This is a genomic window from Nocardioides faecalis (genome assembly GCF_018388425.1).
Lineage (GTDB): Bacteria > Actinomycetota > Actinomycetes > Propionibacteriales > Nocardioidaceae > Nocardioides > Nocardioides faecalis.
This window is the reverse complement of record NZ_CP074406.1, coordinates 3,637,752-3,692,841: the sequence shown is the minus strand read 5'-3', so window position 1 is coordinate 3,692,841 and position 55,090 is coordinate 3,637,752. Positions and strand designations below refer to the sequence as shown.

At 72.8% G+C, this 55,090-nt stretch carries 54 protein-coding genes and 3 tRNA genes (2 of these 57 only partly in view); 29 read left to right on the top strand and 28 right to left on the bottom strand.

The genetic code is table 11. The annotated features are described in order from the left end of the window. Positions 1–462, top strand: the 3' portion of a protein-coding gene (locus KG111_RS17345; protein ID WP_205289988.1) for a hypothetical protein. The gene continues 123 nt to the left of window position 1, outside the view; only the last 462 of its 585 coding nucleotides appear in the window; the start codon falls outside the window, past its left edge; its stop codon occupies positions 460–462. A 3-nt stretch (positions 463–465) separates the two neighbouring features. Here KG111_RS17345 and KG111_RS17340 read toward each other — a convergent pair whose 3' ends face one another. The 3 genes from KG111_RS17340 to KG111_RS17330 all read right to left on the bottom strand — a co-directional run bounded on the left by KG111_RS17340 (position 466) and on the right by KG111_RS17330 (position 2,048). After that, entirely contained in the window at positions 466–804 is a 339-nt protein-coding gene (locus tag KG111_RS17340) for a rhodanese-like domain-containing protein (protein ID WP_205289987.1), read from the bottom strand. Positions 805–879: 75 nt separating this feature from the next. Further along, a complete protein-coding gene (locus tag KG111_RS17335; protein WP_205289986.1) occupies positions 880–1,758 on the bottom strand; it encodes an Fpg/Nei family DNA glycosylase in 879 nt (292 codons plus the stop codon). An 83-nt stretch (positions 1,759–1,841) separates the two neighbouring features. Continuing rightward, positions 1,842–2,048 (bottom strand): hypothetical protein, encoded by a 207-nt coding sequence (locus tag KG111_RS17330; protein ID WP_205289985.1) that lies wholly within the window; start codon positions 2,046–2,048, stop codon positions 1,842–1,844. Between the two features lie 94 nt (positions 2,049–2,142). Here KG111_RS17330 and KG111_RS17325 point away from each other — a divergent pair, with 94 nt between their 5' ends. The 3 genes from KG111_RS17325 (at position 2,143) to KG111_RS17315 (ending at position 4,344) form a co-directional block, all read left to right on the top strand. Beyond that, complete coding sequence (locus KG111_RS17325; protein ID WP_205289984.1) at positions 2,143–3,336, top strand: ATP-binding protein; 1,194 nt, start codon at positions 2,143–2,145, stop codon at positions 3,334–3,336. Continuing rightward, positions 3,333–3,611, top strand: a complete 279-nt coding sequence (locus KG111_RS17320) for a hypothetical protein (protein ID WP_205289983.1) — start codon at positions 3,333–3,335, stop codon at positions 3,609–3,611. The genes KG111_RS17325 and KG111_RS17320 overlap by 4 nt, the downstream gene beginning before the upstream one ends. A gap of 79 nt (positions 3,612–3,690) precedes the next feature. Further along, a complete protein-coding gene (locus KG111_RS17315) occupies positions 3,691–4,344 on the top strand; it encodes a hypothetical protein (RefSeq protein WP_205289982.1) in 654 nt (217 codons plus the stop codon). Between the two features lie 34 nt (positions 4,345–4,378). On the opposite strand, the gene KG111_RS17310 is transcribed toward KG111_RS17315, so the two are convergent. The 3 genes from KG111_RS17310 to KG111_RS17300 are packed head-to-tail and all read right to left on the bottom strand — an operon-like array spanning position 4,379 to position 6,035. Further along, positions 4,379–4,900 (bottom strand): YqeB family protein, encoded by a 522-nt coding sequence (locus KG111_RS17310; protein ID WP_205289981.1) that lies wholly within the window; start codon positions 4,898–4,900, stop codon positions 4,379–4,381. Positions 4,901–4,953: 53 nt separating this feature from the next. Further along, positions 4,954–5,772 (bottom strand): putative protein N(5)-glutamine methyltransferase, encoded by an 819-nt coding sequence (locus KG111_RS17305; protein ID WP_249666202.1) that lies wholly within the window; start codon positions 5,770–5,772, stop codon positions 4,954–4,956. Between the two features lie 17 nt (positions 5,773–5,789). Continuing rightward, entirely contained in the window at positions 5,790–6,035 is a 246-nt protein-coding gene (locus KG111_RS17300; protein ID WP_205289980.1) for a PspC domain-containing protein, read from the bottom strand. 150 nt (positions 6,036–6,185) lie between these two features. Between KG111_RS17300 and KG111_RS17295 the strand changes: the two genes are divergently transcribed. Next, complete coding sequence (locus KG111_RS17295) at positions 6,186–7,001, top strand: glycerophosphodiester phosphodiesterase (RefSeq protein ID WP_205289979.1); 816 nt, start codon at positions 6,186–6,188, stop codon at positions 6,999–7,001. Positions 7,002–7,036: 35 nt separating this feature from the next. Continuing rightward, positions 7,037–7,975 (top strand): DUF5926 family protein, encoded by a 939-nt coding sequence (locus KG111_RS17290; protein WP_205289978.1) that lies wholly within the window; start codon positions 7,037–7,039, stop codon positions 7,973–7,975. A gap of 101 nt (positions 7,976–8,076) precedes the next feature. Here the strand turns inward: KG111_RS17290 and KG111_RS17285 are convergent, their stop codons facing one another. The 3 genes from KG111_RS17285 to KG111_RS17275 form a co-directional block, all read right to left on the bottom strand. Further along, entirely contained in the window at positions 8,077–8,463 is a 387-nt protein-coding gene (locus KG111_RS17285; protein ID WP_249666201.1) for a Crp/Fnr family transcriptional regulator, read from the bottom strand. A 157-nt stretch (positions 8,464–8,620) separates the two neighbouring features. Then, complete coding sequence (locus KG111_RS17280) at positions 8,621–9,913, bottom strand: arginine deiminase (RefSeq protein ID WP_205289976.1); 1,293 nt, start codon at positions 9,911–9,913, stop codon at positions 8,621–8,623. A 134-nt stretch (positions 9,914–10,047) separates the two neighbouring features. Beyond that, positions 10,048–10,890 (bottom strand): prephenate dehydratase, encoded by an 843-nt coding sequence (locus tag KG111_RS17275; protein ID WP_205289975.1) that lies wholly within the window; start codon positions 10,888–10,890, stop codon positions 10,048–10,050. 180 nt (positions 10,891–11,070) lie between these two features. Here KG111_RS17275 and KG111_RS17270 point away from each other — a divergent pair, with 180 nt between their 5' ends. The 5 genes from KG111_RS17270 to KG111_RS17245 all read left to right on the top strand — a co-directional run bounded on the left by KG111_RS17270 (position 11,071) and on the right by KG111_RS17245 (position 15,785). Further along, complete coding sequence (locus KG111_RS17270; protein ID WP_205289974.1) at positions 11,071–12,138, top strand: FecCD family ABC transporter permease; 1,068 nt, start codon at positions 11,071–11,073, stop codon at positions 12,136–12,138. Positions 12,139–12,230: 92 nt separating this feature from the next. After that, positions 12,231–13,307 carry a FecCD family ABC transporter permease gene (locus tag KG111_RS17260; RefSeq protein WP_205289973.1) on the top strand — a complete coding sequence of 359 codons (1,077 nt, stop codon included), beginning with the start codon at positions 12,231–12,233 and terminating at the stop codon, positions 13,305–13,307. Next, positions 13,304–14,209 (top strand): ABC transporter ATP-binding protein, encoded by a 906-nt coding sequence (locus tag KG111_RS17255; protein ID WP_432806867.1) that lies wholly within the window; start codon positions 13,304–13,306, stop codon positions 14,207–14,209. Before KG111_RS17260 ends, KG111_RS17255 begins: the two co-directional genes overlap by 4 nt. After that, positions 14,206–15,261: an ABC transporter substrate-binding protein gene (locus tag KG111_RS17250; protein ID WP_205289972.1), complete on the top strand. Its 1,056-nt coding sequence runs from the start codon at positions 14,206–14,208 to the stop codon at positions 15,259–15,261. The genes KG111_RS17255 and KG111_RS17250 overlap by 4 nt, the downstream gene beginning before the upstream one ends. Before the next feature lie 125 nt (positions 15,262–15,386). Continuing rightward, positions 15,387–15,785: a DUF4446 family protein gene (locus KG111_RS17245; RefSeq protein WP_205289971.1), complete on the top strand. Its 399-nt coding sequence runs from the start codon at positions 15,387–15,389 to the stop codon at positions 15,783–15,785. A gap of 62 nt (positions 15,786–15,847) precedes the next feature. Here the strand turns inward: KG111_RS17245 and KG111_RS17240 are convergent, their stop codons facing one another. Both KG111_RS17240 and KG111_RS17235 read right to left on the bottom strand, forming a co-directional pair. After that, on the bottom strand, positions 15,848–17,020 hold the full coding sequence (locus tag KG111_RS17240; protein WP_205289970.1) for a hypothetical protein: 1,173 nt from the start codon (positions 17,018–17,020) through the stop codon (positions 15,848–15,850). 25 nt (positions 17,021–17,045) lie between these two features. Continuing rightward, a complete protein-coding gene (locus KG111_RS17235) occupies positions 17,046–17,603 on the bottom strand; it encodes a hypothetical protein (protein ID WP_205289969.1) in 558 nt (185 codons plus the stop codon). A gap of 126 nt (positions 17,604–17,729) precedes the next feature. Here KG111_RS17235 and KG111_RS17230 point away from each other — a divergent pair, with 126 nt between their 5' ends. Next, positions 17,730–18,881, top strand: coding sequence for a hypothetical protein (locus KG111_RS17230; RefSeq protein WP_205289968.1), 1,152 nt, complete (start codon positions 17,730–17,732; stop codon positions 18,879–18,881). A gap of 134 nt (positions 18,882–19,015) precedes the next feature. Here the strand turns inward: KG111_RS17230 and KG111_RS17225 are convergent, their stop codons facing one another. Beyond that, complete coding sequence (locus tag KG111_RS17225) at positions 19,016–20,590, bottom strand: bifunctional phosphatase PAP2/diacylglycerol kinase family protein (protein WP_249666200.1); 1,575 nt, start codon at positions 20,588–20,590, stop codon at positions 19,016–19,018. Between the two features lie 78 nt (positions 20,591–20,668). On the opposite strand from KG111_RS17225, the gene KG111_RS17220 reads away from it, so the two are divergent. The 4 genes from KG111_RS17220 to KG111_RS17205 all read left to right on the top strand — a co-directional run bounded on the left by KG111_RS17220 (position 20,669) and on the right by KG111_RS17205 (position 24,833). Then, positions 20,669–21,652, top strand: a complete 984-nt coding sequence (locus tag KG111_RS17220; RefSeq protein WP_205289967.1) for an aldo/keto reductase — start codon at positions 20,669–20,671, stop codon at positions 21,650–21,652. 271 nt (positions 21,653–21,923) lie between these two features. Then, positions 21,924–23,207: a serine--tRNA ligase gene (gene serS, locus KG111_RS17215; RefSeq protein WP_205289966.1), complete on the top strand. Its 1,284-nt coding sequence runs from the start codon at positions 21,924–21,926 to the stop codon at positions 23,205–23,207. A gap of 1 nt (position 23,208) precedes the next feature. Continuing rightward, positions 23,209–24,054, top strand: coding sequence for an HAD family hydrolase (locus tag KG111_RS17210; RefSeq protein ID WP_205290060.1), 846 nt, complete (start codon positions 23,209–23,211; stop codon positions 24,052–24,054). Continuing rightward, positions 24,051–24,833, top strand: a complete 783-nt coding sequence (locus KG111_RS17205) for a PT domain-containing protein (RefSeq protein WP_205289965.1) — start codon at positions 24,051–24,053, stop codon at positions 24,831–24,833. The genes KG111_RS17210 and KG111_RS17205 overlap by 4 nt, the downstream gene beginning before the upstream one ends. A gap of 64 nt (positions 24,834–24,897) precedes the next feature. On the opposite strand, the gene KG111_RS17200 is transcribed toward KG111_RS17205, so the two are convergent. The 4 genes from KG111_RS17200 to mobA all read right to left on the bottom strand — a co-directional run bounded on the left by KG111_RS17200 (position 24,898) and on the right by mobA (position 27,627). After that, on the bottom strand, positions 24,898–25,500 hold the full coding sequence (locus KG111_RS17200; protein ID WP_205289964.1) for a bacterial proteasome activator family protein: 603 nt from the start codon (positions 25,498–25,500) through the stop codon (positions 24,898–24,900). Between the two features lie 82 nt (positions 25,501–25,582). Further along, positions 25,583–26,560, bottom strand: coding sequence for an NAD(P)H-quinone oxidoreductase (locus KG111_RS17195; RefSeq protein WP_205289963.1), 978 nt, complete (start codon positions 26,558–26,560; stop codon positions 25,583–25,585). Between the two features lie 74 nt (positions 26,561–26,634). After that, positions 26,635–26,961 carry a DUF6457 domain-containing protein gene (locus KG111_RS17190; RefSeq protein ID WP_205289962.1) on the bottom strand — a complete coding sequence of 109 codons (327 nt, stop codon included), beginning with the start codon at positions 26,959–26,961 and terminating at the stop codon, positions 26,635–26,637. A gap of 78 nt (positions 26,962–27,039) precedes the next feature. Then, complete coding sequence (gene mobA, locus KG111_RS17185) at positions 27,040–27,627, bottom strand: molybdenum cofactor guanylyltransferase (protein WP_205289961.1); 588 nt, start codon at positions 27,625–27,627, stop codon at positions 27,040–27,042. A 37-nt stretch (positions 27,628–27,664) separates the two neighbouring features. Between mobA and KG111_RS17180 the strand changes: the two genes are divergently transcribed. From KG111_RS17180 to KG111_RS17170, 3 genes are all read left to right on the top strand, one after another. After that, entirely contained in the window at positions 27,665–28,522 is an 858-nt protein-coding gene (locus tag KG111_RS17180) for a carbon-nitrogen hydrolase family protein (RefSeq protein WP_249666199.1), read from the top strand. A gap of 16 nt (positions 28,523–28,538) precedes the next feature. Further along, entirely contained in the window at positions 28,539–29,570 is a 1,032-nt protein-coding gene (locus tag KG111_RS17175) for a hypothetical protein (RefSeq protein ID WP_205289960.1), read from the top strand. Between the two features lie 94 nt (positions 29,571–29,664). Then, positions 29,665–29,895 carry a biotin/lipoyl-binding carrier protein gene (locus tag KG111_RS17170; protein WP_205289959.1) on the top strand — a complete coding sequence of 77 codons (231 nt, stop codon included), beginning with the start codon at positions 29,665–29,667 and terminating at the stop codon, positions 29,893–29,895. Positions 29,896–29,925: 30 nt separating this feature from the next. Here the strand turns inward: KG111_RS17170 and KG111_RS17165 are convergent, their stop codons facing one another. Next, entirely contained in the window at positions 29,926–30,723 is a 798-nt protein-coding gene (locus KG111_RS17165) for an endonuclease/exonuclease/phosphatase family protein (RefSeq protein ID WP_205289958.1), read from the bottom strand. 206 nt (positions 30,724–30,929) lie between these two features. Beyond that, a tRNA-Ser gene (locus KG111_RS17160) sits at positions 30,930–31,014 on the bottom strand. Between the two features lie 102 nt (positions 31,015–31,116). On the opposite strand from KG111_RS17160, the gene KG111_RS17155 reads away from it, so the two are divergent. The 3 genes from KG111_RS17155 (at position 31,117) to KG111_RS18510 (ending at position 32,085) form a co-directional block, all read left to right on the top strand. After that, a complete protein-coding gene (locus KG111_RS17155) occupies positions 31,117–31,572 on the top strand; it encodes a hypothetical protein (protein WP_205289957.1) in 456 nt (151 codons plus the stop codon). 140 nt (positions 31,573–31,712) lie between these two features. Then, positions 31,713–31,803, top strand: a tRNA-Ser gene (locus KG111_RS17150). Positions 31,804–31,959: 156 nt separating this feature from the next. Beyond that, the gene (locus KG111_RS18510) at positions 31,960–32,085 is read left to right on the top strand and encodes a hypothetical protein (RefSeq protein WP_275890003.1); all 126 of its coding nucleotides are present in this window, start codon (positions 31,960–31,962) and stop codon (positions 32,083–32,085) included. 55 nt (positions 32,086–32,140) lie between these two features. Here KG111_RS18510 and KG111_RS17145 read toward each other — a convergent pair whose 3' ends face one another. Further along, positions 32,141–33,142 carry a phospholipase D-like domain-containing protein gene (locus tag KG111_RS17145; protein WP_205289956.1) on the bottom strand — a complete coding sequence of 334 codons (1,002 nt, stop codon included), beginning with the start codon at positions 33,140–33,142 and terminating at the stop codon, positions 32,141–32,143. 98 nt (positions 33,143–33,240) lie between these two features. Between KG111_RS17145 and KG111_RS17140 the strand changes: the two genes are divergently transcribed. From KG111_RS17140 to heR, 3 genes are all read left to right on the top strand, one after another. After that, a tRNA-Arg gene (locus tag KG111_RS17140) sits at positions 33,241–33,313 on the top strand. A 98-nt stretch (positions 33,314–33,411) separates the two neighbouring features. Then, positions 33,412–34,026 (top strand): class I SAM-dependent methyltransferase, encoded by a 615-nt coding sequence (locus KG111_RS17135; protein WP_205289955.1) that lies wholly within the window; start codon positions 33,412–33,414, stop codon positions 34,024–34,026. A 54-nt stretch (positions 34,027–34,080) separates the two neighbouring features. After that, on the top strand, positions 34,081–34,851 hold the full coding sequence (gene heR, locus KG111_RS17130; RefSeq protein WP_205289954.1) for a heliorhodopsin HeR: 771 nt from the start codon (positions 34,081–34,083) through the stop codon (positions 34,849–34,851). Between the two features lie 129 nt (positions 34,852–34,980). Here the strand turns inward: heR and KG111_RS17125 are convergent, their stop codons facing one another. Continuing rightward, a complete protein-coding gene (locus tag KG111_RS17125; protein ID WP_205289953.1) occupies positions 34,981–37,866 on the bottom strand; it encodes an amidase in 2,886 nt (961 codons plus the stop codon). A 383-nt stretch (positions 37,867–38,249) separates the two neighbouring features. Here KG111_RS17125 and KG111_RS17120 point away from each other — a divergent pair, with 383 nt between their 5' ends. Both KG111_RS17120 and KG111_RS17115 read left to right on the top strand, forming a co-directional pair. Beyond that, positions 38,250–41,651: a pyruvate carboxylase gene (locus tag KG111_RS17120; RefSeq protein ID WP_205289952.1), complete on the top strand. Its 3,402-nt coding sequence runs from the start codon at positions 38,250–38,252 to the stop codon at positions 41,649–41,651. A gap of 254 nt (positions 41,652–41,905) precedes the next feature. Beyond that, the gene (locus KG111_RS17115; protein ID WP_205289951.1) at positions 41,906–43,783 is read left to right on the top strand and encodes an LTA synthase family protein; all 1,878 of its coding nucleotides are present in this window, start codon (positions 41,906–41,908) and stop codon (positions 43,781–43,783) included. A 602-nt stretch (positions 43,784–44,385) separates the two neighbouring features. Here the strand turns inward: KG111_RS17115 and KG111_RS17110 are convergent. The 5 genes from KG111_RS17110 to hppD form a co-directional block, all read right to left on the bottom strand. After that, the gene (locus KG111_RS17110; protein ID WP_205289950.1) at positions 44,386–44,640 is read right to left on the bottom strand and encodes a hypothetical protein; all 255 of its coding nucleotides are present in this window, start codon (positions 44,638–44,640) and stop codon (positions 44,386–44,388) included. A gap of 200 nt (positions 44,641–44,840) precedes the next feature. Next, positions 44,841–45,644, bottom strand: coding sequence for a Rossmann-fold NAD(P)-binding domain-containing protein (locus tag KG111_RS17105; RefSeq protein WP_213450009.1), 804 nt, complete (start codon positions 45,642–45,644; stop codon positions 44,841–44,843). A 19-nt stretch (positions 45,645–45,663) separates the two neighbouring features. Next, positions 45,664–46,161, bottom strand: coding sequence for a Glu/Leu/Phe/Val dehydrogenase dimerization domain-containing protein (locus KG111_RS17100; RefSeq protein ID WP_213450008.1), 498 nt, complete (start codon positions 46,159–46,161; stop codon positions 45,664–45,666). Positions 46,162–46,205: 44 nt separating this feature from the next. Further along, a complete protein-coding gene (locus tag KG111_RS17095) occupies positions 46,206–47,063 on the bottom strand; it encodes a hypothetical protein (protein ID WP_205289948.1) in 858 nt (285 codons plus the stop codon). Positions 47,064–47,067: 4 nt separating this feature from the next. Continuing rightward, positions 47,068–48,336 (bottom strand): 4-hydroxyphenylpyruvate dioxygenase, encoded by a 1,269-nt coding sequence (gene hppD, locus KG111_RS17090; RefSeq protein WP_205289947.1) that lies wholly within the window; start codon positions 48,334–48,336, stop codon positions 47,068–47,070. A gap of 130 nt (positions 48,337–48,466) precedes the next feature. On the opposite strand from hppD, the gene KG111_RS17085 reads away from it, so the two are divergent. After that, positions 48,467–48,976, top strand: coding sequence for an Lrp/AsnC family transcriptional regulator (locus tag KG111_RS17085; RefSeq protein WP_205289946.1), 510 nt, complete (start codon positions 48,467–48,469; stop codon positions 48,974–48,976). Between the two features lie 175 nt (positions 48,977–49,151). On the opposite strand, the gene KG111_RS17080 is transcribed toward KG111_RS17085, so the two are convergent. Beyond that, on the bottom strand, positions 49,152–50,066 hold the full coding sequence (locus KG111_RS17080) for a hypothetical protein (RefSeq protein WP_205289945.1): 915 nt from the start codon (positions 50,064–50,066) through the stop codon (positions 49,152–49,154). Positions 50,067–50,464: 398 nt separating this feature from the next. On the opposite strand from KG111_RS17080, the gene KG111_RS17075 reads away from it, so the two are divergent. Next, on the top strand, positions 50,465–52,288 hold the full coding sequence (locus KG111_RS17075; RefSeq protein WP_205289944.1) for a phosphoenolpyruvate carboxykinase (GTP): 1,824 nt from the start codon (positions 50,465–50,467) through the stop codon (positions 52,286–52,288). Positions 52,289–52,448: 160 nt separating this feature from the next. On the opposite strand, the gene KG111_RS17070 is transcribed toward KG111_RS17075, so the two are convergent. Both KG111_RS17070 and KG111_RS17065 read right to left on the bottom strand, forming a co-directional pair. Continuing rightward, positions 52,449–54,173 carry an FAD-binding dehydrogenase gene (locus KG111_RS17070; protein ID WP_249666198.1) on the bottom strand — a complete coding sequence of 575 codons (1,725 nt, stop codon included), beginning with the start codon at positions 54,171–54,173 and terminating at the stop codon, positions 52,449–52,451. A 111-nt stretch (positions 54,174–54,284) separates the two neighbouring features. Further along, a protein-coding gene (locus tag KG111_RS17065) for an adenylate/guanylate cyclase domain-containing protein (RefSeq protein WP_205289943.1) crosses the window boundary here: on the bottom strand, positions 54,285–55,090 show its 3' portion. 808 nt of this gene lie beyond the right edge of the window; 806 of the gene's 1,614 nt are visible here — the last part of the coding sequence; the start codon falls outside the window, past its right edge — the gene reads right to left on this strand; its stop codon occupies positions 54,285–54,287.

Sequence of the window (55,090 nt, the reverse complement as noted above, 5' to 3'; positions counted from 1 at the left end):
GACACCTCCTTCTCCGAGGACCTGTTCAAGGCCATCGAGGACAAGGACTACGACAAGGCCGCCGACCTGCTGCACCAGTCCGCCGAGGACATCGAGGAGGTCGGCACCCCCGAGGACATCCCCGACGACGCGCGCAAGGGCTACGAGCTGCAGCTGGAGATCCAGAAGGACATCAGCGCCGACGACATCGAGAAGGCCGAGAAGGAGGAGTCGGACCCGTTCGAGGACGACCTGTCCAAGGACGAGAAGGACCAGATCGAGGCCTACTCGAAGTACCAGAGCGAGAAGTGCTCCGACGAGCCCGCGCCGACGTTGTCGCCGGACGACACCGCCCCGGGCTCCACGGACGTCCCGACGGACGTGCCCACGGACGTGCCCACCGACTTCCCGACCGAGGTGCCCTCGGACCTGGAGAGCCTGCTCTCCGACCTGCCCACCGAGGTGCCGTCCGAGAGCCAGTGAAGCTCAGATGACCTGGGGCGGCTGGCCGGTGTCGGCGACCATCGGCCGGCCGGCCCGCTCCCAGCCCATCATCCCGTCGACGAGGTTCACGGCGTCGTACCCCTGCTGGGTGAGGTAGGCGACCGCACGCGCGGAGCGGCCACCGGCCTTGCACACGACCAGCGTCTGGTCGGCCTCGAGCTCGACGAACTCGCCGAGGCGGGCGGGCAGCTCCATCAGCGGGATGTGCACCGCGCCCTCGATGTGGGCCGCGGCCCACTCGTCGTCCTCGCGCACGTCGAGGACCACCAGGTCCGCAGGGATCGGGTCCGGGACGGCGTCGATCTCGACCGAAGGGATCATGGCGCCAATCTACGACGCGGTTCGAGACCCTCGTTGCACCAGTGCTCCTGATCCGCGATCCCCGCCTGCCCGCGCCTACTTGAGCAGCCGGCTCATCCTCCGGTCGGCGAGCGGCTTGCCGCCGGTCTGGCAGGTGGGGCAGTACTGCAGGCTGGAGTCGGCGAAGGACACCTCGCGCACCGTGTCGCCGCACACCGGACACGGCATGCCGGTGCGCCCGTGCACCGCGAGGTTCGACTTCTTCTCCGCCTTCAGCTCGGTGGCGGCCAGGCCGGCCGAGCGGGCGACGGCGTCGCCGAGCGTGGTGCGGACGGCGTCGTACAGGGTGGTGAGCTCGTCGGTGCTCAGGCTGTCCGCGGGCTTGTACGGCGACATCCGCGCCGCGTGCAGGATCTCGTCGGAGTAGGCGTTGCCGATGCCGGCGATCGTGCCCTGGGCACGCAGCACGCCCTTGAGCTGCTTGCGGCCGGCGTCGGCGAGGATCGCGGCCAGGCGTTCGCGGGTGAAGTCGTCGGCCAGCGGGTCGGGGCCCAGCGTCGCCACCCGGGGCACGTCCAACGGGTCGCGCACCAGGTACACCGCCAGCGACTTCTTGGTGCCGGCCTCGGTGATGTCCAGGCCACCGGTGACGCCGTCGACCTCGTCGAGCACGATCCGCACCGCCAGGGGCGACTTGTTGCTCGGCTTGGGTGGCAGCGCGGGCACCTCGTCCTTCCAGCGCACCCAGCCGGCGCGGGCCAGGTGGAGCACCAGGTGCAGCCCGGAGGCCTCGATGTCGAGGAACTTGCCGTGCCGGTGCACCCCGTCCACCAGCGCGCCCTCGATCGCTGAGAGCGGCGGGTCGTAGGTCTTCAGCGCGCTGAAGGCGGCCACGTGGACCTTGGTGATCGCACGCCCCGCCAGCCGCCCTCGCAGGTCGAGGGCCAGGGCTTCGACCTCGGGAAGCTCAGGCACCCCGTCAGCCTAAGGCGGGAGTGCCGACGGCGGGGATCGAACGCACGAGCGGCCGGGCCCGGCCGGCCCAGCCCGCTGCCGGCTCAGCGCACCAGCAGCGCCACGCTCAGCGCGGTCAGGCAGACCAGGGCGACCATCCCGATGCCGAGGATGGTGAGCGCGACGGTGCGCATCCCGGGGGTGTGGTCGACGCTGCCGGAGCGGTAGGCCGCGAGGCGGACGAGGCCGGGCAGCAGCGTGCCGCCGGTGACGATCAGCGCCACGCCCCAGGCGAAGGTCAGGCCATCCATGCCCCCCAGGTGCCCGATCCGGCGTCCGGCACCCGCTCTGCGACACGCTAGGTGAATCTAAGCGAAGGACTAGACACGCCGATACCGTCGGATCATGGACCCGATCCGCAACCCGTACGCGCCCGGCGCCGGGCAGCGCCCGCCCGAGCTGGCCGGCCGCGACGAGCAGCTGAGCGCCTTCGACGTGGTGCTCGAGCGGGTCGCCCGCGGCCGCCCGGAGCGCTCCCTGGTGCTCACCGGGCTGCGCGGGGTCGGCAAGACCGTGCTGCTCAACGCGCTGCGCTCCGCCGCAGTCCGCAAGGGCTGGGGGACCGGCAAGCTCGAGGCACGCCCCGAGCAGTCGCTGCGGCGCCCGCTCTCCTCGGCCCTGCACCAGGCGGTGCGCGAGCTCGGCCACCCCGAGCCGGCGGAGGCCGACCACGTGCTCGGCGTCCTCCGCTCCTTCGCCCAGCGCGAGGCCGGCGCCGACGCCAAGCTGCGTGACCGGTGGAGCCCCGGGATCGACGTACCGGCGGTGCGCGGACGCGCCGACTCCGGCGACGTGGAGATCGACCTCGTCGAGCTGCTCACCGACGTCGGCGGGCTGGCCGCCGACGTGGGCAAGGGCATCGCCGTCTTCCTCGACGAGATGCAGGACCTCGGCGCCGCCGACGTCTCCGCGCTCTGCGCCGCCTGCCACGAGCTGAGCCAGAACGGGCTGCCGGTGATCGTGGTGGGCGCCGGCCTGCCGCACCTGCCGGCGGTGCTCTCGGCCAGCAAGTCCTACTCCGAGCGGCTGTTCTCCTACCAGCGCATCGACCGGCTCTCCCGCACCGCCGCCGACCGGGCCCTGGCCGCCCCGGCCGCCGAGGAGGACGCCGAGTTCACCCCCGAGGCGCTGAGCGCGATGTACGACGCCACCCGCGGCTACCCGTACTTCATCCAGGCCTACGGCCGCGCCGTGTGGGACGCGGCGCCGCGCAGCCCGATCACCGCCGACGACGTCGCCGTCGCCGCCCCCGAGGCCGACCGCGAGCTCGCCGTCGGCTTCTTCGGCTCCCGCTACGACCGGGCCACCCCCGCCGAGCGGGACTACCTGCGCGCGATGGCCGACGCCGCCGGCGACGCCGACGACCCGGTCGGCTCCGTGGCCACCGCCGACGTCGCCGCGGTGCTGGGCAAGAAGCCGCAGTCGCTCTCCCCGGCCCGGGACTCGTTGTTGAAGAAGGGGCTCATCTACTCCGGTGAGCGGGGCCGGATCGCGTTCACCGTCCCGCACTTCGGGCGCTACCTGCGGTCGCAGGCGTGACCTGGCAGCCGCGCCGGCCGCCGCACCTGGTGCTGCTCGCCGGCCTGGGCCTGACCGCGTGGGGCCTGCGGTTCCTGGTCCGCCCCTCCGGCGAGGAGGGGCTGGGCCAGCCCGTGGCGGGCGTCCTGGCCGCGGCCTTCCTGGTCGCCGGAGCCCTGCTCGTGGGCCTGGCGGTGCGCGGGTACGCCGCCCGCCGCCGCGCCCGGCGCGGTGGTCGGCGCGGTGGTCGAGGCCGTCGGGGCCCGCGCCGTCAGGACCCGCGCCGTCCTCGGTGAGCGCCGAGGACTGGACCGGCGCGAGCACCGGCACACGAATGTGGGTGTGCGCGGGCACGAACGTGCGTACCCTGCCGCTGTGAGCAGCCCTGCGCCCGGGGAGCGGCCGCCGTCGTTCCTGCCCGAGCTCGCCCTCGGCGTCGCCTTCGCGCTGCTGTGCGGCATGGTCGGACCCGTCTTCATCGTGCTCGGGCTGAGCATCGACGACCCGCACACCGACTGGATGCTGCCGGTGGGCTGCGCGGTGATCGCGCTGGACGTGGTGATCGGCGTCCTCATCGCGCGGTACCGCTACCGGGCCAAGCAGCGCCGCCACGAGCTGCGCCACAGCGGGCGCCGGGCCCGTGCGACGGTGCTGTCCGCGGAGGCGACGACGATGGAGGTCAACGCCCAGCCGGTGTACCGGCTGCGGCTGCGCATCCACGGCGACGACGTGACGCCCTTCGAGGTCGAGCGGCGCAAGGTCGTGCGGAAGTCCCAGACCCACCTGCTGCACGGCGACGACCTGCCAGTGCTGGTCGACCCGGAGACCCAGGACTGGGAGATCGACTGGTTCGGCGCCGAGCGGGACGCCAGCCGCGCCCTCGCCCAGGGCGCCGGCAGCGGGACGCCGGCCGCCCTCGAGCGCAGCCGTGCCGAGCGACTCTCCGAGCTCGACGAGCTGCTGCGCGCCGACCTGCTCAGCCGCGACGAGTACGACGACGAGCGGTCCCGCATCCTCGGCGAGATCTGAGCCCGGGCCGCTGCTCGGCGTCGCACCGGAGGGCTCAGTCCCGGGGACCCTCCCAGGGGTAGCCGTGGGCGAGGAACGCGTCGCGGGTCGCGGCCTTGCTGCCCTCGACCTCGTCCTCGAACAGCTTCCTGCCGCTCGCGGTCTCGATGACGACCTTCGACCCGGCGAGGTGGACCGAGTCCACCTTGTCGCGGGCGATGACCCGCTCGACCTCACCGCGCCGCCGCACCTGGATCTCCTCGGGGCCGATGGTGAGCACCGGGCTCTGCAGCAGGACCCAGGTCGCCAGCGCCAGGCCGGCGAGGACGCCGATCGCCGGGCGGCCCCAGACCAGCCAGGCCTGGTCGAAGGAGCCCACCAGCTCCAGCGGTCCCTGGAAGGGCAGCCACGGCAGCTCGGTGGCCCAGCGGGCGAGGACGGGGATGACGACGCCGAGCACCGCCCCGCCGAGCCCGAACAACCCCAGCACCCACAGGGTTCCGGCGCGGTCGAAGCCGCCGACGGTCTGCGGACCCGGTGCGGGGGAGGACGGCAGCTGCGGGTCGACGTTCGACATGCGAGGGACCCTAACCGGAACCGGTGGCTTCGGACGGCGTCGCGCGGACCGGCTCAGGCCGTGGGCGTGCGGCCCGCGAGCACCGTGGCGTCCCGTTCGGGGTCGTGCCGCACGACGGCGCGCAGGCCGGCGGCCGTGAACGCCGCGCGGGCCGCCTCCGCCTGGTCCCGCGAGACCTCGCAGAACACCGCGCCGCCCTCGCGCAGCCAGTCCCCAGCGAGCACGGCGACGCGGCGCAGCAGGTCGAGGCCGTCCGGGCCGCCGTCGACGGTGGTCCGCGGTTCGTGCTCCCGGGAGTCGGCCGGCATCAGCGGCACGGCCGAGGTGGGCACGTAGGGCACGTTCGCCACGATCACGTCGACCGTGCCGCGCAGCGGCTGCGGCAGCGGGGCGGTCAGGTCGCCGCAGTGCGCGGTGCCGCCGACCGGCGCCAGGTTGGCCGCCGCGCACGCCGCCGCCGTCGGGTCGAGGTCGCTGGCGTGCAGCGTGAGCCCGGGACGACGACGGGCCAGCGCCAGGCCGAGCGCCCCGGAGCCGCAGGCCAGGTCGAGCAGCACCCCGGGCCGCTCGCCGGCCACCCCGGCCAGTGCGTCGGCCGCCACCTCCACCAGGTACGACGTCCGCTGCCGCGGCACGAACACGCCCGGCTCCACCGCCACCCGCACGCCGGCGAAGTCGGCCCAGCCCACGACGTGCTCCAGGGGCTCGCCGGCCAGGCGGCGTCGTACCAGCGGCTCGCGGGCCGCCGCGTCCGGTGCGGCCTCGGTCAGCACCGCGGCCTCGTCCTCGGCGAACACGCACCCCGCGGCCCGCAGCCGTGCGACCAGCCCGGGGTCGAGATCCGGGTCGAGGTCCGGGTCGTTCGCTGGCACGCTCACCAGTCTGCGGCTCAGGCCTCGGGCATCAGCCACCAGGCGGCGAGGTAGAGCAGGATCCCGCTGCCGGCGCCGAGCACGACGGCCCCGACGAGCACCAGCCGCACCAGGTTGGCGTCGACGCCCAGGTAGTCGGCCACCCCGCCGCACACGCCGGCGACGACCTTGTCGTGCCTGCGACGCGTCAGGCGCCGCCGCGGCGGGCGCTCCTCGTGGTGCGGGCCGTGCTGGGGGGCGGTGTAGGGGTCGTAGCTGCTCATGCCTCCATGATCCGTGCTGCGCGCGGGCCGGGGAATCGGGGAGCACCCCGGTCCGACCCGGGCCGGACCCTGGGGTCGGCGCGGGAGCCGCCGCGGCAGGTGGCCGCCCGCGCCGGGCGTGGCCGTCGCGCCGGCTGTCATGATGCAGACATGCGACCGCAGGTCGTCGCCCACCGGGGCGCCAGTCACGAGCACGCCGAGCACACCCTCAAGGCGTACCTGGAGGCGCTCGACGCCGGAGCCGGCGGACTGGAGTGCGACGTCCGGCTGACCGCCGACGGCCACCTGGTCTGCGTGCACGACCGCGACCTGCGTCGGATCGCCGCCACCCGCGGGCTCGTCTCCACCATGGACCTCGCCGAGCTCTCCCAGCTCGACTTCGCCACGTGGAAGAACCCCTGGGCCGACATGGACGACGAGGCCCCGGAGCCCGACGAGACGCTCAGCGGCGTGCTGACGCTGCGCAAGCTGCTGGAGACGGTCGCCGACTACGACCGACCGGTCGAGATGGCGATCGAGACCAAGCACCCCACCCGGTACGGCGGGCTGGTGGAGAAGCGGCTGGTGGAGATGCTGCGCGACTTCGGCTGGGACCGGGCCGGCTCGCCGGTGCGGGTGATGAGCTTCTCCTTCACCGCGCTGCAGCGCGTGGAGCGGCTCGCGCCCGAGGTGCAGCTGGTCCAGCTCTTCGACAAGCCGAACCAGTGGCCGATGCTGCGCCGGGTTATCGGGCGGGACTGGCGTGTGGGCCCCGGCATCGACCTGTTGCGCCAGCACCCTCGGCTGCGCGAGAGCCTGGCCCGCAGCGGCCGCGACGTGCACGTGTGGGTGGTCAACACCGCCGCCGAGCTCGAGGTGTGCCTGGAGCTGGGCGTCAAGGCGGTGATCAGCGACCGGCCGCGCTACATCTCCGACCTGCTCGACCGCCGCGAGGGCGGGGGAGCGGACCCCGCCGTACCCCGCTGAGGCCGCTGTCGCGGCGCGCCGAGTAGTTTGCGGGCATGGCGAAGAAGAACCGCTCCAAGACCTCCGCACCGACGCAGGCGCCCGGCGAGGTCGGCCCCCGGCAGCCCTGCCCCTGCGGCTCGGGCAAGCGCTACAAGGCGTGCCACGGCGCTCCCGGCGGTGGCGACGTCTTCGTCAAGCGGCCCTTCGAGGGCCTGACCTCGGAGTGCGACCTGGTCGCGCTGCGCGAGCTGGTGCCCGCCGCCACCGCGCCTTTGACGCTCACCGGCGAGCACGCCGACCGCGTGGTCAAGCTGTGCACCCTGCTGCCGATGGCTGCGCCCGCGATGGTGCGCGACAGCGGCGAGGTGTGGCTCGGCCTGCAGGTGCAGCACAACTTCGGCGACCCCTCCCGTGACCTGGCCGCGGTGCTCCTCGCCGCGCTGGCCGAGGAGCCCGGCGCCGGCATGGTGGGACTGACCAGCCCGCCCGGAGAGGGACCGCGGCTCCAGGACCTCCTCGCCGACACGCCGCTGGCTGTGGAGCTGCACGAGGGCTTCGACTTCTGGGTCGCCGACATGGACGCCAGCTCCGAGCTCGCCCAGGCGCTCGAGCAGGCCGAGGGCGCCGCCGCGCCGACCGCCCGCCTCAGCGAGGTCACCGCCGCCTACTGGACCCGGATGGGCGCCAAGGAGCACCTGCGCTGGGTCATGCCCGAGCCCGAGGACGCCCTGCTCGACGCGCTCGCCCGCCTGCACGTCTCCGGCGACGACGTGATCGTGCCCGACGCCCGCCTGGTCGGCATGTTCCGCGCCCACGGCCTGCTCGCCCCGGTCTGGGACCTGCCCGTGGGCACCGGCCCGGAGCCGCTGGAGTCTGCCGCGGCGGAGTTCAAGACCAAGCTCGACGCTGCGCTCGCCGACACCTCCGAGCTGAGCACCGAGGAGCGCTCCGCGCGCAGCGGCCTGGCCAACCGGCAGGTCACCATCCGCTGACCCGCCCCACCCGCCCCCGAGTCGTGAGTTCCCGTCCGCCGAGTCGTGAGATTCCGTCCCCCGAGTCGTGAGCTTCCGTCTCGGGGGCGGGGCGGCGTGGGTCAGTCGGTGACGTCGTCCCCGCTGGGGTAGCGGGTCTGCGCGACCCGCACCAGGGCCTCGTGGAACGTCGGCCACTCGGCGTCGAGCTCGCGCAGCGTCTCGTCGGTCAGGTGGATGGCGTCGAGCGGGGTGAGCGCCACGATGGACGCGGTGCGCAGCTTGCCGCCGACGATGGCGGCCTCACCGACGATGTCGCCGGCGCCGAGCTGGGCGATCTCCACTCCGTCCTTGCGCACCGAGACCGTTCCGTCGAGCAGGATGTAGGCCTTGTCGGCGGGCGTGTCCTCCCAGATCGGGGACCACCCCGCGGGGAGCTTCACCCGCCGTCCGGTCGCGCTGATCCGTGCGATCTCCTGCGGCGTGAAGTGCTCGAAGAACGTTGCCACTGCTGACCCTTTCGCTGTGCCCGACGGTGCTGGCGGGCTCCCCATGAGCCCTGGAACCGGTTCCGGGTGCGTGCAGCACGCAGCGTAGTCGGCACCAGGTCGGTGCTCGGCGTGCTGCGAGCCTGCCCGTCCGGTCAACGCGGAGAGCGGGTGGACGTTACCCGGGCAGCGGCTCGCGTCGTACCGGACAGCTCATGCAGCGCGGGCCGCCGCGCCCGGAGCCGAGCTCGGAGCCGGCGATCCGGACGACCTCGATCCCGGCCTCCTCCAGCCGCGCGTTGGTGCCGTCGTTGCGCTCGTAGGCCACCGCCAGGCGGGGCGCGAGGGCGAGGGTGTTGTTGCCGTCGTCCCACTGCTCGCGCTCGGCGCTGACCGGGTCCAGGCCGGTGTCGATGCGGTGCAGGGTGTCGATCTGCATCGCCTTGGCAGCCGCGATCAGGAACGGCTCGGCCGGTGCGATCGCGAGCTCCAGCGCCGCACCGCCGGCGCCGGGCTCGCGCGGGGTGACGGCGTACGCCTGCAGCGTGTCGGCGACGTTGGGGTACATCACCACCTTGTCGGTGTCGACCATGGTGCACACGGTGTCCAGGTGCATGGTGGCCCGCTGCTGCGCGACGGGTACGGCGAGCACGGTGTGGGCCAGGCCGTCGGCGAACAGCAGCCGCGCGAGACGCTCGGCGCCGGCGGGTGTGGTGCGCTCCCCGACTCCGACGGCGACGACTCCGGGCGCCAGCAGCAGCACGTCACCGCCCTCGACGTGCTCGAGGTGGTGGCCGTGGGTGCGGCTGGTGGCGGCGAAGCGCGGGTGGAAGCGGTAGATGAGCTCGGTCAGCTGGGACTCCCGGCGTCGGGCCGGCATCGCCAGCGAGGTGATCGCCACCCGGTCGGGCAGCCACACCGAGGAGTCGCGGGTGAAGAGCAGGTTCGGCAGCGGGTCGATCAGGAACGTCTCCGGCGCCAGCATGGTGGTGACCAGGCTGCCGGTGGCCAGGCCGGAGCGGACCTCGTCGTTGCGTACGCCGGCGGTCAGCAGCACGGTCAGCTCGGCCGGGTCGGCGTCGGCCAGCATCGCGGCGAGGTAGGCCCGCAGCGGGTCGCCGAGGTCGGTGCCGCGGGCGCTGCCGATCGGCATGTCCGCGCGCTCGGGGTGGGCGCCGAGCACGTCCGTGATCGCCGCCCGGCGGGCGTCGTCCTGCTGCAGGGTCTCGGTGAGCAGGTCGGTCAGGTACAGCACCTCGATGTCCCGGCGGCGCAGCTGTGCGGCGAAGGCGTCGTGCTCGTCCTGGGCCCGTGCCACCCAGGGCACGCCGTCGAAGAGCAGCCGGTCGTTGTTGCGCGGGGTCAGCCGCTGCAGCTCGGGACCGGGCCGGTGCAGCAGCACGGTGCGCAGCGTGCCGACCTCGCTGTCGCAGCCGAGGGGGACGCCGGGTGCCGCGGAGGTGGCCGCCATGGATCCACCCTAGGCGTGCTCCGGCTGGGAGAGGACCCGCCGAGCGGTGGTCGAGCGACGTACGAGAGGTGGTCGCGCCTGCCGCGCGCCCGGGCTCAGCCCCGAACCTCAGCCCTGGACCTCAGCCCTGGACCTCAGCCCTGGACCTGGCTCCGGAACGGGTCGGCGGGGTAGACGCCGAGGACCTTGATGTCGGTGGTGAAGAAGGCCAGCTCCTCCAGCGCCCGCTTCAGGCTCGGGTCGTCGGGGTGGCCGTCGACCTCGGCCAGGAACTGGGTGGCGGCGAACTCCCCGCCGACCATGTAGCTCTCCAGCTTGGTCATGTTGATCCCGTTGGTGGCGAAGCCGCCGAGCGCCTTGTAGAGCGCGCTGGGCAGGTTGCGCACGTTGAACACGAAGCTGGTCACCACGGGACCCTGGTCGGCCGGGGCGGCGACGAACTCGGGGGAGAGCAGCACGAAGCGGGTGGTGTTGTGGTCCTCGTCCTCGACGTCGGGGCGCAGGATCTCCAGCCCGTAGACGTCGGCGGCCAGCGGCGGCGCGATCGCGGCCTGCGTGGGGTCGGCGGCCTCGGCGACCTCCCGCGCGGCGCCGGCGGTGTCGCCGGAGATGATCGGGGTCAGCCCGAGCTCGCGGATCACCTTGCGACACTGGCCCAGCGCGTGCACGTGGCTGTGCACCGTGCGGATCGTGTCGAGGGAGGCGCCAGGCACCGCCATCAGGTGGAACTGGATGCGCAGGAAGTGCTCGGCGACGATGTGCAGCCCGGAGTCGGGCAGGAAGTGGTGGATGTCGGCGACTCGGCCCGCGATCGAGTTGTCGATCGGGATCATCGCCAGGTCGCAGTCGCCGCTGGTCACCGCCGCGAAGACGTCCTCGAACGACGCGCACGGCACCGGCTCCGCGTCGGGGTAGTACCGCCTGCAGACGATGTCGGAGTTGGCGCCGGGTTCCCCCTGGTACGCGATGCGGGCCATGGGGCTCAGGCTAGGGCACCCGAGGGCCGGCAGCGGTGTCCAGGGTGGGGCATGCCAAGGTAAGGCTTGCCTTAGTCTCCGGTACGCTGCCGACGCTGCTCCGGAGCCGCCGGACGCGCTCAGTCCAGGAGCCCTCATGTCCGCCACCGTGCCCGCGCCGCCGACGGCGCCATGAGCGCCATGAGCGCCACCGAGGGCACCGGCGGGCTGGGGAGCAGCACCCGTCCCCCCGGCCGGGCACGTCGTACGACGTCCCGGGTGGTCGTCCTGCTCGCCGCGCTGGCGGCGGTGGGTGGCGCGGTGGTGCTGAGCCTGATGATCGGCAGCCAGGCGCTGTCCCCGGTGGTCGTGCTGCGCGAGCTGTTCCGGCCCGGTGACGCCGCGGGCGACCCGGCGGCACGCGACATCGTGCGCGGGCTGCGGATGGACCGCACGGTCGTCGCGATCGCCGTCGGCCTCGCCCTCGGTGGGGCCGGTGCCCTGATGCAGGCGCTGACCCGCAACCCGCTCGCAGACCCGGGCCTGCTGGGCGTCAACGCCGGCGCCGCAGCCGCGGTGGTGACCGGGATCGCCTTCCTCGACCTCGCCGACGCCAGCGCCCAGGTGTGGCTCGCATTCGCCGGCGCGGCGCTGGCCGCCGTCGCCGTGTACGTCCTCGGCTCCGGTGGGGCAGCGAGCACGACGCCCCTCCGCCTCGCACTGGCCGGTGCCGCGTTGACCGCGGTGCTCACCGCCTACGTCCACGGACTGGCGCTCTCGAGCCAGGCGAACTTCGACGCCATGCGGTTCTGGCTGGTCGGCTCCGTGACGGCACGCGAGATCGCGGTGCTCGGCACGTTGCTGCCGTTCCTGCTCGCGGGTGGCCTGCTGGCCCTGGCGCTGACGCCGGCACTGAACGCGATGGCGCTGGGCGACGATGCCGGGCGCGCCCTCGGCGTGCGGGTCGGTCGGTTGCGGCTGCTCACCGCCGCGGCGATCACGCTGCTGTGCGGCGCGGCCACCGCGCTCGCCGGGCCGATCGTGTTCCTCGGCCTGGTGCTGCCGCACGTGGCGCGCCACCTCGTCGGGCCGGACCAGCGTTGGGTGGTCCCGCTGTCGATGTTGCTCTCCGCGGTGCTGCTGCTGCTCGCCGACACCGCCGGCCGGGTGATCACCCACCGCGAGATCGAGGCCGGGATCATGACCGCCTTCCTCGGCGCCCCCGTCTTCATCGCCCTGGTCCGCCGCCGAAGGCTGGCCCACCTGTGAACCGACCTGTGAACCGACCTGTGAACCGACCGGTGAACCGACCGGTGAACCGACCGGTGAACCGACCTGTGAACCGACCGGTGAGCCCACCGGTGAGCCCACCGGTGGGCGCGGCGACGCCTGGCGCCGGCGCCTACCGGCCCGCCCGCGCCGTACGGCTCGGGCCGCTCGCGGTGCGCGTGGCGCCCCGTTCCGTGGTCGTGCTCGCCGTGCTCCTCCTCGCCTGCGGGGGCGCGGGCGTGCTCGCGCTGCTCCTCGGCGAGGTGCAGATGAGCATGCCGCGGCTGCTGGCCACGGCACGCGGGGAGGGCACCGGCTTCGAGGAGTACCTGGTCCTCGACTCCCGGCTGCCGCGGGTGGTCGGCGGCCTGCTGGTCGGGCTGGCGCTCGGCATGTCCGGGGCGATCTTCCAGACCGTCTCGCGCAACCCGCTCGGCAGCCCGGACGTGATCGGCTTCGAGACCGGCGCCGCCACCGGCGGCCTGGTCGCCCTGCTGGTCCTCGGCGGCACGTTCGCCACCGCAGCCGCCGGTGCCGTCGGCGGCGGGCTCGCTGCCGCGCTGCTGGTCTACGCGCTGGCGCTGCGCAACGGCCTGGACGGGCTGCGCCTCGTGCTGATCGGGATCGGGATGGGCTCGTTGCTGCTCTCGGTGAACTCGATGCTCATCGTGCAGTCGGCGATCTACGACGCGCAGGAGGCCGCCAACTGGCTCGTGGGCAACCTCGCCGGTGCGTCGTGGTCGCAGCTGCGGCTCCTGGCCGTCGTCGTGGCGCTGCTCGCGGGCGCGGCGCTGGTGCTCTCGCCCGCGCTGACGATCCTCGAGCTCTCCGAGGACAGCGCGCTCGGCCTGGGCCAGCGCACCGCCCGGGTGCGTCTCGCCGCGGTCGTCGTCGGTGTGCTGCTGTGCAGCGTCGCGGTCGCCGCCGCCGGCCCCATCGCGTTCGTCGCGCTCACCGCACCCCAGATCGCCCGGCGGCTCACAGCCGCCAGCGGCCCGAACCTGGTCGCCTCCGGCGTGATGGGCGCGCTGCTTCTGGTGCTCGCCGACCACGCCGCCCGCGAGCTGTTCCAGCCCCGGCAGGTGCCCGTCGGGGTGGTCACCGGCCTGCTCGGCGGGGCGTTCCTCGCCTGGCTGCTGACCCGCGAGTGGCGCCGGGGCCGGGCATGAGGATGCGCAACGACAAGGAGGCGCCCGTGGCGCGCAAGGACCACCCCGGCCATCCCGCTCGGTTGGCCGCCGACGCGGTGACGCTCGGCTACGACCGCCGTACGGTCAGCCAGGACCTCACCCTGGTGGTGCCCGACGGCTCGTTCACCGTCGTCGTCGGCGCCAACGGCTGCGGCAAGTCCACGTTGCTGCGCGGCCTGGCTCGGCTGGTGCGGCCGAGCGCGGGCTCGGTGCTGCTGGACGGTGAGCTGATCCAGCGCTACCCGTCCAAGGAGGTCGCCCGTCGGCTCGGCCTGCTGCCGCAGGCACAGGTCTCCCCGGACGGCATCACGGTGGCCGACCTCGTCGGCCGCGGCCGCTACCCGCACCAGAGCCTGCTGCGGCAGTGGAGCCGCGACGACGCGGACGCCGTGCGCGCGGCGCTCGCGGCCACCGACCTGCTCGACCTGGCGGACCGCCTCGTCGACGAGCTCTCCGGCGGCCAGCGGCAGCGGGTCTGGCTGGCGATGGCGCTCGCGCAGCGCACCGAGATCCTGCTGCTCGACGAGCCCACCACGTTCCTCGACATCGCCCACCAAGTCGAGGTGCTGGACCTGGTCGACCGGCTGCGCACCGAGCGCGGCTACACGCTCGTCGCGGTGCTGCACGACCTCAACCTGGCCTGCCGCTACGCCACCCACCTGGTCGCGATGAAGGACGGCCGGATCGTCGCGGAGGGCGCCCCCGCCGACGTGATCACCCCCGAGCTCGTCGAGGACGTCTACGGCCTCGCGTGCCGGGTGGTCCCCGACCCCGAGTGCGGCACCCCGCTGGTGATCCCGCGCAGGACCGGCCGGCGCGCGCCGGCCGCTGACGTCGTACCGACGGTCTCGTCGGTCGCTCACAAGGAGGAAGACAGATGATCCGACGGACCACTGCAGCCATCGGCGCCCGCCGCGGCCCCTGGCTGCTCGCCGGCACCCTCGTCGCGGCCGCCGCCCTGACCGCGTGCGGCGAGGGCGACACCGGCCCCGGCGCCCAGGGAGGCAAGGGCGACGACAAGGTCGCCGAGTGCCAGTCCGCGAAGCCCGCCGGCGGCTTCGAGCACACCGACGTCCGCGGGGAGAAGGTCGCCCTCGACGAGGTGCCCACCACCGTCGTCGCCCAGAGCAGCGTCGCCGCCGCCCTGTGGGACGCCGGCTACCGCGTCGACGGCGTGTACGGCGAGCTCGCCGACGACCCCGCCTCGACGTACCAGCGCGGCAACCTCGACCTCGACGAGGTCACCCAGCTCGGCGGCACCTGGGGCAGCTTCGACGTCGACGCCTACGCGCAGATGGAGCCCGACCTGCTCGTCGACTACAGCTTCGACGGCGAGACGCTGTGGTACGTGCCCACCAAGCAGGCCGAGCAGATCGGCAAGCTGGCGCCGATGGTCGGCGTCGACGGTCAGCCCAAGGACATCGACGAGGCCATCGGCATCTTCACCGATCTCGCCACCAAGCTCGGCGTCGACACGAAGTGCAGCGAGGAGCTGAACGAGGCGAAGGACGACTACGCCGAGGCCCTGGCCGAGGTGAAGGAGAACGCGGGTGGCCTGAAGGTCCTCATCGCCTCCGCCAGTGACACCTCGTTCTACGTCGTCAACCCCGACCTGCTGCCCGAGACCGGCACCATGAAGGAGGCGGGTGTCGACCTGATCGCGCCCAAGGAGGGCAAGCCGGACATCTTCCACGAGCTGAGCTTCGAGAAGGTCTCCGACTACACCGAGGCCGACGTGGTGCTGCTCGACGCACGCAACACCGACGCGGTGAAGAAGAAGCTCGAGACCGTCGACACCTGGGCGAACCTGCCCGCCGTCAAGGCCGGTCAGGTCTACTCCTGGTACGCCGCCGCGCCGTACTCCTACGCGGAGTACGCCGAGATCTGGAGCGACCTCGCCGACGCCCTGAAGAAGTCGAAGCCGCTGGACTGAGCGGCCGGCGCTCCGCCTCCCAAGCGGATTTGTCGTGATCCGGCCCGAACACGACAAATCCGCTTGGGGCGCGGTGACGGGTGTGCCTGCGCGGGTGCTCGGTGCGGCTTCACTACGGTGGCCCCATGGACGTCGTACTCGCGCTCCTGGCGCTGCTCGTCGCGCTCGCCGCCCTCGTCGTGGCGCTGCGTGGCGCGCGCAGCACCCAACCCGAGCCGGGCGCCGACCTGCCCGCCGACGCCGCCGGGCTGCGCGGCGAGGTCGCGGCGCTGCGGGCCGAGGCCCGCGGCGCGCTGCGGCACCTCGCGGTGGTCCGGTACGACGCCTTCGAGGAGATGGGCGGACGGCTGTCCTGGTCGCTGGCGCTGCTCGACGACACCGGCGACGGCGTCGTGCTCACCTCGATCCGGGGTCGCAACGAGGCCCGCACCTACGCCAAGTCCGTCTCCGGCTGGAGCAGCGAGCAGGAGCTGTCGCCGGAGGAGTCCGAGGCGGTCGCGCACGCCCGCCTCGCCCGCACCTGAGACCCACCCGGCCCCGGCGCACCCGGCCCGGCGCACCCGCCCCGGCGCACCCGGCCCGACGCTCAGCGCAGGCTCTCCTCGTTGGGCATGTCCTCCCGGGGGAACCACGGCGGCGGCATGTCGTCGAGGACGTCGGAGGTGTTGATCGGCGGGGAGTAGCCGGAGTCCTCGGGGTCGATCGGGCTGCCGGTCTGCAACGCATCCATCGCGGCGACGTACTTCTGCTGGTAGTCGTCGTAGAGGGTCTCGGTCAGCAGCGTGTAGATCTCGTCGGAGTCGGCGGCGTCGAGCGTCTTCTTGATGGTGGGCAGGTCGGTGCCGGTCACGTCGGCGATCGTCTTGGCGAAGTTGGTGACATCGGTGCCGGCGGTGATCACCGCGTCGAACTGGCTCTTGACGTCCTTGACGACGGGGATGTGGCCCAGCACCTTCCACCCCGACGTCACCACCTTCGTCACGTCGGCGACCCAGGCCGGCTCCTCCGGCGCGTCCCGCGGCGGCGGGCCGGCCGGCGCCCAGGCGTCGAGCTGGTCGTCGATGATCTTCACGATGCTCTTGGCGAACTCGAGCACACCCTGCTGGGTGCCGTGGATGACGTGCGCGGCGGCGGCGAAGGTCTGCGCGACCTGCACGCCGGCCCAGGCCATCTGGGCGATCTGCCCGTCGTAGTTGGCGTAGAAGGTGTTGAAGCTGGTGCCGGACCGGCCGGTCCACTGGGTCCGGATGGTCTCGATGCCGAACGGGTCGTCGAGCACGTTCACCGAGAAGTCGCTGGTGACGTAGGTGTGCAGGTCCTCCAGGGCGCTGCAGATCGTGGTCGCGTCGGCGCGGGTGAACGAGTCCGTGATCTGGCGGCAGTACGACGCCAGGCCGCTCGCCCACGAGGCGCCGTTGTGCCAGGCCTCGATGGCGCCCTTGGCGACGTCCTTCATGTATTGCGCGTTCGCCGCACCGAGCTCGGCGGGGTTGTCGTGGTTGAGGATGGTGTCGCGGGGCACCCAGAAGCGGAACTGGAACCAGCGGCTCGGGTCGACCTCGTGGCCCGGCACCGGGAACTTGCAGTCCTCCAGCCACCAGTCGCTCGGCATGTAGTCGTCGCCCGGCGCGGCGAAGCCGCCGAGCTGCTCGCGGGCGGCGACGAGGTAGTCCCAGGCCAGCTCGTTGCCCTTGAGGTAGCCGAGCTTCTCCTCGATCTTGTCGAACTGCTCGGAGAGCTCGAAGTAGTCGAACGCCATCGTGTTGCTCCTCTCGCCGTCCGGCTCAGTAGTCGTCGGTCGGGTCGTGGGGCAACCCGAGGTCGTCGCTGTCGTCGTCCGCCCGCTCGTCGCGCTCGGCCTTGTCCTCGTCGGGCGCGGTGGGGTCGTAGTCGGACGGCGGGATGTAGTGCGGGTAGTAGTACGGGGACTCGCTGCCCCTGTTGCCGCCGACCACGGCGCCGGGAGCCTCCGGGCTGCCGATGTCGCCGGGCACCGCGGTGCGGGTGACGTCGAGGTCCTTCAGTGCGCCGTTCCACCCGTTGAAATCACTGCGCGCCTGGTCGTCGGTCTGCACGTAGTCGTCGCCGGTGAGCTCCAGTGCGACGGCCGCGTGGTTGAGCGTCATGACGCCCCGCCGGATGCCGTCGTGGATCCGGGCGGCGACGTCGAGCGCGTCGCGCAACGCCGGCGGGTCGCCGGCCTTCGCGGTCTGGATGTCCAGGGTGTTCACGATCGACTGCAGGCGCCCGGCGATCAGGGCGAGGTCCTCGGCCTGGTCCGGGATGCCCTGGCGGGCGGCGGTGTAGATCTTGACGATCGGGACGTAGACCTCGTCCGACATCACTGTCCTTCATCCGATGGGGGGCGGTGGAGCACGGTAGCCCGCAGGTCATTCCCACCGATGCGCCAGTTCATGCGCCGGTCCTGCTTGAGGTTGCGCCGGGGCCGTTGTGGGAAGGTCGCCCCCGTGTCGTTCCCCGCTTGCCGCCGACTCGCCCGTGCCCTGCCGTTCACGCTCGTCCTCCTCGCCGCCGCCTGCTCCGCCGAGGCGTCGTACGACGACCGCGACTGGTCCGCGATCGAGCCCGTCGCCGCCGAGGTCCCCCAGGTGCGCGTCCCCGACCCCGCCGTCACCGAGGCGAACCTCGCCGCGCTCGACCCGTGCGCCGTGGGTGCCGCGGGTGACCCGGCCGCGGAGCCGGCGTCGCTGGACCGCCGCGACACCAGCCGCGAGTGCCAGGTCCAGCGCAGCGACGGCCCCGTGCAGGTGATCGTCGGTGCTCCCTATCTCGCCGAGGGATCGGACGCCGCCGGCGTGCTCGAGCGCCGGACGCGCCAGGACGTCGCCGGGGTCGCGGCGTGGGTCGGCCCCGGCCCGGTCGGGAACGGCAGGAGCGCGCGCTGCGCGGTCATCGTGCCCCTCAGCCCGGAGCGCACGCTGGTCGTCGCGGACCCCGACGAGGACGACTGCGGGGTCGCGCTGACCGCGGCCGAGGCCGCCCTGGCCGACCCCGCCGCAATGGCCCGGCCGGGCGGCACCGTGACCGAGCCTGTCTTCTACGCCGCCGACGAGCCGGACCCCGGCGGCGTGGACGGCTGCGCCGAGCTCGCCGACCAGCTCGCGTGGCTGTGCGTGCCCGCCACCGACGCCGACGTGCCGGGCGACCCGGTCGACCTGATCCGACACGGCGAGGCCGACCCGGCCGTGCTGTGCGTGCCCGCCCTCGCGTCCGCCGAACAGGCCGCTCCGGTCGCCGGCCGTCGCTGGGTGGCGGTCACCACCGCACCGAACCCGGTGCCCGAGGGCGAGCGGGCGTCGTACGACGGTGCGCGGGTGTGCACGCTGCTCACCTCGAAGGTGCGCGGTGGCGAGGCGGACGACGCTACGAAGGTGGTCGTCACGGCGCGGCGCGACCCGCTGAAGGTCGAGGCGAACACCGAGGTGGCCGGCCACCCCACCCACCACGCGAAGCAGAGCGGGACCTGGGAGGTCGCGCTGACGGAGACCGACGCGAACGGCTACCTGCGCGTGCAGGTCCTCGACGCCGACCGCAAGGAGCCGGCTTGGGCCGAGGACCTCGTCACCGACCTGGTGGAGCGGGTCTTCGGCGAGGACTAGGCGCGAGGAGCCTCGTCTGCTCCGCTTCCCAAGCGAATTTGTCCGGAATCGCCCGAATCTCGACGAATTCTCTTGGGGCGCGGAGCCGGTGCGGAGCCGATGCGGAGCCGGTGCGGAGCCGATAGCGAGGGCAGCTAGCGCGGCACCCGCACCAGCACGCGGCCGTGGATGCACTCCATGTGCAGCTCGGTGCCGGCACCGATGGTGTCCCCGTCGAGCTGGCGCGGGGTGGGCGCGGCGGCCCGGATCGACACGGTGCGCCCGGTCATCCGGTTGATGGTGTCGTCGGTGCGGGCGCGCTTGGCGAGCACCCGGAACGCCAGCGGCACCCACGACCAGAACCGCTGCGGATACAGCAGTACGACGTCCAGCAGCCCGTCGTCGATCGTGGCGTCGGGCAGCAGCGGCATGCCGGCCTGCAGGTAGCCGACGTTGCCCACCACGATCGTGCGCGCCCGGTGCCTGGTCCACTCGCCACCGTCGACGGAGATCTCGACCCTGGCCGCCGGGAACATCAGCGACTTCAACGCGGACAGCACGTAGGCCAGCCAGCCGACCTTCTTCTTGAAGTCCTCGTTGACGCCCTCCATGATCGCGGCGTCGAAGCCGAGGCCGGCCATCACCATGAAGTGGGTCTTCTCCAGGCCGTCGCCGTGCACCTGGACCATGTCGATGGCCCGGTCCTGGCCGTTGAGGGCGACGTCGATGGCGGCCCGGATGAACAGCGGAACCTCGAGGTTGCGGGCCAGCAGGTTGCCGGTGCCGGCGGGCACGATCCCGACCGGGATGCCGGTGCCGGCGAGCTCGGCGCAGACCTCGCGCACGGTGCCGTCGCCGCCGCACACGATGACCAGGTGGGCGCCCTCGACCGCGGCCTGCTCGGCCTGGCCGGTGCCGGAGTCCTCGGGGGTGGTGAAGTGCCAGCGGGGCTCGTTCCAGCCGGACGCCGCAGCCATCTGCGCCACCATCGACTGGAACTGCTCGACGGACTCGACCTTGATCGGGTTGAGGATCACCGCCAGGTTGCGCCCGGTTGCGAACGGCTGGGTCAGCGGCTCGGCGCCGACGGCGTGGCCGCGCGGCAGCGGGCTGTAGAGCGACACACCGAGCAGCACCAGGCCGACGCCCAGGAGAGCACCGCCGACGACGTCGCTGGGGTAGTGCCGCCCGAGCAGCACGCGGTCGGCCATCACCGCCACCGCGACGAGCACCGCCAGCGTGTACACCAGCCGGCGGATGCCGCGGCGGCGGATCAGCATCGCGGCGAGCACGATCACCAGCCCCGCGAACGCGGCCACGGAGGAGGAGTGCCCCGAGGGGTAGGCGTTGGAGTGCAGGAAGAAGTCGGGGGACTGCCACTCGGGCCGCCCGCGTCCCACGAGCACCTTGACGCCGTACGTCGCCGCGGCGGTGGCCGCCATCACCGCGACCACGAGGACCGCGGCCCGGCGATGCTTCTTCAGCAGCATGAACCCGGCCAGCAGGATGGTCGCCACCGTCATCCCGCGGGTGTCGAAGACGACCTCCACCACGCGCAGCACGTCGCGCAGCCACGTCGAGTCCACCGCCCAGACGGACGCCGACTCGCCGCGGTCGTCGAGGTCCACGAGCACGGGGAGGTCTGCCACCACCGCGGCGGCGATCGCGGCGAACAGGCCCAGGCAGATCAGGGCGGCCAACAGCGGGGTCCGGCGAGGTCGGTCGAGCACCACCGGAGTTTATGGCACCGGCACCGTTGCGCCCCGGTCCGCGCAGCGGTGCTGGTGAGCACTCGCTACGGTCGGGCGATGACCACTCCGACCACCGCCAGGCTCGGCCGCTCCGGCCTCGTCGTGTCCACCATCGGTCTCGGCTGCAACAACCTGGGGCGCCCGGGCACCGCCTCGGAGTCCCAGGCCGGCACCGACGCCCTCGTCGGCGCCGCCATCGACGCCGGGATCACCCTGTTCGACGTCGCCGACATGTACGGCGCCACCCCCGGCCTGAGCGAGGAGCGGCTCGGCAAGGCGCTCGGCTCGCGCCGCGACCAGGTGGTCGTGGCCACGAAGTTCGGCATGGACATGAGGGGCGCCAACGGCCCGGACTTCGGCGCCCGCGGCTCGCGCGGCTACATCCGCACCTCGGTGGAGGCCTCGCTGCGCCGCCTCGGCACGGACTGGATCGACCTCTACCAGTTCCACACCCCCGACCCGCTGACCCCGATCGACGAGACGCTCTCGGCGCTCGACGACCTGGTCCGCGAGGGCAAGGTCCGCTACCTCGGGCACTCCAACCGCTCCGGCTGGCAGATCGCGCAGGCCGAGTACGTCGCCCGCGAGCTCGGCACCCACCGGTTCATCTCCGCGCAGAACCACTACAACCTGCTCGACCGCCGCGCCGAGTGGGAGGTGCTGCCCGCCAGCCGCGAGCTCGGCCTCGGCGTGCTGCCGTACTTCCCGCTGGCCAACGGCCTGCTCACCGGCAAGTACGCCGGCGGCAAGGCGCCTGAGGGCTCCCGGCTGACCCGCACCCGCCAGCACCTGGTGGAGGTGGCGGCCGGCGAGCAGATGCAGGGCTTCTACGCCTTCGCCCGCGCCCGCGGGCTGAAGGAGGTCGAGGTCGCCTTCGGCTGGCTGCTCGCCCAGCGCCCGGTCGCCTCGGTGATCGCCGGCGCCACCACGCCCGAGCAGGTTCGTGCGAACGCCGCCTCCGCGTCCTGGACGCCCACGCCTGAGGACCTCGCCGAGCTCGATGCGCTCTTCCCGCCGCCGGAGCCGGTCGCGCTCTTCTGACCCCGCCGAGTCGTGAGTTCCCGTCCCTCGAGTCGTGAGTTCCCGCTCCCCGAGGTGTGAGTTCCCGTCCCTCGAGGTGTGAGTTCCCGTCCCTCGACTTGGGAGTTTCGGTACGGCGAGTCCGGACCTTTCCGTCGTACGCACGGAAAGTCCGGACTCGGCGGACGGAACCTCACGACTCGGGGGACGGAACCTCACGACTCGGGGGACGGGAACTCACGAGTCGGCACACCGGAACTCACGACTCGAGGGGCCGGATAGCCTGAGCGTCATGATCGACCCGCGCATCCTCCGTGACGAGCCTGACCGCGTCCGTGCCTCCCAGACCAAGCGCGGGGCCTCTGTGGAGGTGGTCGACGCCGCGCTGGCCGCGGACACCGAGCGCCGCGCCGCGATCGCGGCGTTCGAGGAGAAGCGGGCCGCGCAGAAGGCGTTCGGCAAGCAGGTCGCCGCCGCGAAGGGCGAGGAGAAGCAGGCGCTGCTCGCGCAGGTCAAGGAGCTGGCCGCGGTGGTCAAGGAGCTCGAGGCGGCGCAGGCCGCGGCCGAGGAGCGGTGGATCGAGGCGCTCAAGGCGATCCCGAACGTGGTCGCCGAGCAGACCCCGCCCGGTGGCGAGGACGACTTCGTGGTCCTGGAGGAGATCGGCACGCCGCGCGACTTCGCCGCCGAGGGCTTCGAGCCCCGCGACCACATCGAGCTCGGCCGGATCCTCGGCGCCATCGACCTGGAGCGCGGCGCCAAGGTCAGCGGCAGCCGGTTCTACTTCCTCACCGGCGTCGGCGCGCAGCTGGAGCTGGCGCTGGTCAACATGGCGATGGACCAGGCGCGGGCCGCCGGGTTCACCCAGGTCATCGCCCCCTCGCTGGTACGACGCAGCGCGATGGAGGGCACCGGCTACCTGGACCAGGGCGGCGGCGAGGACGTCTACCGGATCGCCGGCGAGGAGATGTACCTGGTCGGCACCTCCGAGGTCGCCATGGCGGCGTACCACTCCGAGGAGATCCTCGACGGTGCCGCGCTGCCGCTGCGCTACGCCGCGTTCAGCCCCTGCTTCCGCAAGGAGGCCGGCTCGCACGGCAAGGACACCAAGGGCATCATCCGGGTGCACTGGTTCGACAAGGTCGAGATGTTCATCTACGCCGACCCGGCCGACGCCGAGGCCGAGCATGAGCGGTTGCTGGGCTGGGAGAAGGAGTTCCTGGACAAGCTCGAGCTGGCCTACCGCGTCGTCGACATCGCCGCCGGCGACCTCGGCTCGAGCGCGATCCGCAAGTTCGACTGCGAGGCCTGGATCCCCACCCAGGGCAAGTACCGCGAGCTCACCTCGACCTCGAACTGCACCGACTTCCAGACCCGGCGCCTGGACACCCGGGCCCGGTACGGCGACGGCACCGGCCCGGTCGCCACCCTCAACGGCACCCTGACCGCGATCACCCGGGCGATCGTGGCGGTGCTGGAGACCCACCAGCTCCCCGACGGCTCGGTCCGCGTGCCCGCCGCCCTGCGTCCCTACCTGGGCGGTCTCGAGGTCCTGAGCCCCGTCGCCGGTGGCTGAGATGCAGCGGCCGCCGAAGCTGATCGCGCTCGACATCGACGGCACCCTGCTGCGGTGGGTCGAGGGCCTGGGGATGAGCCACGAGCAGGTCACCCCCGCCGTGTACGACGCCGTGCAGCGGGTGCTCGACTCCGGCGCGCACGTCGTGCTCGCCTCCGGCCGGGCGCCGCACAACATGACCGTGGTGGCAGACCTGCTCGACCTGCACGGCCACGGCGACCGGGTGTGGATCGTGGCGTCCAACGGCGCGGTGGTGCTGCGCTACCCGCCGGTCGAGGTGGTGCACGAGGTCACCTTCGACGCCCGGCCCGCGGTGGCCGCGGTGCTCGAGCAGCGCCCCGAGGCGCTGGTCGCGGTCGAGGAGCGCGGTGTCGGCTACCTGGTCTCGGCGCCGTTCCCCGAGGGCGAGCTCGGCGGGCGGATGACCGTGACCCGGGTCGAGGACATGGTCGCCGAGCCCGTGAGCCGCGTGATCATCCGTGACCCCAGCGCCACCGCCGACGACTTCGTCGCGCTCGCGAGCCGGCTGGGGCTGCACGGCACCGACTACATCGTCGGCTGGACCGCCTGGCTCGACCTGGCTCCGGTGGGCGTGTCCAAGGCCTCCGGCCTGGAGTACGTCGCCGGGCAGCTCGGCGTCGACCCCGCGGAGGTGCTCGCGGTCGGTGACGGCCGCAACGACATCGAGATGCTGCAGTGGGCCGGCCGCGGTGTCGCCATGGGCCAAGCCGTGGACGAGGTCAAGGCGGTCGCCGACGCGGTGGCCCCGTCGGTGGACGAGGACGGGCTGGCCGTGGAGCTGTCCCGCTGGTTCCCGGCACCCGGATCTGCTGGGATGGACGCGTGAGGTCCCCGTCCGCAGCCCTGGCCCGCGTCCTGCCGGTGCCGCTGCTCGCCGGCGCGCTGCTCGCTGGACCGATGCTCGCCCCGCCCGCCGTCGCCGCAGCAGCCGGCACCGTCCCGGCCGCTCACCCCGCGTCCGCGACGCGGGCGACGCCGGTGCAGTCGCTGGTGGACGGCTGCGGCAACGTCGACGTACGCGACACCGCCGCGATGGCGGCGCTGGCCAAGGACGCCGACGACGTGTTCGTGGGCGTCGTCCAGGCGGTGTCCAGCGGCCAGCCATCCGCCCAGCCGACCGGCCAGTCCTCAGCCCAGCCGTCGGGACAGCCCTCAGGACAGCCGTCGAGCGGCTCGGTGCAGCCCACGACCCCGGGCGCGGGGCCGGCGGAGCACCGGGTGCAGGTGCTGCAGGTGCTCGCGGGCGAGGGCCTGGTCGCCGGCCAGGAGGTCGACATCGTCTTCCTGCCCCACGACGCGGCCGCGCGGGCCGAGGACGTGCAGCTGCGCCTGGGTCAGTCGTACGTGTTCCTGACCCGCACCGGCAGCGGCTCGGTGCTCGAGGCCGACGACTGCACCGGCTACGCGCCGGCCAACGACCTGGACGCCGCCAGCCTGGCCGCGCTGCGCGAGGCGCTGGCGCCGACCTCGGCGGACGTCGAGCTGCGGGTGCCCGACGGCGCCTCGGACGCCCCCGAGCTCGGTCGGCTGGTCGCGCCGGGTGCCGCGATCTGCCTGATCGGCCTGCTGGGCTGGGTGCTGGTCACCCGCATGAGCCGCCGCTGAGCCAGGCGGCCGCCGCCCGCTCTCCCCCGTACGGCGCGCAGAGGAAGACCACCCTGCGTCGGACCTACAGGTACATCCCGCCGGTGCGGGGCTCCTCGCCGGCGTCGGCCTGCGCTGCGGCCGCACCGGGGACGCCCTGGCCCGGCGCGACGGCGGCGCCCAACGTCACGCCCGGCGGCAGCGAGCGGCGGATCTGCTCGAACTGGGCCCGGGCGGCCATCTGCTGGGCGTAGATCGCGGTCTGGATGCCGTGGAAGAGCCCTTCGAGCCACCCGACGAGCTGGGCCTGCGCGATGCGCAGCTCGGCCTCGGTCGGGGTGACGTCCTCGGAGAAGGGCAGGGAGAGCCGCTCCAGCTCCTCGACGAGCTCCGGGGCCAGGCCCTGCTCGAGCTCGGCGACGGAGGAGCGGTGGATGGCGGCGAGCCGGTGCCGGCTGGCCTCGTCCAGCGGCGCGGCCTTCACCTCGTCGAGCAGCTGGCGGATCATCGAGCCGATCCGCATCACCTTCGCGGGCTGCTCGACCAGCTCGGTGAGCGCGCGCTCGCCCTCGGCCTCACTGTTCTCGCCCGCCTCGCCGTCGTGCTGCTCGACGGCGGACGCCGGGAGGGTGCCGATCGGCTGCCCGTCCGGCCCGACCACCACGATCTTCTCCTCGTTGTCGGTCATGGCCCCAACCTATCCCTCCGTGCCACGCCGACCCGCCCGCTGCCGCCGGCGGCCCCCCGCCTGGCGGCCCGGTCGCCCCGCCTCAGGGCGTCATCAGCACCTTGCCGATGCTGTCGCCGTCCTCGACGAGGCGGTGCGCCCGCGCGACGTCGGCCAAGGAGAGCACCTCGGAGACGACGGGCTTGACGGTGCCGTCGGCGACCAGCGGCCACACGTTCTCCACGACCGAGGCGCAGATCCGGGCCTTGTTGTCGACGGGCCGGGAGCGCAGGGCGGTGGCGATGACGGCGCCCCGCTTGCTGAGCAGCTTGGCGATGTTCAGCTCGCCCTTGACCCCGCCCTGCATGCCGATGATGACCAGACGGCCCTCGTCGGCGAGCACGTCGACGTTGCGCGGCAGGTACTTGGCGCCCATGTTGTCGAGCACCACGTCGGCGCCGTGACCGCCGGTGGCCTCGCGGACGACCTCGACGAAGTCCTCGTCGCGGTAGTTGATCGCGACGTCGGCCCCCAGCTCGCGGCAGCGCTGGAGCTTCTCGGGGCTGCCGGCGGTGGTGAACACCCGCGCGCCGACGGCGTGGGCGAGCTGGATCGCGAAGGTGCCGATGCCGCCACCGCCGCCGTGGACGAGGAAGTTCTCACCCGGGCGCAGGCCGGCGACCATGAACACGTTGGACCACACCGTGCACGCCACCTCCGGCAGCGCGGCGGCGGTGACCAGGTCGATGCCCTCGGGCACGCCCATCACCTGTCCGACGGGTACGACGACGTGGCTGGCGTAGCCGCCGCCGGCCAGCAGCGCACACACCTCGTCGCCCACGGACCAGTCGGCGACGCCCTCGCCGAGCGCCGCGATCGTGCCGCTGCACTCCAGGCCGATGACGTCGGAGGCGCCCGGCGGCGGCGGGTAGTTGCCCTGGCGCTGCAACAGGTCGGCACGGTTGACCGCGGTCGCGGCGACCTCGACCAGCACCTCGCCCGGGCCCGGGGCGGGGTCGGGCAGCTCGGTCAGGGAGAGGGTCTCGGGACCACCGGGGCTGGACTGGGTGACGGCGCGCATGGCGTCAGTCTGTCAGCGCAGGCCCAGTCCCGGCGGCGCTGCCTCATCCCTGCGTCGCCGCCTCGGCTGGGGGCTCAGACGAGCGAGTCCTCGTCGCCGTACTCGGCAGTGGCGAGCTCGTCGAGGTCCACGGCGACGTCGTCGGGGTCCTCCCGGGTGCCGGCGGGGCGGTCCCACGCCTCGGCGAGGCCCTGGGCCTTCGCGGCGAGCCGCTCCACCTGCTCGGGGTCGGCCTCCTGCTCGCCGGCGGCCCAGCCGAGCAGGTAGGCGGTGACCACGCCGGCGGCCGGGTGCACCGACTCCCGGGCGATCGCGGCGAGGTCCATCAGCAGCCCTTCGTCCGCCTCCGCCTCGATGTCGAGGACGTCGCACAACTCATCGATCCAGTCGTGGAGGTTCACCCCTCCAGGGTGGTCCTCGCACGCCGACCTGACAAGGTCCCTGGCCCGCCCGGATCGGTGCCGTGGGCCGGTGCTGGGTCAGTGCTGCTGCGGGTCCTCGTGGGCGTCGCGCAGGTCGGTCCAGGTGTCGATGTCCTCACTCTCCCGGCCCACCTGCGCCACCTCGGCCAGGTCGAGGTCGGCGAGCAGCGCACGCATCGACATGTTGTGCTGCTCCTCCCGCCCGGGCCGCACGGCGTCCAGGTGCTGGGTGTGCAGCACGTAGGCCAGGTGGCGGCGACCCTCGGCGTCGACGAGCACGGCGCCCTGGTGGCCGACGGCGGCCTCGTGCAGGCGGCGCAGGGTGGCGGGCGTCAGGTGCGGCATGTCGACGGCCAGCACCGCCAGGGTGGGGAACGTGCGCAGCAGCGCGTCGCGCCCGGTCAGCAGCCCCGCGGCGGGGCCGCCGTGGCGGGGGTCCTCCAGCACGAACGTGACCGGCCGCTCCGTCGGCACCTGGTGGCCCACCACGACCACCTCGGAGGCGTCCATCACCGCGTCGAGGGCACGGTCGAGCAGGGTGCGCCCGGCGAGCTCGATGCTGGCCTTGTCGGCGCCGCCCAGCCGGGCGCCGCGGCCGCCCGCGAGGATGATCGCGGCGAAGGGGAGCAGGCCGGGTTCGATCACGACCGCAGTCTCCCAGGCGGCCTCCTAGGCTGGCACCGTGACCGCCCCCACGCCGAGTCCCACGCCGAGCTCCAGCCCGCCCCCTGCTCCGCTGCGCGTCGCGCTGGTCCAGACCGCCGCGGGCCTGGACCCCGACGCCAACCGGGCGACCCTGAGCAGCCTGGTCGCCGAGCACGGCCCCGGCAGCGACCTGCTGGTCCTGCCGGAGGCGTTCGCCCGCGACTTCGGGGAGGCGGGCTCGGACGTCAGCGGGTTCGCCGAGCCGGTGGACGGCCTGTTCGGCACCGCGGTGGCCGAGGCTGCCGCCGCGCACGGCACGACCGTGGTGGCCGGCATGTTCGAGAGCGGCCCGGACCCGCAGCGGCCCTACAACACGCTGCTGGTGCGCGGCGGTGCCGAGGCGTCGTACCGCAAGGTGCACCTCTACGACTCCTTCGGCTACCGGGAGTCCGACCGGCTCACCGCAGGCCCGATCACACCGACCGTGGTGGACGTCGAAGGATGGCGGGTCGGGTTGATGACCTGTTACGACCTGCGCTTCCCCGAGCTCGCCCGCGCGCTGGTCGACGAGGGGGCACAGGTGCTGGTCGTGCCGGCGGCCTGGGTGGCCGGGCCGCGCAAGGTGCACCACTGGCGCACCCTGCTGCTCGCCCGCGCCATCGAGAACACCGTGTTCGTCGCCGCGGTCGGCCAGCCCGGACCCCGCTACGCCGGGCACTCGATGGTGGTCGACCCGTTCGGCGAGGTGCTCGCCGAGGCGGGGGAGGGATCCACCGAGCTGCCCGAGGTGTTGCGCGCCGAGCTCGACCCGCAGGTGCTGGACGAGGCACGCCGCGTCAACCCGTCACTGGCCAACCGACGGCTGCGCCGGGGGCCGGACCGGGCAGAGGCCTGACCTAGACTCGCCTCCCGTGTCCCGCCGCGCCCGTCGAGCCCCCACCCGGACGCCGATCGAGCAGCGGATCGGCGAGCTCGCCCTGTCCCGGGTTCCGTTCGCCGTCGGCGCCACGCTCGTCGTGCTCGGCACCGCCGCGCTGGTCTGCGCGATGGTGCCGGTCGGCGCGGACTGGTTCGGGCAGACCGGTGCGGTGCTCATCGCGGGTGCCTTCGCCGCCGGGCTCGCCTCCCGCACCGGCGGCCGGCCGGTGGTGTTCGGGCTGCTCGCTCTCGCCTGCGGCACCGGCGTGGTGCTCAGCGACTCCGACCTGCTGCTGACCGGCGCCGCGATCGGCACCTCCAGCATCGCCGCCGTCCTCGCAGTGATGCTCACCGTGCCCGCCGCGGGCGTGCCGTCGGCGGTGCGCGAAGCGGTCATCGCCATGGCCGTCGCCGGTGTCGGCGCCCTGGCCACCATCGGCTTCGAGCCGGCGATCAACCCCTCCCGGTTCGAGTTCGTCGGCTTCGTCCTGGCGTTCCTGAGCGGGCTCGTGCTCGTCTACCGCCTCGGCGCGGGCCTGCACGGGCTGGGACGCCGCGGCCTGATCGTGGTCGCCATCGGCGGAGCGGTGCTGGCGGCGACCCTGCTCTACGCCGAGCTGCTGCGCAGCTACGGCTCCAGCGGACTCGTCGACGAGCTGCGCAGCTGGGTGTCGTGGAGCCGGGACACCATCGGGGCCTTCCCGCGCCCGATCAGCGCGCTGCTCGGCGTGCCGGCCCTGGTCTACGGCTGCCACATGCGTGCCCGGCGTCGCCAGGGCTGGTGGGTGTGCGCCTTCGGGATCGCCGCCACCTCGCCCGCCACCACGGCGCTGGCCAACCCGGCGGTCAGCCTGCTGGAGGCGGCACTGTCGATCGGCTACTCCCTGCTCATCGGCATCCTCATCGGCTGGGGCCTCATCCGCCTCGACCTGGCGCTGACCGGCAACCGTGGACGCCGCAGCCGGGACGCCGAGCAGGCCGCCGCGGTGCGCCCCGAGCCGCCCCGCTTCGACCCGCTGCTCTGAGGCGCCACCGCTCGCCTGGGCAGGTGTGCGGGGGTCCGCGGGCGGGTGTGGCGCTGGTTTCCCGTACCCGGCGGTAACGCCTAGCGTCGCGTCCATGGCATGGGTGACGACGACGGAGCTGGTCGCGGAGATGGTCGCCAACGTGCTGCGGATCGAGGTCGCCGAGGGCGACCAGGTCGCGGTCGGTGACACCGTCGTGCTGCTGGAGTCGATGAAGATGGAGATCCCCGTCATCGCGGAGGTTGCCGGCACCGTCAGCGCCGTGAAGGTCGCCGTCGGCGACGTCGTCCAGGAGGGCGACGTGCTGGTCGCGCTCACGCGCTGACCCGAGGAGCACTGACCCGAGGAGCGCTGCTCAGAGGACGCGGTAGGTCGCGACCTGCTGGGCGTGGTCAGAGCCCTCGGTAGCGCCGACCCGGTGGGCGAGCAGCTGGACGCGATCGGTCGTGTGCTGCAGCTGGTCGACGGAGATCTCCCCGCGCCGCAGGCCGGGGGGCATGTCGGTGCCCAGCCGCACCCGGTGCCGACGGTTCATGTCGCCGCCCACGAACACCGGCATCCGGCCGCCGTCGAGTCGCTGCAGAGCAGCGACCTGGTCCTTCAGGATGCGGTAGTGGTGACGCCACTTCTTCTGCCGCCAGGACTGGTTCGGGAACCGACCGGCGTCCCAGGCCCCGTTGATGAAGTGGGTGTTCACGAACGCGACCCGCTTGCCCGTCACCCGCTCCTGCAGGATCACGTGATTGACGTAGCGGTTCGGGCTGACCCCGCGCCTGCCCTTGTGGGTCAGGACGGATCCCTGCGCGACGAGCTCGAACCGTGAGGCCTTCCACGAGATCGAGACCGCACCCCCGCCGCCCATCGGGATGTAGGAGCGGTACCCCATCAGCACACGGAGCCGCTGCTGAGCCGCCCTGGAGTCGAGCTCCTGCCAGCCGATGACGTCCGCGAACCCGGTCAGACGAGCGGACCCGTGCAGGACGTTGTGGGTGCCGTGGGTGAACGTGAAGGTGGGAGCAGGTGGAGCTGCCGCGGGACCCGCGTCGCCCGCCGCCGCTTCGGCAGCGCCGAGGCCAAGCAGGGCGCCGACGGCCAGCAAGGCGGCGATGAGCCGTCCTGCGACACGGGTGGTGGACAAGGGGAAGTGGCGCATGAGCACAACGGTCCGGACTGTGCGGAAGCCCGGGGGACGTCCTTCCAGAGTGCGCCGCAGCCCGGGCATGCACAACCTCCGCTGCGTCTCAGCAGGCGCCACACCCGGCCGCTGCCCTCTCAGCAGAGGCTTGCTCCGCTGCGCCTCAGCAGGCGCCACACCCGGCCGCTGCCTTCTCAGCAGAGGCTTGCTCCGCTGCGCCTCAGCAGAGAGGGCGGGATTCGAACCCGCGGTAGGTCTCCCTACGACCGCTTTCAAGGCGGTTCCGATCGGCCACTCCGGCACCTCTCCTCGCCCGCGGACGCCAGCGCCCGCGGACGCCCCGAGCCTAGAACACCCGCCGGGCCGCTCCCGCTTTGGCAGGGGGAGCCCGGGTCTTGGACAATCGAGGCCATGAGCAGCGTGGAGCCGAAGGCCGTCTCGGAGTACCGGTTGGCGCCGGTGGTGACGGCACGGTTCGTGGGGTCCTACCTCGTGCTGCTGGCCTTCGTGCTGCTCGGCGCGACCGCGCTGACCGCGGCGCTGGACATCAACGCCGACCTGATGGTGCTGGTCCTCGGGCTGGGCCTGCTCGGCCTGATCGCGCTCGCGTGGTGGCTGCGCAGCACCCCCGTGGTGCAGCTGACCGCCGCCGGCTACCGGGTGCGGCTGGTGCGCGCCGCCGGCGTCAAAGAGGCCCGCTGGAGCGAGGTCGAGGACGCCGTCGCCGCCACGCCGCGCGGCATCGAGTGCGTCGTGCTGCGGTTGCGCGACGGCCGGGTCACCAATGTGCCCGTCGCCGTGCTCGCCGCCGACAAGGACGACTTCGCCCGCGACGTCCGCGAGCACCTGCGCGCCGCCTCGCGCTGAGGTCCGCCGCCTGGTCGACGCGGGCGTCGTACGGCGCTGCGGGGGTCGACACGCCGGTCGGTGCCGGGTCGATTGGGAACGCCCGCCGCCGGGCTAGTAGCCTTGCCGCGCTGCTCGGTCGTTCGCGCCCGGGTGGTGGAGGAGGCGTCGCCTAGTCTGGTCTATGGCGCCCGCCTGCTAAGCGGGTTTGGGGCTACAACCCCATCGAGGGTTCAAATCCCTCCGCCTCCGCCGTGCACGAACCTCCGGGTGGGCTCGCTCACCCGGAGGTTCTCGGTTTTTCGGAACGCGTCGGCGGGGCGCGGTGGTTTACCTGAGCGGCCGCTGTGCGCGAAGATGGTCCCCGAGCATGACGTGGTCCGCGAGGGCCGGCTAGGGGGAGTACCGATGTCGAAGTTCGTGCGAGGCGCTGTTGTCGCCACCGTCACCCTGATCGCCGCCGTGGGCGTGGCGTCCGTCCCGAGTGTCGCCGAGGCCGACACCGGCTGGGGCTGGGTCGCCGTCCTGCGCTGACGGCCCACCGCGCCCAGAAGCCCGCGCCGAGACCCACGCCGGGGCGCCGGCTCGGTCAGCGCGCGTCGTCGTCCTTGCCGGCGATGCCCCGGCTGCCCATGATGTAGCCGAGCTGGAACCGGGTCTCGGCGTCGTACTCCTCCTTGAGCTCGGCGACGTAGCCCGCGTAGGTGCGGGGGCTGACCCCGAGCCGCTTGGCGCTGACCGCGTCGGCGTGGCCCTCGATGAGCATCCGGATCGTCATCGCGCGTTGCTCGGAGGCGATCTCCTTCATCACCCGTTGCTCGCCGGAGGCGAACGGCCGGGCCCGGGCGAAGGCGCGCTCGAAGACGTCGACCAGGTAGGCCACCATCGCCGGCTCCCGGACCACCACCGCGGTGGACAGGTCGTCGGCCGCCGGGATCAGCGCCACCCGCCGGTCGACCACGATGAGCCGGTTGAAGAACTCGTCCAGGGTGCGCACCTCCGCGCCGTGCTCGGTCACCTCCGCCACGTAGCGGTGCGTGGCCGGGTGGCGCCGCGCGCTGTGCTGGTACAGGGTGCGCATCGACAGTCCGCGCTGCAGCGCCGCCACGTCGCGGGCCGCGGCCTGGGCCACGGTCCGGGCGCTGCGGGTGGCCTGCGGCTGCGCCGTGAGCAGCTCCTCGCTGGCCTCGCTGACGAGCGTGGTCAGGTACGGGTTGATCGCGTCCTTGTGCAGGTAGAGGAACGGACCGGACTCGCTCGCCGCCGGGGAGCGGCGCCAGCTCTGGTTCAGCGCCGCGAACGCCTCCGCCCAGCGCGCCGACTCCGCGATCAGCCGAGCCCCCTCCGCGCCCAACGGCGTCACCACCCGCGACTGCGCGTTGCTCGGCTCGATCGGACGCCAGGCGGCGCCGTCGCCGTCCAGCTGCAGCAGACCCAGCTCGACCAGCAGGTCGAAGGCACGTCGTACGACGTCGTCGCCGGCCAGCCGCGGGTCGTCCGCCGGCAGCGCGCCCTCGACGAGGACCTGCTCGTAGAGACCCCTGGCCTCACGCTCGAAGAGCTCCCGGTCCTCGGGCTGATAGCCGGACATGGCGTCATGGTTCCACAACGCTTCGGCGCTCGGTGTGGGTGCTGATTCGGCATCCGCGCCGGACCTCGGCTATTCTCGTCCGGTCGCCACGGCGGCGGGCGCCTGTAGCTCAACGGATAGAGCATCTGACTACGGATCAGAAGGTTTGGGGTTCGAATCCCTACAGGCGCGCAGCACCCGGAGCCCCGGGCCGGTCCACCGGCCCGGGGCTCCGTCGTTCCGGACCGGTGCCTCTGCGGGGTAGCGTCGCCGCACCGGAGGTGATCCCCATGGGCCTGTACGACGACCACGTGCTGCCGCGCCTGATCGACCGTGCGTGCGGGATCGGGGTGACCTCCCCGCTGCGGCAGCGGGTGTGCGCGGGTCTGGCGGGAGAGGTGCTGGAGATCGGCTTCGGCTCGGGTCTCAACGTGGCGCACTACCCGGCGCGGGTGCGGCACGTGACCGCGGTGGAGCCGGCCGACCTGGCCTGGCGGCTGGCCGGGCATCGGGTGCGGGCCAGCGCGGTGCCGATCGAGCGGGCCGGGCTCGACGGGCAGTCCCTTCCGCTGCCGGATGCCGTCTTCGACACAGCCGTCTCGTCGTGGACGCTATGCACCATCCCCGACGCCGCGGCGGCGCTCGCGGAGGTCCGCCGCGTGCTGCGGCCGGGCGGCACGTTCCACTTCGTCGAGCACGGGCTCTCCGCGGAGCCTCGGGTGGCCCGCTGGCAGCGCCGGCTGGAGCCGGTCCAGAAGCGGGTCGCGGGCGGCTGCCACCTCACCCGCCACATCGCCGACCTGGTCGCGGAGGCCGGGCTGAGGCTGCGGGAGGTCGAGACCTTCGACCAGCACGGCGTGCCCCGGGTGCTCGGCGCGACGACCCTCGGCGTCGCGGAGCGTTGAGTCGGGCGGCTCACGTCCTGGCACGCCGTCCGCGACCCCGGCTAGCGTCGGGACATGACGACGACTCCGATGCCGCTGGCGCGGCAGCGCTTCCTGCGGCGGTTCAACCTCGTCGCCGCCGTGCTGCACGCGGCGCAGGCCGTTGCCGTCGTCGTGCTGGCCACCGACTTCGCGCTGCCGGTCACCGCGAGCTACCTGGCCGGGCCGCCGGGCACCGACCCGCAGGAGCCGACGGTGCTGTTCGACCTGTCCACCGGCGGTGCGGTGGCGGCGTTCCTGGCGCTGTCCGCGCTGGCACACCTCACCGTGATCACCGGATGGTGGCGGGGCTACGTCGGCGACCTGGAGCGCGGGATCAACCGGGCGCGCTGGGTGGAGTACTCGGTCTCGGCCTCGCTGATGATGGTGGTGATCGCCCAGCTCGTCGGGATCGCCGACGTCACCGCGCTGCTGGCGATCGTCGGGGTCAACGCCTCGATGATCCTGTTCGGCTGGTTGCAGGAGAAGTACGAGGAGCCTGGTGGTGGAGGCTGGCTGCCGTTCGGCTTCGGCTGCATCGCCGGCGCCGTGCCGTGGATCGCCGTCGTCATCTACACGATCGCGCCGGACTCGCCCGCCGACGTCAGCCCACCGGGCTTCGTCTACGCGATCGTGGTGTCGCTGTTCGTGTTCTTCAACATCTTCGCCGTCAACCAGTGGCTGCAGTACCGCGCGCGCGGTCGCTGGGCCGACTACCTGTTCGGCGAGACGATCTACATCGTGCTGAGCCTCGTCGCCAAGAGCCTGCTCGCCTGGCAGGTCTTCGGCGGCACCCTCGCGGGCTGACGCCGTGACGCCGTGACGGCATGACCCCGCTGACGCCGACGGGCCCGCGAGCTGCTGGATGCAGCGCGCGGGCCCGCGGTGGCACTGGAGGGGATCAGCGCCGGGTCAGCCGGTCGGGTCGTGGCGGGGTCAGCGCTTCGCGACGACCTTGACCGCCTTGGTCGAGCTCTTGGTGCCCGCCTTGCCGGTGAAGGTCACCTTGACGGCCTGCTTCTTGCCCTTGCGGAGCTTGGCGGAGGCGAACTTGCTCAGCTTGATCCGCACGACCGCCTGACCGCCGGCACGGACGGTCACCTTCTTGGTGTAGGTCTTGCCCCGGACCTTCACCTTGACGGTCCCGGTGCAGCCGGCGCTGGCGCTGGCGCACCCGACGCTGAGCGAGATCGTCGCCCGGCCGTTGCGGACCTTCACCGGCGCCTTCTTCGACAACACGGTCAGCCGCTTGGTCGCCGGGGTGGGCTTGCCGGGCTTGCCCGGCTCGAGGTCCTCGATCGGGTCCGGCAGCGCGTCGGCGTCGTACGCCAGGCGCGGGGTGACGTCGAGCGGCAGCACCCGACCCTTGGCGATCTTGTCGAAGGCGTAGGCGAAGCCGAGCAGCTCGGCGTCCTGGAACTCCTTGCCCTGCAGCTGGAAACCGACCGGGTTGCCGTTCTCCGTGGTGCCCGCCGGGAAGATGACGGTCGGGACACCGGCCGCCGACGACTGCGGGTCCTTGCGCCCGAAGCTGGGCTGGATCGAGTCGTTGAGGTGGATCTCGCTGAGCTCGGTGGCGTACAGCACCGCGTCGACGCCGTTGTCGTCCATCCAGGTGGCCACGTTGTCGCGGTACTTCGCACGGTAGTCCTGGAAGTTCTTGATCTCCTGCGCGGTCATGCCGGTGGCCGGCGCCGTGCTGCCGACCTGGTAGGGCACCCGCTTGTCGTTGCCGGTGATCTCCTCCGGCTTGGTGTACGGCGCGTCCGGGTGCTCGGCGAGCCACTGCAGCCAGCCCTCGTAGCCCCGGTTGCCGAAGTCGGCGGTCTTCCACTCCGTGGGGACGTCGTCGAACTCGGGGATCACCTTGACGGTGGCACCCGCCTGCTCGAACACCGCGAGCTTCGCCTTCAGCGCGTCGGTGACCTCGGTGGTGCCGAACGGGTCGACGAGCGCGAGCTCGGGGACGCCGATGACCTTGCCCTCGAGCGCGTCGGCCGTCAGGTACGACGACCAGTCGGTCGGCCGGTGGCCGTTGGCGACGTCGTCGATCGGGTCGGCCGGGTTGTCCACGGCGGTGACGTCGAGCAGCAGCGCCAGGTCCTCCAGCGACTGCGAGATCCAGCCGACGTAGTCCTGGATGAAGGTCAGCGGCATGGTGCCGCCGCTGGACTGCATGCCGTCGGTGCCGCGCAGCGAGTAGAGGCTGGCCGCACCGGCCGGGCCCCACAGCGAGTCGCCGGTCTGGGTGCCCCAGGCGGCCGCGGCGAAGCCGGAGGCCAGCGCGACGGCGGTGCCGCCGCTGGAGCCGATCGGCGAGCGCGACGGGTCGAAGGCGTTCCACACCGCACCGAACCCGTTGGGGCTGAAGTGACCGTCGTTGGCGAACTCGGCGAGGTTGGCCTTGCCCAGGATGATCGCGCCGGCCTTGCGCATCAGGTCGACCTGGAACGCGTCGGTCTTCGGCTGGTAGCCGTCGAAGGCGCTGGAGCCGCCGGTGGTCGGCATGTCCTTGGTGTCGATGATGTCCTTGGCCAGCACCGGGATGCCCAGGAACGGGCGCTTGTCGCCCTTCTTGCGCGCCTCGTCGGCGGCGCGGGCCTGCTTCATCGCGTCGGGGGCGACGGTGATCACCGAGTTCAGCCCGGCCGGGCCGCGGTCGTAGGCCGCGATCCGGTCGAGGTAGGCGCGCACGATCTGCTGGGAGCTGGTCTTCCCGGTGCGCATGTCGGCGACCAGCTGGGTGATCGTCTTGCCGACGACGTCGTACGACGAGGTGGTGGCGGGCGCCTTCGGCAGCGTGGAGCCCTTGGCGAGGTTCACCAGCTCCTTCATCGTCGCCTGGTCGCACTCCGCGCCGGCCAGGCCGAGCGCGCCGGAGTCGAAGTTGACCACCGAGCACAGCTCGGCGGTGCTCAGGCCGTCGGTGGCGGGCAGCGCGGCCAGGGAGTCGGCGAGCTGCTCGACGCGGGTCACCTCGCTGCCGGCCGGCCGGGTCGCGCCCAGCACCGCGCGGCCCTCGGGCAGCCCGGTGACGACGTAGTGCAACAGGGAGACGGTGTCGCCGGGCTCCACGGTCAGCGTGGTGACGAAGCCGGGGTGGTTGGCGGCGTCGCCGGTGGCGGGCAGGTCCTTGGTGAAGGGGTCGAGCAGGAAGTTGCCCACCCGGTCCAGCGCCTCCTCGCGTCCCGGCGTGCCGAACACGGTGGCCGACGGGCCGTTCTGGCTGGGGTTGCCGGCCGCGGTGGTCGGGGTGTGCCACGAGGCCCAGCCGTCGGCGGCGTCGATCGTCTCGTCGCCGTTGCCGGTGGTGCTGAGCTCGCTCTGGTTCTCGCCGGTGTCGTAGCCCAGCTGCCCGCCGAAGGCGACCTGGAGGGTGATCGGCTTCTTCGTGGAGTTGGTGAAGGTGTCGAAGAATCGCCCGTAGCTCTCGCCCTTGGGCACGACGAGCTCGCGGCGTACGACGATGCCGTCCACGTTCACGCCGGTGGTGGTCGTGAAGGTCTCCCGGCCGTCGTAGGTCAGGCCGAAGCCACGCAGCAGGATGCCGTTGAGCCGGCTGGTGCCGCCCTCGACGTCGACCCGGATGCCGCCGTAGCCCTGCAGGGCGTTGCCGGCGGTGTTGCGGACGCTACCGGTGTCGATCCCCGGGTTGGCGGCGTCGTGGACGCCCCAGGTGTCGCCGCCACTGGTGGGCACCGAGTTCCACGCCTCGGCCGTGCCGGGGACGAGCGACACCGTGCCCGCGGCGAGCGCGGCGACGGCGATGCCGGGCAGCAGACGGCGGCGCAGCGCCCCCTGCCTGCCGGTGGTGTGAGCCATGAGAGTTCTCCTCTGATCTGCAGCTGCCGGGCCCGCAGGACCGGCGGGTGAGCGGGGTTCCCGCCACGGCCGGAGTCCATCCGGTGCAGGTTGCCCACCCGTTCCGGAGCCTTTTCGGCAAAGTCTTATTAATCTCACCGGCTCACGAGGCGGCTCACGGGCGGCTCGGGAGAGCGGTTTCCGGGGTCGTCGGCGCCGCGCGCGTCCGCACTCCGGTCCCCTTCGTGGACGCCGGTGCGCCGAGGTTCGGTGGCGCCGCTACGCTCGCCCGCGAGTCGCCCTGAGCGTCGGTGGCCACCGCTGCCGACGCTCGCCCCGGGCGGCTCAGGCCCGACCGGGCCCTGCTCCGACGAGCGCCTCGCACAACGAAAGGCCAGCGCCGCATGTTCACCAAGATCCTGGTCGCCAACCGCGGAGAGATCGCCGTCCGCGCCTTCCGAGCCGCCCACGAGCTGGGCGCCACCACCGTCGCGGTGTTCCCGCACGAGGACCGTGGCTCCGAGCACCGGCTCAAGGCCGACGAGGCCTACGAGATCGGTGAGCGCGGCCACCCGGTGCGCAGCTACCTCGACCCGGAGGCGGTCATCGCCGCCGCCGTGCAGTGCGGCGCCGACGCCGTCTACCCCGGCTACGGGTTCCTCTCGGAGAACCCGGCGCTGGCCGAGGCCTGCGCCGCGGCCGGCATCACCTTCATCGGCCCGCCGGCCGAGGTCCTCGAGCTGACCGGCAACAAGGCCCGCGCGATCGCCGCCGCCAAGGAGGCCGGCGTGCCGACGCTGCAGAGCGTGCCGCCGTCCACCGACGTCGACGAGCTCGTCGCCGCGGCCGAGGCCATCCCGGCGCCGCTGTTCGTCAAGGCCGTCGCCGGCGGCGGTGGCCGCGGCATGCGCCGCGTCGACGACCGCGCCCAGCTGCGCGAGGCCGTCGAGACCTGCATGCGCGAGGGCGAGGCCGCCTTCGGCGACCCCACCGTCTTCATCGAGCAGGCCGTCGTCGAACCGCGGCACATCGAGGTGCAGATCCTCTCCGACGGCACCTCCGAGGGCACGATCCACCTCTTCGAGCGCGACTGCTCCGTGCAGCGGCGCCACCAGAAGGTCGTCGAGATCGCGCCCGCCCCGAACCTCGACCCCGCGCTGCGGGAGCGGATCTGCGCCGACGCCGTCCGCTTCGCCCGCGCCATCGGCTACAAGAACGCCGGCACCGTGGAGTTCCTGCTCGACCCCGAGGGCAACTACGTCTTCATCGAGATGAACCCGCGCATCCAGGTCGAGCACACGGTGACCGAGGAGGTCACCGACGTCGACCTCGTGCAGTCGCAGATGCGCATCGCCGCCGGCGAGACGCTGGCCGACCTCGGCCTGTCCCAGGACACCGTGCAGCTGCGCGGCGCCGCCCTGCAGTGCCGGATCACCACCGAGGACCCTGCCAACGGCTTCCGTCCCGACACCGGCACCATCACCGCCTACCGCTCCCCGGGCGGCGCGGGCGTGCGCATCGACGGCGGCACCACCTTCACCGGCGCCGAGGTCAGCCCGCACTTCGACTCGATGCTGGCCAAGCTGACCTGTCGGGGCCGCACCTTCGACGACGCCGTACGACGCGCGCGGCGCGCCGTGGCCGAGTTCCGCATCCGCGGCGTGGCCACGAACATCCCGTTCCTCGCCGAGCTGCTCGAGGACGCCGACTTCGCCGCCGGCCGGGTCACCACCAGCTTCATCGAGACCCACCCCGAGCTGCTCATCGCCCGTGCCTCGGGCGACCGCGGCACCCGGCTGCTGACCTACCTGGCCGACGTCACCGTCAACCAGCCGCACGGCACGGTGCCGGTCAGCGTCGCGCCGGCCGAGAAGCTGCCGTGGATCGAGCCGGAGCGGTGGAACGAGCCCATCCCGGACGGCTCGCGCCAGCAGCTGCTCGAGCTCGGTCCCGAGGGCTTCGCCGCCGCGCTGCGCGCCCAGGACCGGGTCGCGGTCACCGACACCACCTTCCGCGACGCCCACCAGTCGCTGCTCGCCACCCGGGTGCGCACCTTCGACCTGCTCGGCGCCGCCGGCCACGTCGCCCGGCTCACCCCGCAGCTGTGGTCGCTGGAGGCCTGGGGCGGGGCCACGTACGACGTCGCGCTGCGCTTCCTCAAGGAGGAGCCGTGGGAGCGGCTGGAGCGGCTGCGCGAGGCCGTGCCGAACATCTGCCTGCAGATGCTGCTGCGCGGGCGCAACACGGTCGGCTACACGCCGTACCCGACCTCGGTGACCGACGCGTTCGTCGCCGAGGCCGCCGCCACCGGCATCGACGTCTTCCGGATCTTCGACGCCCTCAACGACGTCGACCAGATGCGCCCGGCGATCGACGCGGTCCGCGCCACCGGCTCCGGTGTCGCCGAGGTGGCGCTGTGCTACACCGGCGACCTGTCGGACCCGGGCGAGAAGCTCTACACGCTCGACTACTACCTGCGCCTGGCCGAGCAGATCGTCGACGCCGGCGCCCACGTGCTGGCGATCAAGGACATGGCCGGCCTGCTCCGTGCGCCCGCCGCCCGCACCCTGGTCACCGCGCTGCGCTCCGAGTTCGACCTGCCGGTGCACCTGCACACCCACGACACCGCCGGCGGCCAGCTCGCCACGCTCACCGCGGCGATCGAGGCCGGGGTGGACGCGGTCGACGCGGCCGCCGCGTCGATGGCCGGCACCACCTCGCAGCCGCCGCTGTCCTCGCTGGTCGCGGCCACCGACCACGGCCCCCGCGAGACCGGTCTGGACCTGGCCGCGGTGAACAGCCTGGAGCCCTACTGGGAGGCCGTGCGCCGCGTCTACGCGCCGTTCGAGTCCGGGCTGCCGGCACCCACCGGGCGCGTCTACACCCACGAGATCCCGGGCGGCCAGCTGTCCAACCTGCGCCAGCAGGCGATCGCGCTCGGCCTGGGCGAGAAGTTCGAGGCCGTCGAGGACATGTACGCCGCCGCGAACGAGATCCTCGGCCGCGTCCCCAAGGTCACCCCGTCGTCGAAGGTGATCGGCGACCTCGCCCTGGCCCTGGTCGCCGCGGGCGCGGACCCGAAGGCGTTCGCCGAGGACCCGTCGTCGTACGACATCCCGGCGTCGGTGATCGGCTTCCTGCACGGCGAGCTCGGCGACCCGCCGGGAGGCTGGCCCGAGCCGTTCCGCTCCAAGGCGATCGAGGGCCGGCCGTGGACCGCGCCCTCCGCCGAGCTGGCGCCCGACGACGAGGCCGCGCTGACCAGCGAGGACGCCGAGGAGCGGCGCGCCACGCTGAACCGGCTGCTGTTCCCCGGCCCGACGCGGGACTTCACCGAGGCCCGCTCGCAGTTCGGCGACGTGTCGGTGATCCCGACCCCGGAGTACCTCTACGGCTTGCAGCCCGGTGCCGAGCACGCCATCGAGCTGTCCGAGGGCAAGCGGCTCCTCGTCGGCCTGCAGGCGATCAGCGAGCCCGACGAGCGCGGCTACCGCACCGTGATGTGCACCCTCAACGGCCACCTGCGCCCCGTCAGCGTGCGCGACCGCTCGGTCTCCGCCGAGGTCGCGGCCGCGGAGAAGGCCGACGCCGGCAACTCCGGTCACGTCGCCGCCCCGTTCCAGGGCGTGGTGTCGGTGACCGTGGCCGAGGGTGACGAGGTCGAGGCCGGCGCCACGGTGGCCACCATCGAGGCGATGAAGATGGAGGCCGCCATCACCGCCCCCGTCTCCGGCGTCGTCCGACGGGTCGCCATCGGCGGCCCGCAGGCCGTCGAGGGCGGAGACCTGGTGCTCGTCATCGGCTGAGGCCGAGTCGTGAGTTCCCGGCCCCCGAATCGGGACCTTCCGACCGCCGAGTCGTGAGTTCCCGGCCCCCGAGTCGTGAGTTCCCGGCCCCCGAGTCGTGAGCTTCCGGCTCGGGGGGCCGGACGCCGCTTCACATCTGTCACACGCGACACGCGCGCCACAGCGCGGTCGCCGCCCCGCCCGGGGTCACAATGGCTGCCTCGGGTGGGGCCGGCGCCGCCGTGCCCGACTGGCGCGCGCGTGGATGAGGTCAGGTGCGGGGCAAGGCAGGTCCGCGGCGGCGTCCGCAGCCGGTGCCGCTGCTGTTCGGGTTGATCTTCGGCAAGGTCGAGCTGCTCCGGCTGCTCGTCTTCGGCACCCCCGAGCCGCAGATGGTCCTCGCCGATCTCGCGGGCGTGGCGGTGCTGGTCGGCGTGGTCGCGCTGGTCGCGCGCGGAGCCGCCACCTCGCCTGCGCTGTGGGCGCTGAACGTGGTCCTCAGCGTCCTGCTGACCACCGTCTACGTCTACGCCGATCGCTACCAGACCCTGCCCACGTTCACCGCCCTGCGGGAGGCGGACGGGGGCGACGGGGTGCGCGGGGCGCTGGGGTCCCTGCTCGACGTACGGCTGCTGCTCCTGTACGCCGACCTCGTGGCCGCCCCGTTCATCGGGATGCGGATGCACGGCGACGGCTGGGCCCCGCCCCGGCCGTGGGTCGGCCGGGCCCGCCTGCGCGGGGTGGGCGCGGTGGCGATCGCCGGCGTCGTGGTCATCGGCGTGGCGCTGGTGAGCGCCGCCGGCATCCGCAACGAGCAGTACCGCGCCGAGCAGGTCGGCGTCCTGGGCTACCAGGCCGACGCGCTGCTACGCGCCCTGAAGCCCCGCGACGACCTCGACCTCGCCGCTGCCTACGACCGCGTCGCCAAGCTCAAGGAGCGCGACCACGTCTCGGTCACCGACCCGGGGAACGCGGCGGGCTTCGGCGTCGCCGAGGGCAAGAACCTGCTGCTGGTGCAGATGGGGGCGCTGCAGCAGCTCGTCGTGGGCCAGTGGCTCGACGGGCAGGAGATCACCCCGCACCTCAACGCCCTCGTCGGGTCCAGCCACTCGTTCCCGCGCCACGTCCAGCAGGTCGGCAAGGGCGGCAGCATCGACGCGCAGGTCATCGCCAACACCTCGCTGTGCCCGGCCGGCGACGTGGCCACGCCGACGGCGTACGGCGACCGGCTCCTGCCCGGCCTGCCCGCGCTGCTGCGCGAGCGCGGCTACGTCGCGGAGACCTTCGCCGTGGGCCGGGAGCACTCGCCCGCGGCCGACGACCTGCTCGCCGGCCTCGGGTTCACCGTGACGCCGCCCGAGCAGCCTCGAGCGCCGGGTCCGGCCGGGCTCTCCGCGTTCTACGAGCACACCCTGCAGCGGCTCACCGAGATCGCGGCGACCGGCAAGCCGTTCTACGCCCACCTCGTCACCGACCCCGAGGCGGCCGCGGCCGGGGACGCGGAAGGGACCCTTCTCCGATTGCCCGCTCGGCTCGCGGGCACCGAGGCCGGCGCGTACCTGCAGGCCCAGCGCGCCGCCGACCGCGCCCTCGGCACGCTGGTCCGCGGGCTGAAGGAGAGCGGCCTGTGGTCCGACACCGTCCTCGTCGTGTACGGCGACCAAGGCGGCCTGCGCGACGGTGCCGCCGCCGACGTCCGGGCGTGGCGGACCGGCTACCGCTCCTGGCACCGGTTCAACACCCCGCTGCTGATCCGGGTCCCCGGCCAGGGCGGCGCCCGCCACGAGGGTGTCGCCGGCCAGCTCGACATCCTGCCGACCGTGGCGAACCTGCTCGGCGTCTCGCTCGCCAAGGAGCGGTTCGTGGTCTTCGGCGTGGACCTGCTCAACACCGGCGAGCACACCGTCGCCCTGCGCTTCCACGCCCCCACCGGCACCTTCCTCGACGACCGGGTGCTGTTCCAGCCCGGGCGCGGCTTCGCCGACGGCACCGTCACCGGCCTGGACGCCCTGGACGGTGAGGGTGAGGAGGAGCGCCTCGACGTCGCCGACCTCGACGCCGAGGAGGTCGGCGACCTCGAGGGCGAGTACCGCTACGCGCTCGACCTGATGGACCTCTGCGACACCTACGTCGCCTCCCTGCCGCGCCGCTGACCTGCGCACCTGACCTGCGCACCTGACCTGTTGGTGGTGGCGCCGGTCGGCAGTGGTTGCGGCGCTCCCAGCGTCCGCTCCCAGCGCCCGCCCCCAGTGCACGGCCGATGACCACCACCCCGCCCACCCCGCCCACCCCGCCCACCACACCCACGTCGTCGACCCCGTCGGTTCAGCCCTGGCCGTCAGGACCGCCCGAACCGCCCGAACCGTCCGATCCGGTCGGCCAGGAGCAGCACGTCGACCCGGTGCTCGCCGCTGCCGCCGACCGACTGACCGAGTCGTGAGTTCCCGCCCGCCGAGTTGGGAGTTTCCGGCCCCCGACTCCGGACTTTCCGTACGTCGAGTCCGGAGCTTCTGCACGTGGCGCTCAGGACCCGGCGTTGAGGCGCTGCTTCCTCCCGATCGAGCAGCGCCTCGGCGCGGGCATAGGTCTCGCTGGGGTACCGCCCCGATCGCGCGCTCGGCGATCAGCGCGTCGCGCATCGTGTCCAGGTAGAGCCGCTGCACGAGCAGCGACTTCTCCCGGATCCCGGGGTTGGCGTGCCGCAGCTGATGGATGTCGCTGATCAGCGCCGGGAGGAAGCGCTGCTTCAGTGACGTCACGAGCGCAGGGGTGATGCGCTCACCGTCGATCTCGAGCTCCTCCAACGGGCCGAGTGCTCGGTCGTGTCAGCGGCGAGCTGCTTCATGAGCGTGAAGAACTCGTCTCGCTGCTCCTCGGGGGAGTGCATCTCCAGGACGAGGCGGCGGATCAGGTACGGCGAGGTGAGACCGAAGACCACCAGGGTGGTGACCACGACCAGCGTGGCGACCGCGATCAGCGTCGGCCGCTGCTCGACGTCGACCGGGAGCATCAGCGCTGCGTCGCGTCGTACGCCGCTCGGCGCGGCCGGGCCGGCCCGATCGTTCGACGTCTACGGCCACAGCAGGACACTCGACCGACCACCAGAGGCGATTCGACGAGCCACAAGGGGGGATTCGGCGGGCCACCAGAGGTGATTCGGCGGGCCACAAGGGGGGGGATTCGGCGGGCCACAAGGGGGGATTCGGCGGGTCAGACGAGTTGGTCGAGGGCGATCTCCAGGGCGGTGGCGGCGAGGTGGACGGGCTGGGGCGAGCGGGCGTGGCAGCGCTCGAGGGCGGTACGGATGGTGGCGGAGACGTCGCCGAGGATGGCCTCGTCGGAGACCTCGTCGATGCCCTCCATCAGCAGGGTGAAGGTGCGCGCCATGCCGCAGTTGGCGACGAAGTCGGGGATCACCGCGACCTGGGAGTCGGCGAGCTCGTAGGTGGGGCCGTAGAAGATCTCCGGGTCCGCGAAGGGCACGTTGGCGCCCGCGGAGATGAGCTCCAGGCCACCGGCGACGAGCCGCTTCACGTGCTCGGCGGTGACCAGCCGGGAGGCGGCGCAGGGCAGGAAGATCTCCGCGCCCATCTCCCAGACCACCTCGTCCAGCTCGGCGGAGGGGACCAGGCCCTCGGCGCGCAGCGCGTTGCCCTGCTTGGTGGTGAACAACGTGCGCACCTCCTCGGGGGTGAACCCGTCGGGGTTCATCAGCCCGCCGTCGCGGTCGATGATGCCGACGATCGAGGCGCCCGCCCGGGACAGGTAGTACGCCGCCGCGGAGCCGACGTTGCCCCAGCCCTGCACGATCACCCGCTTGCCGGCCACGCCTGCAGCCCCGCCCGATGGACCGCCCGAAGCACCACCCAGCGTGGCGCCGTACAGGTCGTAGAAGGCGACGACGGACTCCGCCACGCCCCAGCCGGTGACGAGGTCGGCGATCGTGTACTTCGCGTCGCGGTCCGGGGTGAACCGCGGGTCCTCGACGACCTTCGAGACACCCAGCCGCAGCATCCCGACCCGCTGTACCAGCTCACCGCTCGTCGGCGGCGAAGTGGCCGTTCACGATGCCCTCCTGCGGGTGCCACAGGCCGTAGCGCTCGGTCAGCGGGATGACGTCGTGCACCTCGTCGACGTTCAGGTCGCCGCCGGTGCCGTAGTACGTCTTGAGCAGCGGGGCCACCGCCTTGAACCAGCGGGCGAGCACCCCGGCGCGGCGCGGGTCGTTCGGGTCGAAGTCGATGCCGGACTTCGCGCCGCCGATGGCTGGCCCGGAGACGGTGAACTTCACCTCCATCGTCTTGGCCAGCGCCTCCACCTCGGCACGGTCGAGGCCCGCGCGCATCCGGGTGCCGCCGCCCGCGGCGCCGCCGCGCAGGGAGTTGATCACCGCCCACCCCTTCGCCTCGGTCTCGGCGTCGTGCCACTCGAAGACGATCTCCGGCGCCGTGGTCTCGAAGCGGTGCAGCAGGTCCAACATGTCGGTTCCTTCGTTCTCGGGGGCCGCCACCGGGGCGGTCGTGGGCGTCATCGGGGTGCTCGGGGGTGTGCTCGGGGGCGGGGTCGGAGACGGGGTCATCGCAGGTCCTGCACGACGGAGGCGGGCACCAGGCGCAGCGCGGCGAGCTCGGTCAGCGGCTCGGCGATGCTGCAGGTGCCGATCGAGCGGAACGACTCGCGCACCCGCACCGACGCCTCCCGCACCTCGCGCGCCACCCGGGTCCGGTCGCGCGCGGCGAGCAGACCGGCGACCTCGGCGACCGTGGCGTGGAGGCGGGCGGCGTCGGCGGCGAGCAGCAGGTTCAAGAACCCGTGCTCCTCGAAACCCGTCCCCTCGGCGGTGTGTCGTACGGCGTGGTGCAGCCCCGCGGTGGCCTTGACCGGCACCGCGGCGGAGGCCAGCAGCACCAGCGCCTCGGCCAGCTCCTCCTCACCGGGATAGGCCTCCGCCCGGACGCCGCCGGTGCGCAGCTTGGCCGCCCAGCCCAGCTCGGCCAGCGCGGCGACCACCGTCGGGCGGCGCTCGTCGCGGGGCACCTCGACAAAGATCTCGACCAGCTCCGCAGCGGGCTCGAGCAGCACCAGCGCGTCCACGCCGGCGCCCGCGGGCAGTGCCGACTCGACCGCACACACCCCGAGCCCGGGGATCGTCCGGGCGGTCTCCAGCGCGTCGGCAGCCAGCTCCGGCGAGGACAGCGTCAGCGCCACCTCGATCCCCGCGCCGGGGTCCGCGGCCAACGCGGCGGCCGCCTCGCCCAGGTGCTCGGGTGCCAGCACCAGGGGACCGACGAGCGCGGCGTGCTCGCTGGCACGGTGGTCGAGGTGGGCGGCCACGGCGTCGGCGACCGGCAGGTCGCCGGGCGGGAAGACGGCCGCGTCGTCGTACAGCCGGCGCAGCAGCAGGGGGTCCAGCAGCCTCCGAGAGCCGGGCACGACGTCAGGCCCCCGGGGCGTCCAGGTTGCGCGGGCCGTCCAGGTTGCGTGGGCCGTCCAGGTTGCCGCGGCGCTCCTGCTCCCGCTCGATGGCCTCGAACAGCGCCTTGAAGTTGCCCTTGCCGAACCCCAGCGAGCCGTGCCGCTCGATCAGCTCGAAGAAGACCGTGGGCCGGTCCCCGATCGGCTTGGTGAAGATCTGCAGCAGGTAGCCGTCCTCGTCACGGTCGACCAGGATCCCGCGCTCGGCGAGCTCGGCGACGGGCACCCGGACCTCGCCGATCCGCGCCCGCAGGCCGGGGTCGGAGTAGTAGGAGTCCGGGGTGTCGAGGAACTGCACGCCTTCGGCGCGCAGTGCGTCGACGGCGGCGAGGATGTCGTTGGTGGCCAGCGCCAGGTGCTGCACGCCGGGGCCGTCGTAGAACTCCAAGTACTCGTCGATCTGGGAGCGCTTGCGGGCGATCGCCGGCTCGTTGAGCGGGAACTTCACCCGGTGGTTGCCGTTCGCCACCACCTTGCTCATCAGCGCCGAGTAGTCGGTGGCGATGTCGTCGCCGACGAACTCCGCCATGTCGGTGAACCCCATCACCCGGTGGTAGAAGTCCACCCACTCATCCATCCGGCCCAGCTCGACGTTCCCGACCACGTGGTCGAGCGCCTGGAAGATCCGTCGCGGCGCCCCCTCCCGGCGGCGGTACGACGAGGAGCGGGCCACGTAGCCGGGCAGGTACGGGCCGTCGTACGTGCGACCGTCGACGGTGCGCTGGACCAGCGTGTGCCGGGTGTCGCCGTAGGCGGCGATCGCGGCGATCCGCACGGTGCCGTGGGCGTCGGAGACGTCGTGCGGCTCGACCAGGACCGTCGCGCCGCTGGCGCGGGCGTGCGCGATGCAGCGGTCCACGTCGGGCACCTCGAGGGCGACGTCGACGACGCCGTCGCCGTGGCGGCGGTGGTGGTCGAGCAGGCGGCTGGCCGGGTCGACGCCGCCGGTGATGACGAACCGGGCCGCACCGCTGCGCAGCACGTAGCCGACGTGGTCGCGGTTGCCGGTCTCCGGCCCGGTGTAGGCGACCAGCTCCATGCCGAAGGCCGAGACGAGGAAGTGGCTGGTCTGCAGGGCGTTGCCGACCGTCCACACCACGGCGTCCCAGCCGGTCACCGGGAAGGGGTCCGCGTCGGGGTCGTGCGCGACCAGGCCGACGAGGCGGCGCAGGGTGTCCAGGTCGAGCTCGGCGAGGCGCTCGGTGTCGGTGAGGGTCTCCTGCAGCGTCATGACCTGATCCGATCAGTCACCTCCGCGGGGCCACAACCTGTCCATCTGCAGGTGGGCAGAACGGCCAGGTCTGCCACCTGTTGTGCTGGAGAGATGAGCAGAATGGCTAGGTCGGACCTAGGGTGGTCCTATGGCCGGATTCCTCGCCCTGGACCAGGTGGACCTGGCGCTGCTCGGTGCGCTGAGCGAGCACCCGCGAGCCGGCGACCTCGAGCTGTCCCGGCTCACCGACGTCGCCCGCGCCACCGTCGCCAGCCGGCTGCGCCGGATGGGCGAGGCGGGGGTGATCGCGGACTGGGACCCGACGATCGACGTGGCCGCGGCCGGCTTCGAGGTGCAGGCGTTCGTCACGCTGGAGATCTCCCAGGGCGCGCTCGACGAGGTGGCCGACCACCTGCGCGACATCCCGCAGGTGCTCTCGGCCTCCGTCACGACCGGCTCCGGCGACGTGCTCTGCCAGGTCGCGACCCGCTCGCACCCCGAGCTGCAGGCGACGCTGGTGCGCATCGACCAGTCCTCGTCGGTGGTGCGCTCCACGAGCGTGATGGTGCTGTCGGTGCTCGTGGAGCCCCGGGTGCTGCCGCTGCTGGCCAGCGCCGACCCGGCCCCCAGCCGCCGCGCCCCGGCGTACCGCGGCTGAGGCCCGGCGCGGGGTGCCCGGCGCGGGGTGCGCGGCGCCGGAAAAATGAAGGCCGCCGCAGGCGTCTCGGGTCACCTGCGGCGGCGAGCACGATGCTGCCAGAGGCCGCGTCGGGCTGTCAGCGAGTTCTCGAAGTCCGGCCGGATTTCGCCTACGCCTCCTCAGAGCTGGAAGCTCAGAACTGGAAGCCCAGCGCCACCCGGTAGTCGGTGTTCATGTAGTTGACCAGCTTGCGCAGCTTGTCGTCGGAGACCTTCTGGTTCGCCGTGCCCACCGTCACCGCCACCACGTTGCCCTCGACGCTGCTGGTCCACTGGCCCTGGGTGTAGTTCGCCGCCACGGACTCCTTGCGCAGCCCGAGGTCGGTGTCCTTCAGCGAGGCCTGCGTCGACTTCGCCTGCCGTTCGGTCTCGAACACCAGGAACAGGTGCGTCAGCCGGGCCTTGCCCTTCAGCGCCGAGAATGCCCACTGCGCCGCGTAGTCGCAGCGCTGCTGGGTGAGCTTCGAGCTCTTCTCGACCGGTCCGCACGAGGTGTAGTCCCAGGAGTCCAGGTACTTGGCGTTCAGCTTCACGTCGCCGAGCTGGAAGTTCCAGTCGCCGGGGAAGTCGGCCACCTTCACGTCGTAGTGCCGGTCGTCGCCCTCGTCGTCGGTGGGCGAGTACGGCGTCTGCGGCGCGGTCGGGGCGGTGGGGCTGGTCGCCTCCGTGCCGGGCGAGGTGGCCGCGCTGGTCGGGTCGCTGGGCGTCGCCGAGGTCTGCGGGGCGGGATCGGCGGTGGTCCCGCCGTCGTCGTCGCCCGAGCGCGCCACGATCACGGCGGTGACCGCGATGCCGCAGATCAGCACCACGGCGAGGGCGACCAGGCCGACGATCAGCCCGGTGCGCTTCTTGCGCGGCCCGCCGCCGTACGGGCCGTAGGGACCGCCCGGACCCTGCGGCCCTCCCGGACCCTGCGGCCCTCCCGGGCCCTGACCTCCCGGACCTTGGCCGTACGGCCCCTGCCCGTAGGGACCGTACGGCGGACCCGACGGCGGACCCGAGGGGGACCACTGCGGTCCGGACGGCGGGGGCGGGGGCGGGTAGCTCATCGGGTGCTCCTGGGAGGGGTGCGGGGTTGCCCGGGGGTCTACCCCACGCGTGGCCGCATCAATCCGGACCAGGGCGCTGGCGCACCCTTTATATGGGTGGCCTCTATGGGTGGCCTCTATGGGTCGCTATATGGGTGGCAGGGACGCGGGACCGTCCCGTTCCTAGGGGCCGTTCGTCCCGCCATCAGTCATTCGAACGATCCAAGTGCGCCGCTCGATGTGGAAACCGTCTCATCGGGTGCCCTCGATGTGCGTCATCGCAGTTCGGGTGTCATGGTGACTTTCACGCGGACGACGGTGTCCACGGATCGCACCGATTCGAACCCCGGGACAACCCGGGTGGGCTGTGGGGTAGCGTGCCCACACCTTGAACAGGACCGAAAGGCTGGCGAGAAGCAATGGTGGATGTGGAGCGGACGCTCGATGAGGCGGGCCTCACGAACCCCCACGTTCGGGAGTATGTCGCGCACTGGGCTGGCATCACGGGTGCCGAGCGCATCGAGGTCGTCTCCGCGGCCGACGACGCACGCCTGATCCAGGAGTCCCTGGACGCGGGCGAGCTGCTCCCCGCCGGCGAGGGCCTGTACTACTCGCGGTCCTACTACAAGGACACCGCGCGGGCCGAGGAGCGCACCATCGTCGCCACCAGCGACGAGAACGACAAGGGCATCTACAACAACTGGAAGCCCGCCGCCGAGATGAAGCCGAAGCTCGTCGAGCTGATGACCGGCGCCTCGGCAGGCAAGACCATGTACGTCATCCCGTACCTGATGGCGCCGAAGGGTTCTCCGCTGGAGAACTTCGCCGCGGGTGTGGAGCTGACGGACAACCGCAACGTCGTGCTGCAGATGATCCGCATGGCCCGCGTGGGCGTGGAGTTCATCAACGACCTCGGCGACTCCTTCGTCAAGGCCGTCCACGTCACCGGGGACCTGCCGAACCTCGGCCAGGGCACCGCCGACGACAAGCGGTACTTCGTCACGGTCGCCGACGAGCGCACCATCCTGCACTTCGGCTCCTCCTACGGCGGCAACGCGCTGCTGGGCAAGATCGCCCACGGCCTGCGCCAGGGTGCCTACGACGGCTGGAAGAACGGCTTCCTCGTGGAGCAGTTCATGCTGCTGGGCATCACGGACAAGGAGACCGGCAAGAAGTACAACGTCTGCGGCGGCTTCCCGTCGGCCTCCGGCAAGACCAACCTCGCGATGACGCTCGCCCCCGACGCGCTGGGCGACCGCTACTACGTCGAGTTCTACGGCGACGACATCGCGTGGCTGTGGGTCGGCGACGACGGCAAGCTCTACGGGATGAACCCGGAGAACGGTGTCTTCGGTGTCGCCAAGGACACCAACGAGAAGACCAACCCGACCGCGATCGAGTCGATCGTCCCGGGCACCGGCGCCATCTTCACCAACGTCGCCTACAACTCCAAGACCCACGAGGTCTGGTGGGAGGGCAAGTCGGAGAAGCCGACCGACCTCGACGGCTGGGAGGACTGGAAGGGCGACAAGATCGCCGACCGGTCCGAGGACGAGGTCGACGCCCCGTGGGCGCACCCGAACAGCCGCTTCACCACCACGCTGGCGAACGTGCCGAACGTGGCGAAGGACTTCGAGGACCCGGCCGGTGTCGAGATCCACGGCATCATCTTCGGTGGCCGTACCCGGGACCGCGAGCCGCTGATCCGCGCGATCAACGACATCGCCGAGGGCGTGTACGACGGCCTCACCCTGGGCGCCGAGGCGACCGCCGCGGCCGACGGCCTCGAGGGCGTGCTCCGCTACGACCCGATGTCGATGCGTCCGTTCATGTCGTACGCCGAGGCCGACTACGCCGCGCACTGGCTCGAGGTGCTCGGCCGGGCGCAGGTCAAGCCGATCTTCGCCCACGTCAACTGGTTCCAGCGCGGCGAGGACGGCCGCTTCCTGTGGCCGGGCTACCGCGAGAACCTGCGGCCGCTGGTGTGGCTCATGCAGTACCTCAACGGCGAGGTCGAGGGTGTCACCACGCCCGTCGGCGTCCTGCCGAAGCGCGAGGAGCTGCTGCTCGAGGGTCTCGACGAGCAGGCGCTCGCCGACCTCGACACGGTGCTCAGCATCGATGTCGCCCGCTGGCGGCAGGAGATGGGCCACCGCGAGAAGCACCTCGCCCAGTTCGACGGCCTGCCCGAGGAGATCTGGGAGGCGCACCGCCGCGTCGCCGCCGACCTCGAAGAGGCCTGAGCCGGACCTGTAGCAACCTGAACGGCCCGCACCCTCGCAGGGTGCGGGCCGTTCGGCGTTCTCGCTTGTAACTACGAGTTATGGCTACTACCAGGGTGGTCTACCACCCGGGTAGTAGCCATAACTCGTAGTTACAAGTGCCGTGGCCGGAGCCGGGTGCTCAGCCGCGCGCGATCGCCCGCCCGGCGGCCCGTCCGGAGAAGATGCAGCCGCCCAGGAACGTGCCCTCCAGCGCGTTGTAGCCGTGCACCCCGCCACCACCGAACCCGGCGACCTCGCCGGCGGCGTACAGGCCGGGGACGACGGCGCCGCCTGCGTCCACGGCGCGTGAGTCCAGGTCCGTCATCACGCCGCCGAGCGTCTTGCGGGTCAGGATGTTCAGCCGTACGGCGACGAGCGGGCCGTGTGCGGGGTCGAGGACCCGGTGCGGCTTGGCCACCCGGATCACCCGGTCGGTGCGCGAGCGGCGGGCGTTTCCGATCGCCATCAGCTGGAAGTCCTTGCTGAACGCGTTGCCCAGCTCCGCGTCGCGGGCCTCGATCTGGCGGCGCAGGTCGGCGGCGTCCAGGTGCGGGCCGCGCGCGGGGGAGTCGCCGTCGACGATCCGGTTCATCCCCGCCACCAGCTCCTCGAGGGTGTCGGCCACGACGAAGTCCACCCCGTCGGTCTTGAACCGCTCCACCGGCCCGGGCGCGCCCTTGGCGAGCCGGGCCCGCAGCATCACCTTGAGGTCCTTGCCGGTGATGTCGGGGTTCTGCTCGGAGCCTGAGAGTGCGAACTCCTTCTCGATGATCGACTGGGTGAGCACGAACCAGCTGTAGTCGTAGCCGGTCGCGCCGATCGCAGCGAGCGTGCCGAGGCTGTCGAAGCCGGGGTAGTTGGGCGCGGCGAAGCGTTTGCCCGTCGCGTCGAACCACAGCGACGACGGTCCGGGGATGATCCGGATCGCGTGGTCGGGCCACACCGGGTCCCAGTTGTGGATGCCCTCGGTGTAGTGCCACATCCGGTCGGCGTTGACCAGCCGGGCGCCGGCGTCACGGGCGATGCCCAGGCCGCGGCCGTCGACGTACGCCGGGACGCCGCTGATCAGGTACTTCGGCACCGGTCCCAGGCGCTCGACCGGCCAGGCCGCGCGGATCAGGTCGTGGTTGTGCCCGATGCCGCCGGTGGTGAGCACCACCGCGGGTGCGTGCAGCTCGAACGGCGAGACCTCCTCGCGGCTCGACGGGGCACCGCGCTCGACGTCGGAGGGCGCCAGCACGGCGCCGCGCACCCCGGTGACCGCGTCGCCGTCGCGGACCAACGCGTCGACGCGGTGCCGGAAGCCGAACCGGACCAGCCCGGCCTGCTCGGCGGCGAGCACCTTGTCCAGGAACACCCGCACCACCTCCGGCCCAGTGCCCCAGGTGAGGTGGAAGCGCGGCACCGAGTTGCCGTGGCCGGCCGCGTCGCCGCGGCCGCGCTCGGCCCAGCCCACGAACGGCAGCAGCCGCAGCCCCAGCTCGCGCAGGTAGGCCCGCTTCTCCCCGGCCGCGAAGTCGACGTACGCCTGCGCCCACTGCCGGGCCCAGTGGTCCTCACCCGGCGTGCCGGCGGTGCCCGCGGCGGTGCGGTCGAACCCGGCGGAGCCCTGCCAGTCCTGCCAGGCGAGCTCCGCGGAGTCGCGGATGCCCATCCGGCGCTGCTCGGGGGAGTCGACGAGGAAGAGCCCGCCCAGCGACCACCACGCCTGCCCGCCCAGGTTGGCGCGGTTCTCCTGGTCCAGCACGAGCACCCGCCTGCCCGCCCGGGTCGCCTCGTACGTCGCCACCAGTCCCGCGAGCCCCGCCCCCACCACGATCGCGTCCGGCTCGAACCCCTGCACTCCCACGTCGTACGTCGTCACGCGGGGAGCCTGTCACAGGGGCCGATACCGCTTGTAACTACGTGTTGTGGCTACTACCCGGGTGGTAGACCACCCTGGTAGTAGCCACAACACGTAGTTACAAGTGCGGCGTCACGAGTGCTCCGCCAAGCGCTCGGCGTGCACCCGCGGCACGGCCAACCGGGTCGGCCCGGGCCGTCCGCGCAGGACGGTCTCGCCCTGCTCGGCCCAGTGCTCGGCCTCGGCCCGGCCCTCGGGGCCGGAGTCCCGCGCGGCCTCCACGGTCACCGCGGTGGCGGCCACGCAGCCGGGCATCACCTTGGCCAGGTCGGAGAGCCGGGCGGCGGAGTTCACCGCGTCGCCGATGACGGTGTACTCGAAGCGTTGCAGGTGGCCCACGTTGCCGGCCACGACCTGCCCGGTGGCGACCCCGATGCCAGCGCCGATCTCGGGGACCTCTGCGGCCAGGCGGGCGGCCATCGACCGGGCGGCGGCGAGCGCGGACGCGGCGTGGGTGGCCAGCTCGACCGGCGCCCCGAAGATGGCCAGCGCCGCGTCGCCGATGAACTTGTTGACCAGGCCGTGGTGCACGTCCACCTCGTCGACCACGACCGCGAAGAACCGGTTGAGCACCGCGACGACCTCGGCCGGCCCGTGCTGCGTGGCGTACGACGTGGAGCCGGTCAGGTCCACGAACAGCACCGAGCACACCCGGGTCTCGCCGCCGAGCTCGATCTCGCCGACCCCGAGCCGCGCGGCGGCGGTGGCGACCTCCTGCCCGACGTGGCGCCCGAAGAGGTCGCGGATCCGCTCGCGCTCGCGCAGCCCGGCGACCATGTCGTTGAAGCCGCTCTGCAGCTGGCCGAGCTCGGTGCCGTCGTACACGACGACATCGGTGTCGAGCTGTCCGGCCTCCACGGCGCGCATCGCGTCGCGCA

Coding starts and splice junctions, on each gene's coding strand:
- KG111_RS17125 (WP_205289953.1), bottom strand. CDS start 37,866: ATGGCTCACACCACCGGCAGGCAGGGGGCGCTGCGCCGCCGTCTGCTG.
- KG111_RS17100 (WP_213450008.1), bottom strand. CDS start 46,161: ATGACGCCCACGACCGCCCCGGTGGCGGCCCCCGAGAACGAAGGAACC.
- KG111_RS17075 (WP_205289944.1), top strand. CDS start 50,465: ATGGTGGATGTGGAGCGGACGCTCGATGAGGCGGGCCTCACGAACCCC.
- KG111_RS17210 (WP_205290060.1), top strand. CDS start 23,209: ATGCAGCGGCCGCCGAAGCTGATCGCGCTCGACATCGACGGCACCCTG.
- hppD (WP_205289947.1), bottom strand. CDS start 48,336: ATGACGCTGCAGGAGACCCTCACCGACACCGAGCGCCTCGCCGAGCTC.
- KG111_RS17085 (WP_205289946.1), top strand. CDS start 48,467: ATGGCCGGATTCCTCGCCCTGGACCAGGTGGACCTGGCGCTGCTCGGT.
- KG111_RS17340 (WP_205289987.1), bottom strand. CDS start 804: ATGATCCCTTCGGTCGAGATCGACGCCGTCCCGGACCCGATCCCTGCG.
- KG111_RS17080 (WP_205289945.1), bottom strand. CDS start 50,066: ATGAGCTACCCGCCCCCGCCCCCGCCGTCCGGACCGCAGTGGTCCCCC.
- KG111_RS17120 (WP_205289952.1), top strand. CDS start 38,250: ATGTTCACCAAGATCCTGGTCGCCAACCGCGGAGAGATCGCCGTCCGC.
- KG111_RS17200 (WP_205289964.1), bottom strand. CDS start 25,500: ATGACCGACAACGAGGAGAAGATCGTGGTGGTCGGGCCGGACGGGCAG.
- KG111_RS17135 (WP_205289955.1), top strand. CDS start 33,412: ATGGGCCTGTACGACGACCACGTGCTGCCGCGCCTGATCGACCGTGCG.
- KG111_RS17330 (WP_205289985.1), bottom strand. CDS start 2,048: ATGGATGGCCTGACCTTCGCCTGGGGCGTGGCGCTGATCGTCACCGGC.
- KG111_RS17170 (WP_205289959.1), top strand. CDS start 29,665: ATGGCATGGGTGACGACGACGGAGCTGGTCGCGGAGATGGTCGCCAAC.
- KG111_RS17240 (WP_205289970.1), bottom strand. CDS start 17,020: ATGGCGTTCGACTACTTCGAGCTCTCCGAGCAGTTCGACAAGATCGAG.
- KG111_RS17195 (WP_205289963.1), bottom strand. CDS start 26,560: ATGCGCGCCGTCACCCAGTCCAGCCCCGGTGGTCCCGAGACCCTCTCC.
- KG111_RS17250 (WP_205289972.1), top strand. CDS start 14,206: ATGATCCGACGGACCACTGCAGCCATCGGCGCCCGCCGCGGCCCCTGG.
- KG111_RS17245 (WP_205289971.1), top strand. CDS start 15,387: ATGGACGTCGTACTCGCGCTCCTGGCGCTGCTCGTCGCGCTCGCCGCC.
- heR (WP_205289954.1), top strand. CDS start 34,081: ATGACGACGACTCCGATGCCGCTGGCGCGGCAGCGCTTCCTGCGGCGG.
- KG111_RS17165 (WP_205289958.1), bottom strand. CDS start 30,723: ATGCGCCACTTCCCCTTGTCCACCACCCGTGTCGCAGGACGGCTCATC.
- KG111_RS17220 (WP_205289967.1), top strand. CDS start 20,669: ATGACCACTCCGACCACCGCCAGGCTCGGCCGCTCCGGCCTCGTCGTG.
- KG111_RS17105 (WP_213450009.1), bottom strand. CDS start 45,644: ATGCTGCGGCTGGGTGTCTCGAAGGTCGTCGAGGACCCGCGGTTCACC.
- KG111_RS17145 (WP_205289956.1), bottom strand. CDS start 33,142: ATGTCCGGCTATCAGCCCGAGGACCGGGAGCTCTTCGAGCGTGAGGCC.
- KG111_RS17295 (WP_205289979.1), top strand. CDS start 6,186: ATGCGACCGCAGGTCGTCGCCCACCGGGGCGCCAGTCACGAGCACGCC.
- KG111_RS17255 (WP_432806867.1), top strand. CDS start 13,304: ATGAGGATGCGCAACGACAAGGAGGCGCCCGTGGCGCGCAAGGACCAC.
- KG111_RS17325 (WP_205289984.1), top strand. CDS start 2,143: ATGGACCCGATCCGCAACCCGTACGCGCCCGGCGCCGGGCAGCGCCCG.
- KG111_RS17235 (WP_205289969.1), bottom strand. CDS start 17,603: ATGTCGGACGAGGTCTACGTCCCGATCGTCAAGATCTACACCGCCGCC.
- KG111_RS17270 (WP_205289974.1), top strand. CDS start 11,071: ATGAGCGCCACCGAGGGCACCGGCGGGCTGGGGAGCAGCACCCGTCCC.
- KG111_RS17275 (WP_205289975.1), bottom strand. CDS start 10,890: ATGGCCCGCATCGCGTACCAGGGGGAACCCGGCGCCAACTCCGACATC.
- KG111_RS18510 (WP_275890003.1), top strand. CDS start 31,960: ATGTCGAAGTTCGTGCGAGGCGCTGTTGTCGCCACCGTCACCCTGATC.
- serS (WP_205289966.1), top strand. CDS start 21,924: ATGATCGACCCGCGCATCCTCCGTGACGAGCCTGACCGCGTCCGTGCC.
- KG111_RS17300 (WP_205289980.1), bottom strand. CDS start 6,035: ATGAGCAGCTACGACCCCTACACCGCCCCCCAGCACGGCCCGCACCAC.
- KG111_RS17155 (WP_205289957.1), top strand. CDS start 31,117: ATGAGCAGCGTGGAGCCGAAGGCCGTCTCGGAGTACCGGTTGGCGCCG.
- KG111_RS17310 (WP_205289981.1), bottom strand. CDS start 4,900: ATGTCGAACGTCGACCCGCAGCTGCCGTCCTCCCCCGCACCGGGTCCG.
- KG111_RS17280 (WP_205289976.1), bottom strand. CDS start 9,913: ATGGCGGCCACCTCCGCGGCACCCGGCGTCCCCCTCGGCTGCGACAGC.
- KG111_RS17290 (WP_205289978.1), top strand. CDS start 7,037: ATGGCGAAGAAGAACCGCTCCAAGACCTCCGCACCGACGCAGGCGCCC.
- KG111_RS17110 (WP_205289950.1), bottom strand. CDS start 44,640: ATGCTCCCGGTCGACGTCGAGCAGCGGCCGACGCTGATCGCGGTCGCC.